The sequence below is a fragment of the Burkholderia sp. AU28863 genome (assembly GCF_002223195.1).
Taxonomy (GTDB): Bacteria; Pseudomonadota; Gammaproteobacteria; order Burkholderiales; family Burkholderiaceae; genus Burkholderia; species Burkholderia sola.
In genome coordinates this window covers 908,508-966,178 of record NZ_NKFE01000003.1, presented here as the reverse complement: position 1 = coordinate 966,178, position 57,671 = coordinate 908,508, and the positions used below count along the sequence as shown (strand labels likewise).

49 protein-coding genes (1 of these 49 only partly in view) are annotated in these 57,671 nt (G+C 69.6%); 15 read left to right on the top strand and 34 right to left on the bottom strand.

Annotation, left to right across the window (positions count from 1 at the left end):
• The 5 genes from iolC to CFB81_RS06850 all read left to right on the top strand — a co-directional run.
• A protein-coding gene (gene iolC / locus CFB81_RS06870; RefSeq protein ID WP_089434906.1) for a 5-dehydro-2-deoxygluconokinase crosses the window boundary here: on the top strand, nt 1-263 show its 3' portion. Its footprint begins 1,693 nt before the window's first position; 263 of the gene's 1,956 nt are visible here — the last part of the coding sequence; its start codon lies off the left edge, out of view; its stop codon occupies nt 261-263.
• 46 nt (nt 264-309) lie between these two features.
• Nucleotides 310-2,193: a 3D-(3,5/4)-trihydroxycyclohexane-1,2-dione acylhydrolase (decyclizing) gene (gene iolD / locus CFB81_RS06865; RefSeq protein ID WP_089434905.1), complete on the top strand. Its 1,884-nt coding sequence runs from the start codon at nt 310-312 to the stop codon at nt 2,191-2,193.
• Between the two features lie 60 nt (nt 2,194-2,253).
• Nucleotides 2,254-3,183, top strand: coding sequence for a myo-inosose-2 dehydratase (gene iolE / locus CFB81_RS06860; protein ID WP_089434904.1), 930 nt, complete (start codon nt 2,254-2,256; stop codon nt 3,181-3,183).
• Between the two features lie 56 nt (nt 3,184-3,239).
• A complete protein-coding gene (iolB, locus tag CFB81_RS06855; RefSeq protein WP_069621307.1) occupies nt 3,240-4,058 on the top strand; it encodes a 5-deoxy-glucuronate isomerase in 819 nt (272 codons plus the stop codon).
• A 114-nt stretch (nt 4,059-4,172) separates the two neighbouring features.
• Complete coding sequence (locus tag CFB81_RS06850) at nt 4,173-4,667, top strand: heme-degrading domain-containing protein (RefSeq protein ID WP_089434903.1); 495 nt, start codon at nt 4,173-4,175, stop codon at nt 4,665-4,667.
• A 47-nt stretch (nt 4,668-4,714) separates the two neighbouring features.
• On the opposite strand, the gene CFB81_RS06845 is transcribed toward CFB81_RS06850, so the two are convergent.
• The 10 genes from CFB81_RS06845 to CFB81_RS06800 form a co-directional block, all read right to left on the bottom strand.
• Nucleotides 4,715-5,461: a glucose 1-dehydrogenase gene (locus CFB81_RS06845; protein ID WP_069621305.1), complete on the bottom strand. Its 747-nt coding sequence runs from the start codon at nt 5,459-5,461 to the stop codon at nt 4,715-4,717.
• Nucleotides 5,462-5,627: 166 nt separating this feature from the next.
• A complete protein-coding gene (locus tag CFB81_RS06840) occupies nt 5,628-6,332 on the bottom strand; it encodes an ABC transporter ATP-binding protein (protein ID WP_089434902.1) in 705 nt (234 codons plus the stop codon).
• Nucleotides 6,329-7,081, bottom strand: coding sequence for an ABC transporter ATP-binding protein (locus CFB81_RS06835; RefSeq protein ID WP_089435342.1), 753 nt, complete (start codon nt 7,079-7,081; stop codon nt 6,329-6,331). Before CFB81_RS06835 ends, CFB81_RS06840 begins: the two co-directional genes overlap by 4 nt.
• On the bottom strand, nt 7,078-8,307 hold the full coding sequence (locus CFB81_RS06830; protein WP_089434901.1) for a branched-chain amino acid ABC transporter permease: 1,230 nt from the start codon (nt 8,305-8,307) through the stop codon (nt 7,078-7,080). The genes CFB81_RS06835 and CFB81_RS06830 overlap by 4 nt, the downstream gene beginning before the upstream one ends.
• Complete coding sequence (locus CFB81_RS06825) at nt 8,300-9,235, bottom strand: branched-chain amino acid ABC transporter permease (RefSeq protein WP_089434900.1); 936 nt, start codon at nt 9,233-9,235, stop codon at nt 8,300-8,302. Before CFB81_RS06825 ends, CFB81_RS06830 begins: the two co-directional genes overlap by 8 nt.
• 9 nt (nt 9,236-9,244) lie before the next feature.
• Nucleotides 9,245-9,682 carry a thioesterase family protein gene (locus CFB81_RS06820; protein WP_069621300.1) on the bottom strand — a complete coding sequence of 146 codons (438 nt, stop codon included), beginning with the start codon at nt 9,680-9,682 and terminating at the stop codon, nt 9,245-9,247.
• 142 nt (nt 9,683-9,824) lie between these two features.
• A complete protein-coding gene (locus CFB81_RS06815) occupies nt 9,825-10,361 on the bottom strand; it encodes an NUDIX domain-containing protein (protein ID WP_089434899.1) in 537 nt (178 codons plus the stop codon).
• A gap of 386 nt (nt 10,362-10,747) precedes the next feature.
• Entirely contained in the window at nt 10,748-14,107 is a 3,360-nt protein-coding gene (locus CFB81_RS06810) for a filamentous hemagglutinin N-terminal domain-containing protein (protein WP_089434898.1), read from the bottom strand.
• A gap of 61 nt (nt 14,108-14,168) precedes the next feature.
• Entirely contained in the window at nt 14,169-15,860 is a 1,692-nt protein-coding gene (locus CFB81_RS06805; RefSeq protein WP_306427151.1) for a ShlB/FhaC/HecB family hemolysin secretion/activation protein, read from the bottom strand.
• A 281-nt stretch (nt 15,861-16,141) separates the two neighbouring features.
• On the bottom strand, nt 16,142-17,416 hold the full coding sequence (locus CFB81_RS06800; RefSeq protein WP_089435340.1) for a YbfB/YjiJ family MFS transporter: 1,275 nt from the start codon (nt 17,414-17,416) through the stop codon (nt 16,142-16,144).
• Between the two features lie 125 nt (nt 17,417-17,541).
• On the opposite strand from CFB81_RS06800, the gene CFB81_RS06795 reads away from it, so the two are divergent.
• A complete protein-coding gene (locus CFB81_RS06795; protein WP_069621297.1) occupies nt 17,542-18,456 on the top strand; it encodes a LysR family transcriptional regulator in 915 nt (304 codons plus the stop codon).
• A 150-nt stretch (nt 18,457-18,606) separates the two neighbouring features.
• Here the strand turns inward: CFB81_RS06795 and alaS are convergent, their stop codons facing one another.
• Entirely contained in the window at nt 18,607-21,231 is a 2,625-nt protein-coding gene (gene alaS, locus CFB81_RS06790) for an alanine--tRNA ligase (protein WP_089434897.1), read from the bottom strand.
• Between the two features lie 253 nt (nt 21,232-21,484).
• Between alaS and CFB81_RS06780 the strand changes: the two genes are divergently transcribed.
• On the top strand, nt 21,485-22,705 hold the full coding sequence (locus tag CFB81_RS06780; protein WP_069621295.1) for a CaiB/BaiF CoA-transferase family protein: 1,221 nt from the start codon (nt 21,485-21,487) through the stop codon (nt 22,703-22,705).
• 41 nt (nt 22,706-22,746) lie between these two features.
• Here the strand turns inward: CFB81_RS06780 and CFB81_RS06775 are convergent, their stop codons facing one another.
• From CFB81_RS06775 to CFB81_RS06760, 4 genes are all read right to left on the bottom strand, one after another.
• Nucleotides 22,747-23,310 carry a hypothetical protein gene (locus CFB81_RS06775; RefSeq protein WP_256975995.1) on the bottom strand — a complete coding sequence of 188 codons (564 nt, stop codon included), beginning with the start codon at nt 23,308-23,310 and terminating at the stop codon, nt 22,747-22,749.
• 14 nt (nt 23,311-23,324) lie between these two features.
• Nucleotides 23,325-23,636: a L,D-transpeptidase gene (locus CFB81_RS06770; RefSeq protein ID WP_256975994.1), complete on the bottom strand. Its 312-nt coding sequence runs from the start codon at nt 23,634-23,636 to the stop codon at nt 23,325-23,327.
• Nucleotides 23,637-23,952: 316 nt separating this feature from the next.
• Complete coding sequence (locus CFB81_RS06765) at nt 23,953-24,507, bottom strand: alpha/beta hydrolase (RefSeq protein WP_089434896.1); 555 nt, start codon at nt 24,505-24,507, stop codon at nt 23,953-23,955.
• Between the two features lie 195 nt (nt 24,508-24,702).
• Entirely contained in the window at nt 24,703-24,912 is a 210-nt protein-coding gene (locus tag CFB81_RS06760; RefSeq protein ID WP_006497729.1) for an ornithine acetyltransferase, read from the bottom strand.
• A gap of 252 nt (nt 24,913-25,164) precedes the next feature.
• Here CFB81_RS06760 and CFB81_RS06755 point away from each other — a divergent pair, with 252 nt between their 5' ends.
• The gene (locus tag CFB81_RS06755; protein ID WP_069621293.1) at nt 25,165-26,874 is read left to right on the top strand and encodes a glutamine--tRNA ligase/YqeY domain fusion protein; all 1,710 of its coding nucleotides are present in this window, start codon (nt 25,165-25,167) and stop codon (nt 26,872-26,874) included.
• Between the two features lie 138 nt (nt 26,875-27,012).
• On the opposite strand, the gene CFB81_RS06750 is transcribed toward CFB81_RS06755, so the two are convergent.
• From CFB81_RS06750 to CFB81_RS06740, 3 genes are all read right to left on the bottom strand, one after another.
• Entirely contained in the window at nt 27,013-27,486 is a 474-nt protein-coding gene (locus CFB81_RS06750; RefSeq protein ID WP_089434895.1) for an NUDIX hydrolase, read from the bottom strand.
• A gap of 8 nt (nt 27,487-27,494) precedes the next feature.
• Nucleotides 27,495-27,881, bottom strand: coding sequence for a hypothetical protein (locus CFB81_RS06745; RefSeq protein ID WP_069621291.1), 387 nt, complete (start codon nt 27,879-27,881; stop codon nt 27,495-27,497).
• 124 nt (nt 27,882-28,005) lie between these two features.
• Nucleotides 28,006-29,355, bottom strand: a complete 1,350-nt coding sequence (locus CFB81_RS06740; protein ID WP_089434894.1) for a cytochrome-c peroxidase — start codon at nt 29,353-29,355, stop codon at nt 28,006-28,008.
• A 223-nt stretch (nt 29,356-29,578) separates the two neighbouring features.
• On the opposite strand from CFB81_RS06740, the gene CFB81_RS06735 reads away from it, so the two are divergent.
• Nucleotides 29,579-31,165: an acid phosphatase gene (locus CFB81_RS06735; RefSeq protein ID WP_089434893.1), complete on the top strand. Its 1,587-nt coding sequence runs from the start codon at nt 29,579-29,581 to the stop codon at nt 31,163-31,165.
• 121 nt (nt 31,166-31,286) lie between these two features.
• Here CFB81_RS06735 and CFB81_RS06730 read toward each other — a convergent pair whose 3' ends face one another.
• The 6 genes from CFB81_RS06730 to CFB81_RS06705 are packed head-to-tail and all read right to left on the bottom strand — an operon-like array spanning nt 31,287 to nt 36,976.
• The gene (locus CFB81_RS06730) at nt 31,287-32,813 is read right to left on the bottom strand and encodes an alginate export family protein (RefSeq protein WP_089434892.1); all 1,527 of its coding nucleotides are present in this window, start codon (nt 32,811-32,813) and stop codon (nt 31,287-31,289) included.
• Complete coding sequence (locus CFB81_RS06725; RefSeq protein ID WP_089434891.1) at nt 32,810-33,508, bottom strand: YoaK family protein; 699 nt, start codon at nt 33,506-33,508, stop codon at nt 32,810-32,812. The genes CFB81_RS06730 and CFB81_RS06725 overlap by 4 nt, the downstream gene beginning before the upstream one ends.
• Entirely contained in the window at nt 33,505-34,419 is a 915-nt protein-coding gene (locus CFB81_RS06720; protein WP_089434890.1) for a glyoxalase, read from the bottom strand. The genes CFB81_RS06725 and CFB81_RS06720 overlap by 4 nt, the downstream gene beginning before the upstream one ends.
• Nucleotides 34,420-34,445: 26 nt before the next feature.
• Complete coding sequence (locus tag CFB81_RS06715; protein WP_089434889.1) at nt 34,446-34,898, bottom strand: DoxX family protein; 453 nt, start codon at nt 34,896-34,898, stop codon at nt 34,446-34,448.
• Nucleotide 34,899: 1 nt separating this feature from the next.
• Entirely contained in the window at nt 34,900-36,789 is a 1,890-nt protein-coding gene (locus tag CFB81_RS06710) for an amidohydrolase (protein ID WP_089434888.1), read from the bottom strand.
• A 19-nt stretch (nt 36,790-36,808) separates the two neighbouring features.
• Nucleotides 36,809-36,976 carry a DUF1427 family protein gene (locus CFB81_RS06705; RefSeq protein WP_069617194.1) on the bottom strand — a complete coding sequence of 56 codons (168 nt, stop codon included), beginning with the start codon at nt 36,974-36,976 and terminating at the stop codon, nt 36,809-36,811.
• Between the two features lie 101 nt (nt 36,977-37,077).
• Between CFB81_RS06705 and CFB81_RS06700 the strand changes: the two genes are divergently transcribed.
• Nucleotides 37,078-38,001 carry a LysR family transcriptional regulator gene (locus tag CFB81_RS06700; RefSeq protein WP_069617193.1) on the top strand — a complete coding sequence of 308 codons (924 nt, stop codon included), beginning with the start codon at nt 37,078-37,080 and terminating at the stop codon, nt 37,999-38,001.
• Between the two features lie 66 nt (nt 38,002-38,067).
• On the opposite strand, the gene CFB81_RS06695 is transcribed toward CFB81_RS06700, so the two are convergent.
• Nucleotides 38,068-38,754 (bottom strand): hydrolase, encoded by a 687-nt coding sequence (locus tag CFB81_RS06695; RefSeq protein ID WP_059837139.1) that lies wholly within the window; start codon nt 38,752-38,754, stop codon nt 38,068-38,070.
• Nucleotides 38,755-39,031: 277 nt separating this feature from the next.
• Here CFB81_RS06695 and CFB81_RS06690 point away from each other — a divergent pair, with 277 nt between their 5' ends.
• The 4 genes from CFB81_RS06690 to CFB81_RS06675 are packed head-to-tail and all read left to right on the top strand — an operon-like array spanning nt 39,032 to nt 42,262.
• Entirely contained in the window at nt 39,032-39,292 is a 261-nt protein-coding gene (locus CFB81_RS06690; RefSeq protein WP_089434887.1) for a XapX domain-containing protein, read from the top strand.
• Between the two features lie 25 nt (nt 39,293-39,317).
• Nucleotides 39,318-40,898, top strand: coding sequence for a sodium:proton antiporter (locus CFB81_RS06685; RefSeq protein ID WP_089434886.1), 1,581 nt, complete (start codon nt 39,318-39,320; stop codon nt 40,896-40,898).
• 49 nt (nt 40,899-40,947) lie between these two features.
• Complete coding sequence (locus tag CFB81_RS06680; RefSeq protein WP_069617191.1) at nt 40,948-41,340, top strand: OsmC family protein; 393 nt, start codon at nt 40,948-40,950, stop codon at nt 41,338-41,340.
• A gap of 37 nt (nt 41,341-41,377) precedes the next feature.
• Entirely contained in the window at nt 41,378-42,262 is an 885-nt protein-coding gene (locus tag CFB81_RS06675; protein WP_089434885.1) for a pirin family protein, read from the top strand.
• Between the two features lie 55 nt (nt 42,263-42,317).
• Here CFB81_RS06675 and CFB81_RS06670 read toward each other — a convergent pair whose 3' ends face one another.
• From CFB81_RS06670 to bcsB, 9 genes are read right to left on the bottom strand one after another with little or no spacing between them, the layout of a single operon-like run.
• Entirely contained in the window at nt 42,318-42,515 is a 198-nt protein-coding gene (locus CFB81_RS06670) for a hypothetical protein (RefSeq protein ID WP_069617189.1), read from the bottom strand.
• Nucleotides 42,497-44,053 (bottom strand): cellulose biosynthesis protein BcsG, encoded by a 1,557-nt coding sequence (gene bcsG / locus CFB81_RS06665; protein ID WP_089434884.1) that lies wholly within the window; start codon nt 44,051-44,053, stop codon nt 42,497-42,499. The genes CFB81_RS06670 and bcsG overlap by 19 nt, the downstream gene beginning before the upstream one ends.
• A gap of 27 nt (nt 44,054-44,080) precedes the next feature.
• The gene (gene bcsA / locus CFB81_RS06660) at nt 44,081-46,618 is read right to left on the bottom strand and encodes a UDP-forming cellulose synthase catalytic subunit (RefSeq protein WP_089435338.1); all 2,538 of its coding nucleotides are present in this window, start codon (nt 46,616-46,618) and stop codon (nt 44,081-44,083) included.
• Complete coding sequence (bcsQ, locus tag CFB81_RS06655; protein ID WP_089434883.1) at nt 46,615-47,394, bottom strand: cellulose biosynthesis protein BcsQ; 780 nt, start codon at nt 47,392-47,394, stop codon at nt 46,615-46,617. Before bcsQ ends, bcsA begins: the two co-directional genes overlap by 4 nt.
• Nucleotides 47,391-47,645: a hypothetical protein gene (locus CFB81_RS06650; RefSeq protein ID WP_069617186.1), complete on the bottom strand. Its 255-nt coding sequence runs from the start codon at nt 47,643-47,645 to the stop codon at nt 47,391-47,393. Before CFB81_RS06650 ends, bcsQ begins: the two co-directional genes overlap by 4 nt.
• On the bottom strand, nt 47,642-49,612 hold the full coding sequence (gene bcsE, locus CFB81_RS06645; protein ID WP_089434882.1) for a cellulose biosynthesis protein BcsE: 1,971 nt from the start codon (nt 49,610-49,612) through the stop codon (nt 47,642-47,644). Before bcsE ends, CFB81_RS06650 begins: the two co-directional genes overlap by 4 nt.
• A gap of 8 nt (nt 49,613-49,620) precedes the next feature.
• Nucleotides 49,621-53,514, bottom strand: a complete 3,894-nt coding sequence (locus CFB81_RS06640) for a cellulose synthase subunit BcsC-related outer membrane protein (protein ID WP_089434881.1) — start codon at nt 53,512-53,514, stop codon at nt 49,621-49,623.
• The gene (gene bcsZ / locus CFB81_RS06635) at nt 53,499-54,728 is read right to left on the bottom strand and encodes a cellulose synthase complex periplasmic endoglucanase BcsZ (RefSeq protein ID WP_089434880.1); all 1,230 of its coding nucleotides are present in this window, start codon (nt 54,726-54,728) and stop codon (nt 53,499-53,501) included. The genes CFB81_RS06640 and bcsZ overlap by 16 nt, the downstream gene beginning before the upstream one ends.
• Nucleotides 54,729-54,731: 3 nt before the next feature.
• Entirely contained in the window at nt 54,732-57,065 is a 2,334-nt protein-coding gene (gene bcsB / locus CFB81_RS06630) for a cellulose biosynthesis cyclic di-GMP-binding regulatory protein BcsB (protein ID WP_089434879.1), read from the bottom strand.
• A gap of 294 nt (nt 57,066-57,359) precedes the next feature.
• Here bcsB and CFB81_RS36470 point away from each other — a divergent pair, with 294 nt between their 5' ends.
• Entirely contained in the window at nt 57,360-57,656 is a 297-nt protein-coding gene (locus CFB81_RS36470; RefSeq protein ID WP_256975993.1) for a hypothetical protein, read from the top strand.
• The last annotated feature ends 15 nt before the right edge of the window (nt 57,657-57,671 follow it).

Here is a 57,671-nt window from a genome sequence, read left to right as displayed (position 1 = left end):
AGCGCGACCCGTACTGCCGCGGCGCGGTGATCCTCGGGTTGAACCAGCCGTTGCAATACCTCGTCGACAGCTTCCGCTCGGCGACCAACCCGATCGTCAAGGGCTTCATGGTCGGGCGCACGCTGTGGGCCGATGCGTCGCTGAACTGGTTCGCGGGCCGGATCGACGACCAGGCGCTGATCGACGAAGTGGCCGGCAACTTCGCCCGACTGGTCGACGCGTGGCTGGGCCGCCGGGCCGCCGCGCGCGCCGCCGCGGCCTGATGCCCGTGTTCGTGACGACCACCCGACTTCTCTCTATCGACCGACGATGACCACCACCGTAAGACTGACCGTCAGCCAGGCGCTCGTGCGCTACCTGGCCGCCCTGCGCGCCGAAGTCGTCCAGCCCGACGGCCGCACCGAGATCCTGCCGTACTGCGGCGGCGTGTTCGCGATCTTCGGCCACGGCAACGTGGCCGGGCTCGGCGAGGCGCTGCACGCGGAGAAGGACCGGCTGCCGACGTTTCGCGCGCACAACGAGCAAGGCATGGCCAACGCGGCCGTCGCGTTCGCGAAAGCCAATTTCCGCCAGCGGATGATGGCCGCGACGTCGAGCATCGGCCCCGGCGCGACCAACATGCTCACTTCCGCCGCGCTCGCGCACGTCGGCCGCCTGCCGCTGCTGCTGCTGCCCGGCGACGTGTTCGTGTCGCGGCTGCCCGACCCGGTGCTGCAGCAGGTCGAGGATTTCGAACAGGGCGACGTCAGCGCGAACGACTGCTTCCGGCCCGTGACGCGCTACTTCGACCGCATCACGTCGCCGGAGCAATTGCTCGTCGCGCTGCCGCGCGCGATCCAGGTGATGACCGATCCCGCGCAGTGCGGGCCCGTGTGCCTCGCGCTGCCGCAGGACGTGCAAACCTTCGCGTACGACTGGCCCGAGGATTTCTTCGCGCCGCCGGTGATCCGGATGCGCCGCTCGCCGGCGGATGCGCTCGAACTCGCCGATGCGCTCGACGTGCTGAAGGCCGCGAAAAAACCGCTGATCGTCGCGGGCGGCGGCGTACTGTACAGCCAGGCGTGGGACGCGCTGCGCACGTTCGCCGACACGCACGGCGTGCCGGTCGCCGAATCGCAGGCCGGCAAGGGCAGCCTCGCGTGGGACCACCCGCTGAACCTCGGCTCGATCGGCGTGACGGGCTCGCCCGCCGCGAACCGCGCGGCCGCGCAGGCCGACGTCGTGTTCGCGGTCGGCACGCGGCTGCAGGATTTCACGACCGGTTCGCACGCGCTCTACGGCGACGCGACGCTGCTGAGCCTGAACGTGCAGCCGTTCGACGCCGGCAAGAAACGCGGCCGGCAACTGGTGGCCGATGCGCGCACGGGCCTCGGCCAGCTGTCGGCCGCGCTGGCCGGCTGGCGCGCCGACCCGGCGTGGACCGCCGCGAACCGCGACCAGGCCGCCGCATGGAATGCGCGCGTGACGGACCTGACCACGCGGATTCCGAAGGACACGCTGCCGTACGACGCGGAAGTGATCGGCGCGGTGCGCGACTCCGCGGCCGACGCGGGGCGCGACAGCGCGCGCGACGATCTCGTCGTCTGCGCGGCCGGCACGCTGCCGGCCGAGTTGCACAAGCTGTGGCGCAGCGGCGTGCCGGGCAACTACCACATGGACTATGCGTATTCGTGCATGGGCTACGAGGTCGCGGGCGGCCTCGGCGCGAAGCTCGCGCGGCCGGAGCGCGAAGTGATCGTGATCGTCGGCGACGGCTCGTACATGATGCTCAACGCCGAGCTCGCGACCTCCGTGATGCTCGGCCGCAAGCTCATCGTCGTGATCCTCGACAACCGCGGCTACGGCTGCATCGAGCGGCTGCAACTCAATTGCGGCGGCGCGAGCTTCAACAACATGCTCGACGACTGCGTGCCCGAAGGCGGCGAACGCTCGACGATCGACTTCGCGATGCATGCGCGCGCGATGGGCGCCGAAGCCGTGCACGTGCGCGACATCGGTGAATTGCGCGACGAAATGAAGCGCGCGCGGGCGGCGACGAAAAGCCAGGTGCTCGTGATCGACACCACGCACCGCCGCACGACCGACGACGGCGGCGCGTGGTGGGAAGTCGCGGTGCCGCAGGTGTCCGAACGCGCCGGCGTCGAAGCGGCGCACCGCGCGTATCTCGATGCGAAGACCCGCCAGCGGCGCTGATCCACCACCCTTTCCATCGGCCGCGCCGAGACAACAACATTCGAACCCAGGAAACACGTCATGAGCTGGAACGTCCGCATCGGTATCAATCCCCTGTCGTGGATGAACGACGACCTGCCGTCGCTCGGCGGCGAGACGCCGCTCGAAACGGCGCTGAAGGAAGGCGCCGAAATCGGCTATGCGGGCTTCGAGCTCGGCAACAAGTTTCCGAAGACGGGCCCCGAACTGAAGGCGAAGCTCGCCGAATTCGGGCTCGTGTGCGTGTCGGGCTGGTATTCGGGCTTCCTCGCGGAAGTCTCGCCGTGCATGACCGATGCCGATGCCGTCGCGGCGGAGATCGAGCGCTGCCGCGCGCACATGACGAAGCTGCAGTACAACGACGTGAAGGTCGTCGTGTACGGCGAATGCGCGGGCACGATCCAGGGCAACATCGACACGCCGGTCGCGAAGCGGCCGCGTTTCGTCGACGACGCAGCGTGGCGACGCTATGCGTCGCGCCTCGACGCGTTCGGCGCGCACTTGCTCGACACGTACGGCATCAAGCTTGCCTACCATCACCACATGGGCGCGTACGTCGAGTCGCCGGACGACGTCGACCGGCTGATGACGCTGACCGATCCCGCGAAGGTGTTCCTGCTGTTCGACACCGGCCACGCGTATTTCGGCGGCGCGGCCGACCCGGTGGCGCTGCTGAAGAAGCACGTGTCGCGCGTCGCGCACGTGCATTGCAAGGACGTGCGGCCGCAGGTCGTGAACAAGGCGCGCAACGACGGCTGGAGCTTCCTGAACGGCGTGATCAACGGCACTTTCACGGTGCCGGGCGACGGCGCGCTCGACTACGACGCGACGCTGCGCACGCTGAAGGACGCCGGCTACGAAGGCTGGCTCGTCGTCGAGGCCGAGCAGGACCCGGCCGTCGCGCCGAGCTATGCGTATGCGAAGAAGGGCTACGAGTCGCTGCGCGCGATCGTCGATCGATTGAGCGCGTGAGTTCGCGCGCCAGCACCCGAGCGTCCGAGCCCTACCCTATTGCGGAGACCCACTTCATGACGATTTCTCCCCTGCTGGTCAAGGCATCCGCCGACCGCGAAATCTGCAACGTCACACCCGAATCGGCCGGCTGGAAACATGTCGGCTTTCGCGCGCTGCGCCTGAAGGCCGGCGACACCGAAACGCTCGACACCGGCACGCGCGAATTGTGCGTGGTCGTGCTGACGGGCACGGTACGCGCGGACGTCGACGGCGAAGCCTACGACGCACTCGGCAAGCGCGACAGCGTATTCGAGGACGTGTCGCCGGACGCGCTGTACGTGCCGGGCGGCAAAACCGTCACGCTGGTCGCGACGCGCGATGCGGAAGTCGCGCTGTGCACCGCGCCGTACGCGAGCGGCGACAAGCGCGTGCAGCGCCTCGACGGCGAGCGGATGCGCCGCTCGGTGCGCGGGCAAGGCACCAACACGCGCTACGTGTGCGACATCCTGATGGGCGACAACGCGGCCGCCGACCGGCTGCTCGTCGTCGAAGTCGTCACGCCGGCCAGCCATTCGAGCAGCTATCCGCCGCACAAGCACGACCGCGACGCGGCGCCCGACGAGACGTCGCTCGAGGAAACCTACTACCACCGGATCGATCCGCCGCAGGGCTTCGCGTTCCAGCGCGTGTACACCGACGACCGCAGCCTCGACGAGGCGTGCGCGGTCGAGAACCACGACGTCGTGATGGTGCCGCGCGGCTATCACCCGGTGGTCGCGCCTCACGGCTACAACCTGTACTACCTGAACGTGATGGCGGGCCCAAGCCGCGCGTGGGCATTCAAGAACGATCCCGCGCACGAGTGGATGCTCGACGCGGCGCCGAAACGCTGAAGCGTTGACGTGCTGAAACGCCGAAGCACTGAACGGAAGACGGGCCCGCGCGCGGCCCGTGACGATGCGACGCCCGGCACGCGCGTACCGCGCCGGCAACGCCACGGAGCCGCCATGGTGACGCCCCTCTTTCGCCTCGAACCCCACGCCTTCGACGACGATGCGTCGAACCCGGCGCTACCGCACTTCAATGCGGCCATCGCACGCCGCATCGGAGAAATCGCGGTCAACCTCGCGTCGCGCCGCGGGCTGCCGATCGCGGTCGCCGTCGTCGGCGGGCAGGCGCCGCTGTTCTACTGCGCGCTTGACGGCAGCGACGCGCACGACAGCGATACGATTCGCCGCCGGCAGAACACGGTGCTGCGTTTCGGCCAGAGTTCGCTCGCGGTCGGCGCGTGCTTTCGACGCGCCGGCTGGTCGCTGCGCACGCACGGCCTGTCGGACGACGACTACGCGCTCGACGGCGGCGGCGTGCCGTTGCGGCTCGACGGCGCCGGCATCGTCGGCGCGATGACGATCGCGGGGCTCGGCTCCGAAGACAATCACGCACTCGTCGTCGAATGCCTGCGGTGGCACGTCGGCGCGAATGCGCTGGCGATGAGCGCGTAGCGGCGCGAACGGCGCACACGCACCGTTCGCGCGTACTGCACGGATGCTCAGCGCAGCCCGCCGCTCGCGACGAGGCGCTCGCCGGTCAGCCAGCGTGCATCGTCCGATGCGAGGAACACGGCGACCGACGCGATGTCGTTCGGCTCGCCGAGCCGCCCGAGCGGCGTCTGGCCGAGCACTTGCGCTTCGAGATCGGAACCGATGATGCCCGCGCTGTGCGTGCCTTCGGTCACGACCATCCCCGGGTTGATCGCGTTCACGCGGATCTTGCGCGGGGCGAGCTCGAGCGCGAGCACGCCGGTGATCGCGTCGACCGCGCCCTTCGTGCCGCTGTACACGGCGCTGGCCGGCGGCGTGATGCTGGTCACGACCGAGCTGATGTTGATGATGCTCGCGCCTTCGCCGAGATGCTTGGCGGCCGCCTGCGTGGTCAGCAGCACGCCGAACACGTTCGTGTCGAACTGCCGACGGTAGTGTTCCTCGGTGATCGCTTCGATCGGCGCGAATTCGTACACGCCGGAGTTGTTGACGAGCACGTCGAGACGGCCGTACGTGTCGATCGCGGTATCGATGATGCGCTGCGCATCGGCGGCCTTCGACACGTCGCCGCCGACGGCGACCGCGCGGCCGCCCGCCTCGGTGATCGCGCTCACGACCGCATCCGCGCCCGCCTTGCTGCTCGCGTAGTTGACGACGACCGCCGCACCTTCGTCGGCCAGTGCCTTCGCGATGCCCGCGCCGATGCCCTTCGATGCGCCCGTGACGACCGCTACCTTGCCTGCCAGCTTGCTCATGATTTCATTCCTCAGTCAGAAGACCTTCGATGGATGGCGCCGGTTGCCGCGACGAGGTTGCCGCGGCAATCGGCCTGACTGGAAATTTACGTTGCGGCGCCGCAGCGATAAAGCGGCTCGACGCGAATTGACTGGCGGAGTTTGCCGAACAATCGACCGGGCGCGGTCAGCCGGCGCTCAGCCACGCGTCGGCAACCGCGCCGTGCAGCCCGTCGAGCCCGCCGTCGTAGACGATCCGTCCGCGACCCATCACCGCGACCCGTCGCGCGAGCCGCGGCGCGAGCTGCAGCCGCTGTTCGATCAGCACGATCGCGACGCCGTCGGCCTGCAGCGCGGCGAGACACACGCCGACCTCGTCGACCGCGAGCGGCGCGAGCCCCTCGGCCGGTTCGTCGACGATCAGCACGCGCGGGCGGCCGGCGAGCGCGCGCACCAGCGCGAGCACCTGCTGCTCGCCGCCCGACAGTCGCCCGGCTTTCACGTCCGCGCGTGCGGCCAGCAGCGGAAAACGGTCGAACAGGCGGTCGAGCGCCGCACGTTCGGCCGCGCCGCTCGCGCCGCGCAAACCGAGCCGCAGGTTGTCGCGCACGGTCAGCAACGGAAACACGTCGCGGCTTTCAGCGACGTAAGCAATACCGCGCCGCGCGATCTCGAACGTGCGCGCCCCCGCGCACTCGGCGCCGGCGATGCGCACCGAGCCGGCCGTGCGCACGAGCCCCATCACGGCCTTCGCGAGCGTCGAGCGCCCGGAGCCGTTGCGGCCGAGCAGCGCGAGCGTCTCGCCCGGCGCGAGCGCGAGATCGACGCCGTCGAGCACGGGCTGCATCCCGTACCACGCGCGCAGCCCGCGAATGTCGAGCACCGCGCTCATGCGGCGCCCTCGCCCAGGTACGCGGCACGCACGCGCGGATCGGCGCGGATCGCGTCGGGCGCGCCGGTCGCGATCACCGTCCCGCGTACGAGCACCGTGATGCGTTCGGCGAAACCGAACACCGCGTCCATGTCGTGCTCGATCATCAGCACCGTTCGGCCCTGCGTCGTCGCGCGGATCAGCGCGATCATCCGCGCGGCCTGCGCGCGGCTCATGCCGGCCGTCGGCTCGTCGAGCAGCAGCGTACGCGCGCCGCTCGCGAGCGCGATTCCCAGATCGAGCGCGCGCTGCTCCGCATAGCTCAATTCGCCGGCCGGCGTGTCGCGCCGTGCGTCGAGGCCGATGTCGTGCAGCACGCGCGCGGCCGCGAGATCGACCGACGCGGATTCGCGCAGCCGGTTCCACCAGCGCCGCCGTTCGGCCGGCGCATGCAGCGCCGCGCAGCGCAGGTTGTCGAATACGCTCAGGCGCGCGAACGCGCTCGTCTGCTGGAAACTGCGGCCGATGCCGAGGCGGCTCGCGACGACCGGCCCGCGCCCGCGCAGCTCGACGCCGTGCAGCATGACGCGCCCGCGCGTCGGCCGCGTCGCGCCGGCAATCACGCCGAACAGCGTCGACTTGCCCGCGCCGTTCGGCCCGATCAGCGCATGGCGCTCGCCGGCCGCGACACTCAGATCGACACCGTCGAGCACGGTCTGCGCGCCGAAGCGCTGCACGATGCCGTGAAGCGCGATCGCGTTGCCGTTCATCGCGCGTCCTCCCGCGTGCCGGCCGCCGCGCCGTGCCCGAGCCGCGCGCGCCAGCCCCACAGCAGCATGCCGATGCCGGCCGCCGAACAGGCGACGGCCCAGCCGGCCGGCGTATCGGCGTCGATGCCCCATGCGCCGAACGCGACGCCCGTGCCGTCGTCCTGCGCGAAGCGCCACGCATAGCCGAGCTCGGCCGCGCAGACGATCGCGACGCCCCAGAACGCGCACGCGCCGACGCCACATACCATGCGCCATCGCTCGACCGCCGGTGCGCCGCGCCGCAGCGCCTGCGCGAGCGCCTGCGCCATGCCCGCGATCCCGCCCGGCGCGGCGACGACGATCGCGACGAACAGCACGCCGAGATACAGCGCCCATGCGCGCGACACGCCCGCGACAACGATGCTCAGCGCGGTCAGCACGGCCGCGCCGGCCGCCGGCCCGAAGAATGCGCCGGTGCCGCCGATCACCGCGGCGATCAGCACGGTCGCCGAGCGCGCCATCGATACGCTGTCGGGCGTCGCGATTTCGACGTCGATCAGCGTCAGCGTGCCGGCGACGCCGGCGAAGAACGATGCGCAGGTGACCATCGCGAGCCGCACGCGGCGCGGATCGGTACCAAGCGCCGCGACGCGCGCCGGGTTGTCGCGCACCGCGTTCGCGAGCCGCGCGAGCGGCGTGCGGGTCAGCACATGCATCGCCCATGCCGACGCGACGCACCACGTGGCGATCAGCGCATACGCGTGCGCCGGCGCGCCGAAATGTGCGTTGCTCCACGGCGCGCCGCTCGCGCGATCGATCGGCACGCCGCCGATCCCGCCGAACCACCCGGGCACGCTCCACGCGGCCGCCGCGACACATTCGCCGAGCCCGAGCGTGATCATCGCGAACGCGGTGCCGGAACGGCGCGTCGCGAGCAGCCCGGCGACGCACCCGAAGCCCGCGCCGGCCATGCCGCCCACGAGCGGCAACAGCGGCAGCGGGCCGCCGATGTGATTGAACCAGTGCGCGGCCGCGAACGCGCCGACGCCCGCGAACGCCGCATGCCCGAACGACAGCAGCCCGGTTGTGCCGAATTGAAGGTTGTACGACAGCGCGAGCACGACGAGCGCGGCCGTCTGTGCGAGATAGCCGAGCACCGCGCCATGCGGCCACAGCCACGCGGGCGACGCGAAGCATGCGGCGAACAGCGCCCAGCGCACGCATCCGGCCAGTGCGCGGCTATGCATCGACACGCTCGCCGAACAATCCGCGCGGCCGCGCGACCAGCACCGCGACGAGCAGCAGGTACGGCACCAGCGGCGCCAGTTGCGCGATCGACACCGCGGCCACGCTGTCGGGCAGCGCGATGCCCGTCCATTGCGCGAGGTCGCGCAGCGACGTGTCGCTCGCGGCCGCGAAGGTCTGCGCGAAGCCGACCGCGAGCGACGCGACGAACGCGCCGCCGAGCGAGCCGAGCCCGCCGATCACGACGACCGCGAACACGATCGACCCGACGGTTTCGGCCAGCGCCGGTTCGATCACCGCGAGCGGCGCACCGATCACGCCGGCCAGCGCCGCGAGCGCGGTGCCCGCGCCGAACAGCGCCGTCATCATGCGCGGCACGTCGTAGCCGAGCGCCTCGACCGCCGCGCGGTGCGTGAGCGCCGCGCGCACGACGAGCCCGATGCGCGATGCACGCAACAGCACGCCGAGCGCGACCAGCATCGTTGCGGACATCGCCATCATGAACAGCCGGTAACGCGGCAACGCGAGACCGAACACGGTCGCGGGCGCGCCGTCGAACAGCGGCGGCACGGGCGCCGGCAGCGGCGCGAGACCCCACACGAGTTTCGCGCCCTCGCCGATCAGATACGCGAGCCCGAAGGTCAGCAGCAGTTCGCTCGTATGGCCGCGCGCCTGCACGCGGCGCAGCAGCGCGCGTTCGCAGCCGGCGCCGAGCAGCCCGACCGCGAGCGGCGCGAGCACGAGCGCGAGGCCGAAGCCCGCATGAGCCGCGATGCTGTAGCCGACGTACGCACCGAGCATGTAGAAACTCGCATGCGCGAAGTTGAGCACGCCCTGCACGCTGAAGATCAACGTGAGGCCGGCCGACAGCATGAACAGCAACAAGCCGTAGCTGAGGCCGTTGAAGGCCTGGAGCGCGAACGCGTGCACCGCGTCGCGTCAGGCGGCGAGCGGTTCGAGCGCGGCGCGCAGCGCGTCGGGCAGCGGCACCGGGCGGCGCGTGCCGCGATCGACGTACACGTGCACGAAATGCCCCTGCGCGGCGGGCGACGCATCGCCTTGCGCGAACAGCCCGACCTCATAGCGCACGCTCGACGTGCCGAGCTTCACGACGCGCAGCCCCGCGTCGACCGATTGCGGGAACACGAGCGGCGCGAAGTAGTTGCACTGCGTCTCGACGACCAGCCCGATCGTCTGCCCGTGCTCGACGTCGAGCACGCCCGCGCGGATCAGGTACGCGTTCACGACGGTGTCGAAGTAGCTGTAGTAGACGACGTTGTTCACGTGCCCGTAGACGTCGTTGTCCATCCAGCGGGTCGTGATCGGCAGGAAGTGGCGATAGGCGTCGCGCGGACGCGGCTGCGGCTTGTCGGACATGGCGATGGCGCTCACTCAGGACGATGGAGGCGAAGGGTACGAAGGAGACGATCGGAACGACGCGATGCGCGGCCGGCAACGCAGCCCCGCGCCGCGATCATGCGCGGCACGGCGGACGATACCCCGCGGGCAGACCGGCCCGTCACTGGCCCGGCCGGTCGACGAATTCGAAATCGAGGCCGCGCGCGCGCATCCAGTCGGCGAGCGCGACGCCCGTGCCGGCGCGCCACGGGCGCAGCAGCGGCGGATCGACGAGCTTGTATTCGAGCAGTTCCGGCGATAACGACACCGTCCCCGACGCCCGCACGTGGTACGCGATGATCAGTTCGTTCTTGCGGATGAATTCATACACGCCGACGAGCGACACCTGCTCGGCCTTCAGCGCGGTTTCCTCGAACACCTCGCGCGCGATGCCGTCCTCGGGCGTTTCGCCGTTTTCGAGGAAGCCGGTGATCAGCGCGAACATCCCGTCGGGCCACGCGGCGTTGCGCGCGAGCAGGATCTTGCCGTCGAGTTCGACGATCGCGGCGACGACGGGCAGCGGGTTGTTCCAGTGCACGTAGCCGCAGGTGTCGTCGGGGCAGGCCCGGCGGATGCGGCCGCCCTCGTGGTCGGGATCGGCACGCTCGGTCAGCGGGCTCGCGCAGCGCGGGCAAAAACGGTAGTCGGCGGTGGTCATCGAATGAACATGGCGGACGCCGGACGGACGCCCGCAGGGCGGCCCGCGCGCCCGCTCGGCGCGGGAAAGGCCTCATTTTAGCGAGTTTGCCGACGACAGGCGTCCCCCACCCACAATGCATGCCGATCCGCGCCGATTGCCCGGTCATGCCCGACAGACCACCAAAAGAAACAGGGGCTTCGCGTAGCCACGCGAAGCCCCTGCGAACGGCACTGTTGCGGCGAAGCCGAGCCGGCGACGGGCAAGCGTGCCGCCATCGCCGGCCGGCCGACCTATCCGGCCCGGATGCCGGACGGGCGCCGGGTCAAGGTCTCGAAGCGCCACGACGTGCCCGGGAAGCAAGCGCCACCGCAATGAACGCCGCCTCCCGGACCGAGACCGTCCGGTTACTCGCGGATGACGCCGAAGTCGAGGCCCGCAAGCGGCACCGCCGCGGCGCTTCCGGTCACGCTGTTGCCACGCATCGAGCCGAAGTTGAGACCGGCCAGCCCGCCGTAGCGCTGCCCGTAGCCGGCCATGTGCGCGATGAGGCTGCTCGAACTCGAATGTTCGATGTCGCCGAAGTTCTCGCCCGCGATGCCGCCCAGCCATGCATTGCGCCCGCCGGACACCGTACCCGACGACGACGACGACGCGATCCCGCCGTCGTTTTCGCCGACGAGACCGCCGACCGAACTGTCATCGCCGCCCTTCGCCGAACCGGAAGCGCTGGACGCGACGATCGATGCGCCCATGAAGTTCAGGCCGACCAGGCCGCCGACGTAGCTATCGGCGCCCGCGACGACGTTGCCGCTCGCGCGGGTGCCCGTCAGCGTGCCCGCGTTCCGGCCGACGGCCCCGCCTGCGATGCTGGTCTCGCCAGCCGATACGTCGCCGGCCGCCGAGGACCCTGCCACGTCGCCGTGGTTCTCGCCCACGACACCGCCCGCGATGCTCGATGCGTCGGCGACGACCGCCCCGTAGGCATCAGATGCGCTCACGCTCTCGGTATTGACACCGACCAGGCCGCCCGCCTTGCTCCGCACACCAACCTTGACCGCCCCATAGGCAGACGACCCGTCGACCGTGCCGTCGTTCCAGCCGACGAGGCCACCGGCCTTCGCGTCGTCGCGCCCTTCCACCTTGCCATGCGCGTCCGATGCAATCACCTGGCCGATGGCGCCGTTGCGGCCGACGAGGCCGCCGAGTTCGCTGTCGTCGCCCGCCGACACGTTGCCGTTCGCCGTGGATGCGTTCACCGTGCCCGCGTTATACCCGACGAGCCCGCCCGCCACCGCGCGGTTGCCGGCCCGGACGTTGCCGTTCGCCGCCGACGCCAGGATCGTCCGCCGGTTGACGCCGGCAAGCGCGCCGACGATGGCCGACTTGCCGGCCACGACGTCGCCGCCGGCCGTCGACGACGCGATCTCGCCGAGGTTTTCCCCGACCAGGCCGCCTGCCTTGGCGTTGTCGCCCACGGTCACGCTGCCCGTCGCGCCGGACGCTTCGATCGACGCACTGTTGCGGCCGACGAGGCCGCCCGCCGTCGCGTAACGACCGCCGCGCACGCTCGCGGACGACGAGGACGCCCGGATGCTGCCGCCTTCGTTGGAGCCGACGAGGCCGCCAACGAGGCCGCCGACATACAGTCCGTTGGCGTTGCCGTCGGCCGTCGCGGTCGAGCTGACACTGCCCGCGGCCGTCGCGGCCGTGATGACGCCGCGGTTGACACCGACCAGACCGCCGGTCCCGCCGACCGACTGGCTGCTGACCTGTACGTCGGCATGGCTGTTGCTGATGGTCGCCTGACCGCGATCCGGCCAGATGACGGTGATGTTCTCGCCGGCCAGGCCGCCGACCGCCAACGCGTCCTTGCCGCCTTCGACACGACCCGAAACGGATGCGCGATCGATCCGGCCGCTCAGGTTGCTGCCGACCAGACCACCGACAATCGCCCGGCCGTCGCCGCGCACCATGACGTCCCTCGCCTTCACGTTCGTGATGTCGCCCGTGTTGTAGCCGGCCAATGCGCCGACGCTGACGGGGCTGCCGTAGGCCTGACCCGACGTTCGCGCCGTGATTTTCTCCAGCGTGAGGTTGGCGATGCGGCCGGCGTTGGACGCAAACAGCCCGACGACCGCTACGCCGGGATTCACGACCGACAGGTTGCCGATGGTATTGCCGAGGCCGTCGAACACGCCGCCGAATGCGCTGTTGCCGCCGAGGCTGCGGAACTGCGCGCCGTTGCCGTTGATCGCATTGCCCAGTACGTAACGGCCGTTCAGGTTGCCGTCGACGCTACGCAGCCCCGCGAGATCGTGAATCACGCGATATGCTTCGCCGTTTGCCGAGAACGATGCGTGGCCCCCCGACAGCGTGACCACCGCATCGTCGTTTGTCAGCGTATGCCCGCTGCCCGAATTCAGCTCGAGGTGCGCGTTTTCACCCGTCAGCGTCAACTTGTTGCCGATACGGATGCGCTTCGCCGCATTCACGGCCACGCCGGCGTTCGCACCACTCGCCGTCACCGACTGCTTCAGGTCGACGTCGCCCTTTTGCGACGTCAGCGTCAGCGCGTTGTCGCTCGTCCAGGTCACGGCGTCGCCCACCGTCAGATCGCCCGACGTATTGGTCAACGCGACGTTCGTCGTGTCGAGGTTGCGCGACAGCGTCTGTCCGTCGACCGCGCTGCCCCCGGAACCGACGCCCGCGTTGGCCGCCTCGATCGCCCACCGGCCCGCGCGGCCCGATGCCGCGCGCGTATCCACCTGCGTGTCGCGCGCCACCGTCACCCGCTCGCCGCGCGTCGTCACCGTGCCGCCTGCCGTCGATGCGTCCTGCGCACTCGCGTCCAGCTTCCCGCCGACATGAACCTGGCCGCCATCCAGCGTGATCTTCCCGTCGCGGCTGCTCAGGCCCCTCGCCTCGATCGTGCCGCTGTTCTTCACCACCGAGCCCAGCAGATCGCCCGCCGCGCGCGCCGTCATCAGCACTTCACCGCCGTCCGCCTTCAGCAGCCCGCCGTTGTGCGCCTGCGCGTCCACCGCGCCGCCTTCCACCTGCAGGCTCAGCAGCCCCTGGCCGTCGAAGTTCACGTTGAACGCATTGCCCGCGCCCAGCGCCACGCGGCCCATCCGCGCGCGGATCACGCCCGTGTTCGACACCTGCGCGCCCAGCAGCGCCACGCTGCCTTCGTCCGCTGCCGTGATCGTCCCTGCGTTCTCCACCGACTGCCCCGATGCGCCCGCGAACCGATAGCGACCCGCGAGGAAATCCGCGTCCGACAGGTTCTGCGTCGACGCGACCAGCCCGCCCACGTTCACCTGTGCCCCCGCGCCGAACATCACGCCGTTCGGGTTCACCAGGAACACGCGGCCGTTCGCGTCGAGCTGGCCATGAATCTGGCTGCCGTTTTCGCCGATCACGCGGTTCAGCGCGATCGACCGATTCGTCGGCTGGTGGAACGACACGCGTTCGCCGCCGCCCACGCTGAAGTCCTGCCAGTTCGTGATCAGCTTGTCCGTGTGCTGGTTGATCGACATCGTCTTGCCATCCGTCGACGTCGAGACGTCCGCCTGCCCCGACGCGATCACGCCGCCCGTCGGCAGTGCAAACGCACTCGACGCGGCCAGCCCGAGCAACGATACCCCGGCTGCGGCGAGCAGGCGCGCGCCTCCGCTCGATTTACTGCGTCGGCGCGCGGTTTCCCCGACCGGGCACCAACTCCGTTGCACTTCGTTCCATACGAGTGAATAGGCCTTATTCATTCGGTATCCTCTTCATTTGGTTTTTGAATGCCCGCACGAGACGGGCGACGATCACGCTCGCTCAGAAATACTGAGCGGCCTGAACCCATACGCTCGGCGCGCGGTTCGGCGAGTCGCCCCCCCTGCCGAGCGGCAATGCGGCAGTCAACGACACCTGTCGGGTCGAGCCGTACCAGCTCGCGCCGAAGCCCACCGACTGCATGTGCTGCGTATTCCGTTCGCGCGTCCACGGATGCCGGTTGAGCTGGACGGCGCCCGCGTCGACGAACGTGCTGACCTGCCATCCGGGCGCGGCGAGATAACGCAGTTCCGCGCTTGCCTGCCAGCCCTGATCGCCGCTGCCTTCACCGAGCGCATATGCGCGCACGCCGTACGGGCCACCCAGGCTGAATTTCTCCGACGAATCGAGATTGCGCGACGCAAGCTGGGCGCCCACCTGCGCGTACACCTGGAACCGGCTGCCCACGGCCTGAACGCGCTGCAGGTTCAGGTTCAGCTTCGTGAAGCTGCCGATCGCATGCGTCAGCTCGTTCGCTCCCAGCGCATCGGTACTGCGCAAGCGCCCGACGCCGAACATCAGCGAGAAGCCGTTCCGGCCGCCGCCCAGCCAGCCGTCCTGGCTGTTCCCGCTGAGCCCGAACGTCCACAGGCCGACATTCTTGTCGTTGTGCAACGAAAAGACGCCGTATTTGTCATGCAGGTTCTTGTTCTCGTACTGAATCTGGGCCGTAAGGCCCGCGTGGCGCGTGCGCACGATCGGCTGCGCGACGTACACGGTCTGCACGCTCGCACGCCCGCTCGCGTCGAGATCGGAAAAGCCGCCTGCGAGCCGGTAGCGCAGCGACGAATACCCCACCCCGACCCGCGTCGATGCCGGTCCGACCGGTACCTGATAGGCTGCGCGGTAATAGCGTTGCCGTTCATGGGTGACGAGGCCGCGCAGGCTCAGGCGATCGCCGAGCCGCAGCGGCGCATTGACATCGACGCTGCCGCCGACGCGGTAACGCCCCGTCGACGTGTCGCCGAAGTTGTCGAATTCGAGCGCCCCGGAAACGGGCGACACTCGCCGGGCCTCGACGACGAGATCGGTGGTGCCGGGCGCGTCGCCGGGACGCAACGTGCCGCGCGCGCCGACGCCGGCCAGATCGTCGAGCAGCAGCAGGCTGCGCTCGAGACCGGGGCCATGAACGACATCGCCCGCACGCAGTGCCGCGAGCGGCTGGCGCACCACGGCGTCGAATACGCGGGAATGGTTCTGGATCTCGATGCGGCCGTAGCGCCCTTCGGCGATTTCGATGCGCACGACGCCGTCGTCGATCTCCTGCTTCGGCAGATAGGCCCGTGCGAGCACGTAACCGCGTGCGCGATAGAAGGCGGAGATCCGCTCGGTCGCACGCTGAAGATCGGCGAAGCTCAACGCATCGCCGGCCAGATCGGAGACGAGCGCCTCCAGCATCGCGCTGTCGAATACCGTATTGCCGCCGATCTCGAAGCCGCGCACAAAAACACGCGCCCCGGTTTCAGCAGGCGTCTGCGCGCCGCTGCCCGACGGCGCGATCTCGAGGTCGGGCGCGGCTTCCGGCGGCAGGTCCGGCCGGGACGTTTCGATGTCGCGCATCGCAGCGCCAGCGTTCGGCACCTGCGCATACGCGTGCCCGAAGAGAATCGCGGCGCCCGTTCCCCACAGCAGCGACAGGCACATCGCGCGGCCGACGCCCACGGCCGCCCGCCGCATGCCGCGGGCTTCGATCACCGTGGCACACTCGCCGGCAGCGCAAGGACCTGCCACCCGGAAACGGCCGATGTCGTCACGACAACGGACGACGATTCTGATTGGTTCTACCCACACCCACATGCGTCACGGCACCCCGAGTCGAACTGCCGGATACGCTCCGACAATCAAATAATCCGGGGCATCCTACAGATCGTCAGTCCGTATGTATGTAGAGCAGGTACGAAATTCGCGCAGTATTTTTCGTTCAAATAGAGTCGCGTATCAACCGGCGCGGACATAAATATCGCAATCCTATTTATTTATCCCGTTCGATGCCGGCGTGCGACGGAGATCGCCGCAAAGCCCGCCGCCCCGGCCAGCAGCACCGCGGCCGCGAGCCAGAGTACCGGCGTGAACGACGCGTACCGCGCGACCAGCGGCGCCGCGACGAGCGGGCCGAGAATCTGCCCGACCCCGTACGACGCGGTCGCATAGCCCATCAGCCCGGCCGCGCGTTCGCCTTGCAACCGCCGCGCCTCGCGCATCGCGAACAGCGTGATCGCGGTAAACGGCAGGCCGAGGAGCGCGCTGCCGATCGAAAAGCCGGCCGCGTTCGGCCACACGATGCCCGCCGCGATGCCGAGCGCCTGCGTCGCGCAGCCGGCCGCCAGCAGCAGCCGGTTGTCCCAGTGCCCGGGCAGCCGCGCGGCGGTGATCGCGCCGACGATCAGCGCCGCGCCGAACATCGGCCAGAACAGGTCGGGCCACGGCGAACCGGCCGGCAGCGCGGCCCGTGCGATCACCGGCAGGAACGTCGCGGTGATGATGTAGCCGAAGCCCGGTGCGCCGTACAGCGCGACGAGCCACGCGGCGTCCGCGCGGTGGCCTCGCGTGCCGACCCGTGCTGCCGGGGTGGCCAAGCCGCCAGCCGCCGTATGCGGCACGGCGGCCGGCGGCATTGCCTGCGCGCGCGGGGCCGGGATCGAGGCCTGCGCCGCACCGAACGTGCGCCAGATCGCGAGCGACAGCACGGCCGACAACGCCGCGAAGCACAGCCAGCCTACCGCCGCACGCTGGCCGGCCAGCGCACTGCCGATCAGCCCGGTCGCCACGATGCCGACGCCCGGCCCCGCGTAGATCACCCCGCTCCATTCGGGCGCATGCAGCTCGGCCAGCCGCCGCAGCCCCCATTGCGACATGAACACGAACGTCCATGCGCTGACGACGCCCGCGACGAAACGCACGACGAGCCACACCGACAGCCAGTGACCGACGCCCATCGCGGCGGTCAGCAGCACGGTCGCCGCGAGCCCGAAGCGCACGATCCGCGCCGGTGCGACGCGCAGCGCCGCGCAACTGACCGCGCCGACGAAGTACCCCGCATAGTTCGCCGACGCGAGCCAGCTGCCGGCTTTCAGGCCGATCGAGCCGTCCGCGAGCATCAGCGGCAGCAGCGGCGTGAACGCGAAACGACCGACGCCGAGCACGACGGCCAGGCCCACCATGCAGGCGAGCGCGGCCGCGCGGGCACGGCGGTCGGTCTGGTCGGACGAAAGGACGCGGGCGGCTGCGGTCAGGGCATCGAAGCGGGACATGGCGGCAAAGGCCGGCGCTTCGCGCACGCCGGCCGGATCGGAAATCGGAATGGGTTGATCCTAGCTTGACCAACCGTTCTCTAAAAATGAATAATTGAGAATCAACCCATCCCTCGGAGAGAATCATGGATCTGGCGGCGCTGGCGATCTTCCGGGCGGTCGTGCGCGAGAACGGCGTGACGCGCGCGGCGGCCAAGCTCAATCGCGTGCAGTCGAACGTCACGACGCGCATCAAGCAGCTGGAGGAAGAACTCGGCGCGGCGCTGTTCGTGCGCGACGGCCGCCGGCTCGTGCTGACGCCGGCCGGGCATACGCTACTGCCGTATGCGGAGCGCCTGCTCGCGCTCGCCGACGAGGCGCGCGACGCGATGCGCGAGGACACGCCGCGCGGCCGGCTGCGGCTCGGCACGATGGAAAGCACGGCCGCGAGCCGACTGCCGGCCCTCCTCGCGCGCTACCACCATGCATGGCCTGACGTGTCGCTCGAACTGCTGACGGGCACGACGGGCTGCCTGATCGACCGCGTGCGCGACTTCGAGATCGACGCCGCGTTGTTCGCGCGCCCGCCCGAGCCGGACGCGCTGCCCGACACGTTCGAGACGGTGCCGATCTTCCGCGAGGATCTCGTGCTGCTCACGCCGCGCGGCCATCCGCCGGTGCACACGCCGCGCGACGTGATCCTGCCGACGCTGATCGCGTTCGAGCGCGGCTGCGCGTATCGCAAGTACGTCGAGCAGTGGTACGCCGCGCACGGTGTCAAGCCGGCGCGCGTGCTCGAACTCGGCTCGTATCACGCGATCGTCGCGTGCGTCGCGGCCGGCGCGGGCATCGCGGTCGCGCCGCGCTCGGTGCTCGATCTGCAGCCCGAGACCGGCAACATCGCCGCGCACACGATTCCCGAACTCGCAGGCATCGACACGCTGCTCGGGTGGCGGCGCGGTTATGCGTCGGCGGCGCTCGCCGCCCTCCGCGATGCGCTCACCGAAGCCACGCGGCAGCCTGGCGACGCGGCGAAGCCGGCCGCGACCGTGCCGGCCTGACCCGGGTTCGCGCGCCGCCGTGGCGATCGACGCGCATGATCTGCACAGCCTGCACAAACAAAACGACCCGGCCGGCGCCTGCCGATCGGGTCGTTTTTCGATTCACTCGATGCCGTCAATGCGACGGCATCGCGTCGGTCGTGCAACGGATCAGAGCCGTTCTTCGACCCAGCCCTTCACGCCGGCCAGCGCGCCCGGCAGGTTTGCCGGCTCGGTGCCCCCCGCCTGCGCCATGTCCGGACGGCCGCCGCCCTTGCCGCCGACCTGCTGCGCGACGAAGTTCACGAGCTCGCCGGCCTTGACCTTCTTGCTCGCGTCCGGCGTGACGCCCGCGATCAGGCTGACCTTGCCGCCTTCGACGGCCGCCAGCACGATCGCCGCGCTCTTCAGCTTGTCCTTCAGCTTGTCGACCGTTTCGCGCAGCGTCTTCGCGTCCGCGCCGTCGAGCGTCGCGGCCAGCACGTACACGCCGCCGATTTCGACGGCCTGCTGCGCGAGCTCGTCGCCCTGGCTCGACGCGAGCTTCGACTTCAGCGCGCCCAGCTCCTTCTCGAGCGACTTCACCTGCTCCTGCACCTGCACGATCCGTTGCGTGAGTTCCGACGGCTGCGCCTTCAGCGCGGCCGCGGCTTCGTTCACGCGTGCGTCGAGCTCCTGCACGTAGCGCACCGCGTTGTCGCCGGTGATCGCCTCGACGCGGCGGATGCCGGCCGCGACGCCGCCTTCGACGACGATCTTGAACAGGCCGATGTCGCCGGTGCGGTGCACGTGCGTGCCACCGCAGAGTTCGCGCGAGAAACCGAGGTCGAGCACGCGCACTTCGTCGCCGTACTTCTCGCCGAACAGCGCCATCGCGCCGCCCTTCACCGCTTCGTCGTACGGCATCACGCGCACGATGCCCGGCGCGTTCGCGAGGATTTCGTCGTTGACGATCTGCTCGACGCGACGGATTTCTTCGTCGGTCATCGGTGCGTTGTGCGCGAAGTCGAAGCGGGTTTTCTCCGCGTCGACGAGCGAACCCTTCTGCTGCACGTGCGCGCCGAGCACTTCGCGCAGCGCCTTGTGCATCAAGTGGGTAGCCGAGTGGTTGCGCTGCGTGCGCGCGCGGCGATGCGCGTCGATCTCCGCGCGCAGCACGTCGCCGACCTTAAGCAGGCCCTGCTCGAGCGTGCCGTGATGGCCGATCACGTCGGCCTGCACCTTCAGCGTGTCGGCCACCGTGAAGCGCGTCGCGGCGTTCGCGAGCACGCCCTGGTCGCCGACCTGGCCGCCCGATTCCGCATAGAACGGCGTATGGTCGAGCACGACGACCGCATCCTGGCCGGCCTTCACTTCGTTGACGGCCGAACCGTCGACGTACAGCGCGACGACCTTCGCGTCGTCGAACGCGATTTCCTCGTAACCGTGGAACGTGGTCTTCGCGCCCGAGTATTCGAGGCCCTGCGTGGCCTTGAACTTGCCGGCCGCGCGCGCCTGCTCGCGCTGGCGCGCCATCGCGTCGTCGAATGCCGGCTCATCGACCGTCATCCCGCGCTCGCGGCACACGTCGGCGGTCAGGTCCAGCGGGAAGCCGTACGTATCGTGCAGCTTGAATGCGAGCTCGCCGTCGAGCACCTTGCCGCCCTTCGCCTCCACGTCGGCCAGCGCGGCTTCGAGGATCGACATCCCGTGCTCGATCGTCTCGAAGAAGCGCTCTTCTTCCTGGCGCAGCACGTCGGTCACGCGCTGTTCGGCTTCCTTCAGCTCCGGATAGGCGGTGCCCATCTCGGCGACGAGGTCGGCCACCAGCTTGTGGAAGAACGCGCCCTTGCGGCCCAGCTTGTAGCCGTGGCGGATCGCGCGGCGCACGATCCGGCGCAGCACGTAGCCGCGACCTTCGTTGCCGGGGATCACGCCGTCGACGATCAGGAACGAGCACGCGCGGATGTGATCGGCGATCACCTTCAGCGAGTTGTTCGTGAGGTCGCTGATCTCGGTCACGCGCGCGGCGGCCTTGATCAGGTTCTGGAACAGGTCGATCTCGTAGTTGCTGTGCACGTGCTGCAGCACCGCGGCGAGACGCTCGAGGCCCATGCCGGTGTCGACCGACTGCTTCGGCAGGCGCGTCATGTTGCCCTGCGCATCGCGGTTGAACTGCATGAACACGAGGTTCCAGATCTCGATGTAGCGGTCGCCGTCTTCTTCGGGCGATCCCGGCGGGCCGCCCCACACGTCCGGGCCGTGGTCGTAGAAGATTTCGGTACACGGGCCGCACGGGCCGGTGTCGCCCATCGTCCAGAAGTTGTCCGACGCGTAGCGCGCGCCCTTGTTGTCGCCGATCCGGATGATCCGCTCGGTCGGCACGCCGACTTCCTTCGCCCAGATGTCGTACGCCTCGTCGTCTTCCTGGTAGACGGTCACCCACAGCTTGTCCTTCGGCAGCTGGTAGACCGTGGTCAGCAGCTCCCACGCGAACTTGATCGCGTCGTGCTTGAAGTAGTCGCCGAACGAGAAGTTGCCGAGCATCTCGAAGAACGTGTGGTGGCGCGCCGTGTAGCCGACGTTCTCGAGGTCGTTGTGCTTGCCGCCCGCGCGCACGCTGCGCTGCGCCGTCGTGGCGCGCGAGTACGGGCGCGGGTCCGTGCCAAGGAAGACGTCCTTGAACTGGACCATGCCCGAGTTCGTGAACATCAGCGTGGGGTCGTTACCGGGCACGAGGCTCGACGAGCGGACGATCGTGTGGCCCTTCGATTCGAAGAATTTGAGGAATTTCTCGCGGATTTCGGCAGCTTTCATGGCGTGCGGGGACAGTCTGGCAAAGACGGCTTCAAACGCCGGCGCCCTTGGGCGGCGCGCGGCGGCATGGATTCGGAAACGATCGATTATACGGGATCGGGGCCGGCTTCCGGGCAAAGCGCCGGCAAAGCGGCTCGGCCATCCGGACGGCCCGGCTGGGCCACCCGGATGGCCAATTCGCCTTAAGATGCTCGGCATGCCAATCGGCCTTGCCCGGCACGGCAGGCCCGCCATGAAAGGAGACGATTCGACGATGGGTGCCCTGAGCCATATCCGCGTGCTGGACCTCACCCGCGTGCTCGCGGGCCCGTGGTGCGCGCAGACCCTTGCCGATTTCGGCGCGGACGTGATCAAGGTCGAGCGCCCGGGCGCCGGCGACGACACGCGCCACTGGGGGCCGCCGTACCTGAAGGACGCGGACGGCGCGGATACCGCCGAGGCCGCGTACTACCTCGCGGCGAACCGCAACAAGCGCTCGGTGACGGTCGACATCGCCACGCCCGAGGGCCAGCAGATCGTGCGCGAGCTTGCTGCGCAGAGCGACGTCGTGCTCGAGAACTACAAGGTCGGGCAATTGAAGAAGTACGGGCTCGATTACGACTCGCTGCGCGCAGTGAAGCCCGATCTCGTCTACTGCTCCGTCACCGGCTTCGGCCAGACCGGCCCGTACGCGCACCGCGCGGGCTACGACTTCATCGTGCAGGGGATCGGCGGCTTCATGAGCATCACCGGCGAACGCGACGGCGAGCCGGGCGGCGGCCCGCAGAAGGCCGGCGTGGCGATCGCCGATCTCGCGACCGGCCTCTATTCGACGATCGCCGTGCTCGCCGCGCTCGCGCACCGCGACCGTACGGGCGAAGGCCAGTACATCGACATGGCGCTGCTCGACGTGCAGGTCGCGCTGCTCGCGAACATGAACACCAACTTCCTTGCGAGCGGCAAGCCGCCGGTGCGCTGGGGCAACGCGCATCCGAACATCGTGCCGTACCAGACGTTCCAGACGCGCGACGGCTGGATCATCGTCGCGGTCGGCAACGACGGGCAGTTCCGCAAGTTCGTCGAGGCGGGCGGCCGGCCCGGGCTGGCCGACGACGAGCGCTTCGCGACGAACCCGTCGCGCGTGCGTCACCGCGACACGCTGGTGCCGATCCTCGCGGAGATGGTGAAAGCGCGCGACAAGGCCGACTGGATCGGCGCGCTCGAAGCGGCCGGCGTGCCGTGCGGGCCGATCAACGATCTCGACGAGGTGTTCGACAACGAGCAGGTTATCGCGCGCGGGATGCAGGTCTCGCTGCCGCATCCGTGCGGCGCGGACGTGAAGCTCGTGCGCAACCCGATCCGGATGAGCGCGACGCCGCCGGACGCGCGCACGGCCCCGCCGCTGCTCGGCGCGCAGACGGAAGACGTGCTGCGCGACATGCTCGGCTACGACGATGTGCGGATCGCCGCGTTGAAGGCGAAGCAGGCGATCTGAGCGGCGCGGCGGCGGGCCGGAACGGGGGGCACCCCGGCCGGTCAGCGCCGGGCCAGCGTATCGCAGCCGCCGGCCAGCGCCGCAAGCGCTGCGGGCAATGGCGAACGCACGACGGCTGCGTAACCGCCGTGCCCGGCGGACAGACTGTCGACGGTAACGGCGACCGCGTCCGAATCCGCCGCGGCCAGGAAGACGAGCGACGGCGGCGGCTCGGACGCGATGCGATCACGGATGTCCAGCCGCCCGATCTGCCGTGGAAATTCGCGCGCAAGGTCGGCCAGATCGACCTGTCGTTGCGCGACGATCGTCGAAAGGGGCCCAAGATGCGCGGCCAGATCCGCCGACGCCATGCATTGCCGGGGGGCACGGCCGTCTGCATAAGTCACCTGCACGGCGAACCGCGCCGCGGGCTGTGAGCGCTGCGCGGTCAACGTCAGCGCGGCGGTCGTATAGGTCAGCGACATCACCTCGTCGGGCAGCACGCCGAACAGCTCAGTGCCGGGATCGATCCGTATGCGGCTGTCGGTCCAGTCGGCGACGCTGCGCCAGCAGAAACCGGCGAGCAGACCGACCAGCATCGCCAGACACGGGATCGCGAATCGCATTGCCGATGCGCTCTTCACGATACCTGCACCACGGTTCCCATCGGAGCCCACTCGTACAGTCGTTTCGCATCGGCCTCGGCCAGGCGTACGCAGCCGTGCGATCCGAACCAGTCGCTGACGGTATTGCGCGCCATTCTCACCAGCGACAGCGGCATCGGCCCGTGGTACTGGTGAAGCGCTTTGCCGTCTCCCGTGAAGAACATCGCGTAATTCATTTGCACGTTATAGGCACGACTGCGATAGGTCGAGTATTTCCGCATGATGCGGAAGGCACCCCGATCGGTCGGATGCTCACTGTCTCCCGTCACACAGTCGAAGCGGAACACCCTCGCTGCCCCCCTCAAACGCCTCCACGCTCTGACTCGAGAGATCGACGACGATTCGTTTCGCCGCCGACGATTTTTTTCCGCCGGTCTGCTGATTCCGCCTTGCGCCGCTCGACATGCCCGCTCCTTCCGATCGAATCGAATAGACCGTCACGTTACCGGCCCGGCCGATCACAAAGTCATGGGGTTCGTCACACGATGCGCGTCGCGCCCAAACCAATCACGGGCAGCAAGGCTCACAGCGCGCCGCGACGCATCGCATGAGATTCGCGCTTTGTTAAAAAAGGTGTCCGATTCGGTGAACCACGACCGGCAGTCAGTCCGTGGTCCCCATCGCATCGAGCCAGCCACGCGCTTGCGGCCAGTCGCCGAGCCCGCTGTCCGCGTTGATGTGGCCGCGCGGGCCGAGGTCATGAAACGTGCTGCTCCACGCGTTCGCGCAGCCGCGTGCGAAGGCGAGCGAACCGTACGGATCGTCGCTGCTCGCGACCACGCAGGTCGGAAACGGCAGCCGTTCGCGTGGGACCGGGCCGAAGCCGTGCGCGTCGGCCGGAAACGCCGGCCCGGCCGGATCGGGCAATGCGACGAGCAGCGCCCCGCGCACTTTCGCGAGCGCGGCCGGCCGCGCGTAGCGGGTCGCCCACCATGCGGTGGTCAGCGTACCGAGGCTGTGGCCGGCGATCAGCACGGGCCCACGCGCGGCTTCGACCGCCCGGTCGAGCGCGCGACACCAGCCGTTGCGGAACGCGTGGTGCCAGTCCGGCATCGCGATCCGCACGAAACGCGCATCGGCGCGCTCCCAGCGGCTCTGCCAGTGAAGCGGGCCCGAATTGGCGTAGCCCGGCAAGACGAAAACGACAGGGTCGGTCATGGAAGGGTTCGTCGACAAATGGAATCGTGTTGTAGCGTCGACGCAGTGTCGCACACCCGCCTCTCCCTGATGGTGCCTGTCAAAATCCGGGGGATGTGCGTGACCTTCGAGCGGGTGGTGACGCACTCAGCCAGGCGTCACGACCCGGGGCCGGCGGTCGGGTGCGCCCGCGGCGCGGGCGACCGCCGGCGTGAATCAGCGTACGCCGGCGCCGACCAGGCCGCCTGCCGCCGCGCCGGCCACCGTGCCGACCGGGCCGCCCGTGATCAGGTAGCCGAGCGCACCGCCCGCGGCCGCGCCGATACCGGCGTTACGCTGCGTATGCGTCATCGCGCATGCGCCGAGTTGCGACAGGGCCGCGACGATCACCGCGGTACGAACGAGAAAAGTGGTCTTCTTCATCATGATTGTTGGCTTCCTCCCGCCCCGCAAAATCGCGAACGGCGGCATTGAATCGGTGAAGCCATCATAGGAAAAGCCGAACGACGCCCGCAATCCGATTTACGTCGTGTTACAGCCGACACACACTCGATATATTGCGATACGCATGCCAGTGGACGGCGCCCGACCCGCAGGCCGCGCGGGACGGACCCCGGTCAGGTAGAATTACAGGATTAAACCGGCGCGACGCGCCGACACAACCCTGACGCCAACCGCATGAGCACCGAACGCAACGACGCCCCCGCGGCTTCCAATTTCATCCGCAACATCATCGACGACGACAACCGCACCGGCAAATGGGGCGGCCGCGTCGAGACGCGCTTCCCGCCCGAGCCGAACGGCTATCTGCACATCGGCCACGCGAAGAGCATCTGCCTAAATTTCAGCATCGCGCGCGACTACGGCGGCGTGTGCCACCTGCGCTTCGACGACACGAACCCGGAAAAGGAAAGCGTCGAATACGTCGACTCGATCGTCGACGCGGTGCGCTGGCTCGGTTTCGACTGGCGCAAGGACGCGGTCGATCATCAGTATTTCGCGAGCGACTACTACGACAAGCTGTACGAATTCGCCGAGCTGCTGATCCAGCGCGGCAAGGCATACGTCGACAGCCAGAGCGCCGACGAAATGCGCGCGAACCGCGGCTCGCTGACCGAAGGCGGCAAGCCGTCGCCGTTCCGCGACCGCACGCCCGAGGAAAACCTCGACCTGTTCCGCCGCATGAAGGCCGGCGAGTTCAAGGAAGGCGAGCACGTGCTGCGCGCGAAGATCGACATGGCGTCGCCGAACATGAACATGCGCGACCCGGTGATCTACCGGATCCGCTATGCGCACCACTACCGCACCGGCGACGCCTGGTGCGTGTATCCGATGTACGACTACACGCACTGCATCTCGGATGCGCTCGAAGGCATCACGCACTCGCTGTGCACGCTCGAGTTCGAGGATCACCGCCCGCTGTACGACTGGGTGCTGAACGAACTCGCGGAAGCCGGCGTGTTCACGCGCCCGCTGCCGCAACAGATCGAATTCTCGCGGCTGAACCTCACGTACGCGATCACCAGCAAGCGCAAGCTGCTGCAGCTCGTCACCGAAGGCCACGTCGACGGCTGGGACGACCCGCGGATGCCGACGATCGTCGGCGTGCGCCGCCGCGGCTTCACGCCGGAGAGCATCCACCTGTTCTGCGAGCGGATCGGCGTGACGAAGATCGATTCGTGGATCGACATGAGCATCTTCGAAGGCGCGCTGCGCGACGACCTCGACGACAAGGCCGCGCGTACGGTCGCGGTGCTCGATCCGCTGAAGCTCGTGATCGACAACTATCCGGAAGACCTCGAGGAAGCGTGCACGGCGCCCGTGCATCCGCACCATCCGGACCGCGGCGTGCGCACGTTCCCGATCTCGCGCGAACTGTGGATCGAGCGCGAGGATTTCGTCGAGAATCCGCCGAAAGGCTATTTCCGGCTGTTCCCGGGCAACAAGGTGCGCCTGCGCTACGGCTACGTGATCGAGTGCACGGGCTTCGACAAGGACGCCGACGGCAACGTGACGGCCGTGCACTGCAACTACTTCCCGGACAGCAAGTCGGGCACCGAAGGCGCGAACACGTACAAGGTGAAGGGCAACATCCACTGGGTCAGCGCGAAGCACGCGCAGCCGGCCGAAGTGCGGATCTACGATCGCCTGTTCAAGGAGCCGCACCCGGACGCGGGCGGCGCGAACTTCCTCGAGGCGCTGAACCCCGATTCGAAGAAGATCGTGCAGGCGTACGTCGAGCCGGGCAACGGCGACGTCGCGCCGGAAACGCGCCTGCAGTTCGAGCGCCACGGCTACTTCGTTGCAGACCGTGTCGATTCGAAGCCGGGCAAGCCGGTGTTCAACCGGATCGTCGGGCTGCGCGACAGCTGGGGCAAGCCTGCCTGACGGCCGGCTCCGCGCGGCGGCGGGCGGCTTCGCAAGCCGCCCCCGCTGCCTGCCCATGAAAAAACCGGCTCCAGGGCCGGTTTTTTCATGGGCAGGCGCCGAAGGACGGCAGGCGGCAATGGAAGCCGCGGCGTGCGTTCACGCGCCCGACAGCCGCCGATGCAGTTCCACCAGCGACAGCTTCGTGCGAAACAGCCGCGCGAGACTGCGGCTCGCATAGGTGTCGACGTCGCCCGGCGCGGCCCAGCGGTACGCGTCCATCTCGGGAATCATCGAGCCGTCGCGACGGCTCGGGAACAGCGACGTACACGTGCACCGTGCGGGATCGATCTCGCCTTCGGCCACCTGCACCGCGAACAGGTGCAGGTCCTTGTCGTGCCGGTACGCGAAGCGGCCGAGATCGAGCAAGCGGGCCGGCGCGAACTCGATGCCGGTTTCCTCGAGCAGTTCGCGCAGCGCGGCGTCGGCCGGCGTCTCGCCCGGCTCGCCCTGCCCCTTCGGGATGTCCCAGTGCGTGGTGTCCGTCGCGTGCGCGAGGAACACGCGGCCACCCGCATCGAGGATCACGACGCCGCACGACACCGTGCGCGGCGCGCCGCCCCGCTTCGTCACGTGCGTGCTCAGCGCTTCTGCAACTGCCACTTGCCCGCGGCCGTCTTGCAGTAGACGGGCTTGAGCGTCATCGTCTGGCCCTTCGCGGTGATTTCGGTCGCGATTTCGCGGCAGGTCTTGCCGTCCGTCTCGGTCGTGCTCGGCGTGAGCTTCGCGTCGATCTGCGTGCCGCGGCCGCTGCTCTGCCATGTCGTGGTTTCGCCGTCCTTGCCTTCGTCGCGCGCCTGCACGACCGCCTTGGACAGCGACGCGCGATCGGTCTTGCTGAAATAGCTGATCGGCGTGTCGTTCAGGAAGTTCAGGTTGTTCTGTGCATGGGCGGGCAGCATCGCGGCTGCGCACGCGGCGCCGGCCAGCACGCGCGTGACGACGGAAAGGGATGCACGCATCGACATGTTTTTCTCCTTGGATGTTCGATCGAACGGCGTGGCGCATGCCGGCGAACCGGGGGCCGGCCCTCCGGCACGCGCCACGCCCGTCAGCGAGCGAGCATAGCATGCGTGCTGCGGTGAATGCCTTCTAGTGCCCGGCCGGCGCGGCCGTTTGCTGATATCCGTCAGTCAGCGTGCCGAGGAACGCGATCACGTCCTTGATCTCGGCCGCGTTCAGCGCCGGCGGGTCGCCGCGCTTGCGGTCGAACGGCGGCTCGCGGTTGATGTTGGGCCAGTAGCGCTTCGGCAAATCGTCGTAGATCTGCACCTTGCCGTGCACGACCGGGTAGAACTTCTCCGGATGGATGTCGCGTTCGACGTAGAAGCGCATCACGTCCTCGAGCGAGTGATAGACGCCGTTGTGGAAGAACGTCTTGCGCAGCGCGACGTTGCGCAGCGACGGCGTGCGGAACAGCCCGCAGAATTCGTCGCGCCCCTTCAGGTCGGTGCGTTCGGGGCCGCATGCGCCGAGATCGAAGAAGCGCGGGTCGCGATTGACCGGCAGCGCGCGGTTGCGCGGCACCGCGATCGCGATCAGCCCGAAATCGCTGAACTGCGGCGGGCCGCCTTCGAGCGTGCGCTGGCTGACGTGACAGCTCGCGCAGTTGCCCTTCTTCTCGTCGTTGAACAGTTGCAGCCCGTGCAGTTCCGCGGGCGTGAGCTGCGCGTGGCCGGCCAGATACGCGTCGTATTTGCTCGTGTACGGATCGAACAGCGCCGGCTGCTGCTGGAATGCGTCCAGCGCGCGCAGCACCGCACCGAACGTCGCCTGGTCGTCGCCGAGCACCGTGTCGCCGAACGCCTTGCGGAATGCATCGGCATACGGCGCGGCGCGAACCGCCTTCGCGACCCGTGCGGGCGAACTGCTCATCTCGAACGGCGACGTGAGCGGAATGCGCGCCTGCGCATCGCGCGTATCGACGCGACCGTCCCAGGTCAGCCCGCCGGTCGGACCCGCGTCGATGCTTTCATCCCCTTCGTCGGGCGAATCGTGGAAGTGCTCGCTGAACGGCGGGATGCCGCGCAGGTATTTCAGCGACGGCACCGCGCGAAAGCCGGTACGGTGCATGTCGTCGCCGCCCAGCTGCACCGACAGCGCGTTCGGCGGCCCGAACGCATGGTCGGCGCTATGGCACGACGCGCAAGCGAGCTTGCCGGACCCGGACAGCGACGGATCGAAGAACAACTGCTTGCCGAGCGCCGTCATCTGCTTCACGCCCTCGAACACCTGCGCGCGCGTCTGCGGCTGGCCGGCCGGCGCGACCGCCGGGGTGGCCGGCGCGGCCTGGGCCGCCGGTACGACGGATGCGGCCGACGCAGTCGTGCCGGGCCGCGCATCGCAACCGGCGAGCGCCGCGAGCGCGCCGACCACCGCGAGCGTCGCCGTGGCAGGGATCAGCGATCGCGCGAACGCGATGGATTTCAGCAGGGTGTGCATCGTCGTTGTTCTGGTAGCGGTGGGCAATCGGCCGGAGCTTATGTCAGTTCCGTGACCGTTCAATGACGTTCGACCGACAGTCAATTGAAAGCGCCCCTACACCCGGCTGTCAAATCGGTTCCAGATAATGCGCGCAGCCGGGCGGTACCGCGAGGTTCGTGCGCCGGCCCTCCCGCCACCCGGTTCCCACACGCGACCAACGACGAATGAGAGAGAACATCGCATGAAGAAGCACGCCTGGATTCGCTGCACGCCGATCGCCGTCGCGGCCGCGCTCAGCCTGACCGCCTGCGGCGGCGACGACGTCACGCAGCAGGGCCTGTCGGCCGTCAAGAACGTCGTCGTGATCTACGCGGAAAACCGCAGCTTCGACAACCTGTACGGCAACTTCCCGGGCGCGAACGGTCTGCAGAACGCGACGGCCGCGAACTCGGTGCAGAAGGACCGCGACGGCTCGACGATGGCGACGCTGCCGAAGATCTGGGGCGGCCTGACCGCGACCGGCATCACGCCGGCGGTGACCGAGGCGATGACGGCGAACCTGCCGAACGCGCCGTTCGCGATCGACGATCCGAAAGGCTTCAACCAGTCGATGAGCATCGCGACGCGCGACATCGTGCACCGCTTCTACCAGGACCAGATGCAGATCAACGGCGGCAAGAACGACATGTACGCCGCATGGACCGATGCCGGCGGCCTGACGATGGGTCACTACACGGCCGATCCGTCGAAGCTGCCGCTGTGGAAGATCGCGCAGCAGTACGTGCTCGCAGACAACTTCTTCATGGGTGCGTTCGGCGGCTCGTTCCTGAACCACCAGTACCTGATCTGCGCGTGCGCACCGTACTACCCGAACGCCGACAAGAGCCCGGCGGCCGGCAAGATCACCGTGCTCAATGCCGACGGCAAGTCGCTGAAGGTCGCGACGAACTCGCCGGCTTCCGCGCTGAGTGGCCCGCCGAAGTTCGTCAACGACGGCGCGCTGACGCCCGACTTCTACGGCATCAACACGATGCAGCCGGCGTATCAGCCGAGCGGCAACAAGGCGGCCGCGGGCGGCGACCCGCTGCTCGCCGACCCGGCCAATCCGTCGACGATGCCGCCGCAGACGGCGACCAACATCGGCGACCTGATGACCAACGCGGGCGTATCGTGGGCGTGGTATTCCGGCGCGTGGGGCCAGGCGCTGCAGGCGAGCCAGAACGGCACGTCGAACGTGATCTACGGCGCCGACCTGTCGACGCCGAACTTCCAGCCGCACCACCAGCCGTTCAACTACTTCGCGAACCAGGCGCCGGGCACCGCGAGCCGTGCGCAGCATCTGCTCGACGGCGGCGCGAACGGCGCCGAGTTCATCAAGGCGATCGATGCGGGCGCGCTGCCGCAGGTGACGTTCTACAAGCCGCAAGGCAACCTGAACGAGCACCCGGGCTACACGGACGTCACGTCCGGCGACCAGCACATCGCCGACGTGATCGCGCACCTGCAGGCCAGCCCGCAGTGGAAGAACATGGTCGTGGTCGTCACGTACGACGAAAACGGCGGCTTCTGGGATCATGCGACGCCGCCGAATGCCGATCGCTGGGGCCCGGGCACCCGCATTCCGGCGCTGATCGTGTCGCCGTATGCGAAGAAGGGCTTCGTCGACCACACGCAGTACGACACGGGCTCGATCCTGCGCTTCATCACGCGCCGCTTCTCGCTGCCGCGCCTCGCGGGCCTGCAGCAGCGCGACGACGCGCTGAAGGCGAACGGCGCGCAGCCGATGGGCGACCTGACGAACGCGCTCGCGCTGTCGCCGAACCTGTAACGGCATCGCCGTCACCGCGAACGCGGCCGGCCATGCTGCCGGCCCGGACGAACGAAGGACAGCCCCGCAGTTCACGGGGCTGTCCTTTTTCAAGCCGCGTGCGGGTTGCCGCGCGCCGCCGTCACCAGCCGTACTTCAGCTCGACGCCGACGTAATCCGCGTTGTGCCCGCCCGCCTGCCGGATCGCGTCGCCGACCTGGAAATGCACGGCCTCCACCGCGCCGATCAGGTTCGCGGCGATCGTCCAGTCCGCGCGCAACTGCACGTACATGCCCGTCCACAGGCCGCCCTTGCCGGTGGTGCCCGGCACCGGGATGTTCGGCTGCTGATAGACGGCGTCGCCGGTCGTCTCGCGCCACTGGAAGCCCAGCGCACCGAGCAACGACAGGTTCGCCGCCGGTTTCAGCGTCACGGACGGCTTCACGTGAATCAGGTTCGCGTAACTCGTATAGCCGGCCAGCGTGAAGTAATAGCCGTTCGGAAACAGCGGATTGAAGGTGCCGATGCGGCCGTCGTGCGGATGCCGGTCGCCCGATGCCGCGTCCACCTGCAGCGCGATGCGCGGCGACCACGGCGCGTCGAGCCTGTAGCCGGCGATCGAACCGACGGCCCACGCGCCGATCGTGGCGTTGCCGACCGTGCCGGTCTGCAGCATCGTCTCGAGATCCCAGTCGAAGCGCCCGTGCGTGCCCGTGTAGCGGACGTCCCATACGTCGCGATGCTCGGGGCCGCTCGCATCGAGGAAACGCGCGCCGCGGCGGTTGTAGCGCGACCAGTAGCCGGACAGGTCGCCCGGCCCGACCGACTGCCGCTCGAAACGCACGCCGCTGAACGTGAGATCGCGATTCGACACGTCGTCGAAATCGGATGCGTTGCGGTTCTGCACCGGCTGCGTCGCATAGCCGATGAAGCGCCACTTGCCGTATTCGTAATCGGCCCACACCGCATCGAACGCGAGCCGCACGTTCGGGCCGTCGCGCGCGGCGATGAAGCGCTGCAAGTCGAACGCCATCTCCTGCCGGCCGACGCGGAACTTGACCGTGCCGCCGCCAAGCGCGCCCGTGTAGGTCGCGAATGCCTGTTCGAGATCGAGCGGGTTTTTATCGACCGGCGACACCGTGTTCTTGCCAAACGCGCGTGCGTCCTGCAATTGCGTGAAGAACTGCCAGTGCGGGCCGAGATGCGCATCGGCATGCACTTCGACGCGCTGGATCACGTACGTATCCGATTGCGCGGAGCCGATGCCGAACAGCGGTGCGTCGTTGGTTTCGAGCCGCTCGCGCAGGTTCACGCCGAGCGACAGATAGGACGACGGATCGTTGCCGAGCGGGATGGTTTTCAGCCCGTCGAGCGGCGCGCGCGGCACGCAGGGATTCGCAAGCACCGACCAGTCTTCCTGCCAGCGGTTGAACAGAACGGTCGGGCGTTTGGCGGTGCACGTCGATGCGGTGGCCGCCGCGGACGTCGAGGCCGGCGACGAGGCCGATGACGCAGTCGATGCCGGCGCCGGTTCTTGCGTCGACGTCGACGCAACCGCCGTTTCCGCGAACGCCGCGTCGGCGCCCGCGCACAGCAGCCCCGCGACGATCGACACGTGCGCGGCCCACTCGAAGCGGCGGCCGTGGCGTCGCCCGCGTCGCTCGCTCATGCACGCTCCTGCGTGGGCGTACCGGCTGATTGCGCCGCGCACAGCGCAAGCGTCGCGAGCGCGCCGACGGGCACCAGCAGCGCCAGGAATCCGACGTAGCGGAACCCGATCGCACCGCCCGCCGCGCCGAGCGCGAACGCGACGATCGCCGGCAGCATCTTCGCGAAACGTGCGCGTGCGGTGGCGCGCACGCTGTCCGCCGTGCCGGGGGACAGCATGTCGACGGCGTCCAGGATCGCCTGCGTGACGTTGCCGGTCATCACCGTGTTCGGCACGCCGCCCGCGCGCGCGATCACGCGCGGATGCGCATTCTGCACGCCCATCGCGAACGTGCCGACGATGCCGGCCACGAGCGCCGCCACGCTGTCGGGCTGCGTGACGGGCGTCGCCCACACGCCGGCCGCGCAGAAGCCGAGCAGCAGCACGGCCTGCACCGTATGCAGCACGCGCGTGCCCTGCCACGCCGGCCGCGCGGCCATCGACCGCGCGATCAGGCTGCTCGCGATCACGCCGCACACGAACGCCGGAAACACGCTGAGCTTCAGCACGACACCCTGGCCGAAGCCCGCGAGGCCGGCGCCGATCAGCACGAAGTTGCCGGTCACGTGCGCGGTGAAGAGCCCGAACAGCGCGACGAAGCTCAGCGTGTCGACGAAGCCGGCCACCGCGGCGAGAATCGTGTCCTCGTGCTTCATCGCGCCGCGCTCGCGTGGATCTCGGCGACGTAGCCGCCGGGGAACTGCACGAGCGCCGCGTCGCGGCCGTCCGACTTGAACGGCGGCACGAGCACGGTTACGCCCGCGGCTTCGGCCTGCTTCAGCGTCGCGGCGAGATCGGGCACGTCGTAGCCGGTCATCTCGCGGCCGAACGGGTAAGGCAGATGGCCGTCGGTCACCAGCACGGTCATCTTGCCGAAGCCCGATTCGATCCGAATGCGGCGGTACGTATCGTCCGGCCGGCCGATCTCGATGCCCGGCGCCTTCAGGGTGTCGGACACCACCTTGCCTTTCGAGAACTTGACGAAGTCGTGCACGAACTTGCGGACGCTTTGCGGCGACACGTAGACGCGATTCTCGGGGATGGTCTGCAGCGCGTCGTAATTCGGCGCCTGCGTGTGCCAGTACAGCTGCATGTTCACGCCGCCCGCCCATGTGACGATCGCGTCGCGGCCGATCGGATCGGGAAACGTGTCGACGATCACGTCGGCACCGTGCTCGCGCGCGGACTTCACGGCGACGTCCATGTCGGTCACGAGATAGCCGGTACGCTCCGCGCAGAACGGATACGGGATCGGCGTCTTGAAACCGAATACCGAGATCGTGCCGACCGGTGTCAGCACGAGTTGCGACATCGTCTGGCTCGGCGTCGGCGTGACCTGGAACACGCCCTGCTTCGACTTCTTGCCGCCGAACGTCGCGACGAAGCTGTCGGTGAAGCGGTCGAAGTCTTCGGGTGCGACGCACACGTGGGTCGTGTCGTACTGCGGGCCGACCGCCACCGTCGGCACGACCGCGGGCGGCGCCGGCGGTTTCGCGAACGTCACGGGCGCGACGGCGAGGCCGCCCGCGAGCATCGCGGCGAGCAGCACGGAACGAACGGATTTCATCACAGGGTTTCCTGGTTGTTGCATCGTCATCGAATGGAGCGGCCATCATCGGCCGGTTGCCGCGCATCGTCGAGCACGGTCGCGAGCACGAGTGCCGCGATCAGCCCGAGATGCTCGAAAAAGCTGTTGAGCGCCATGAACCGTTCGGCGCCGGAACGGTTCCAGAAATCGTTCGCCACGAACATCGCGACGAGCGTCAGCATACCGAGACTGCCGGCGCCCAGCCAGGTGAAACGGCGAAACACCACGCACAGCGAGCCGGCGATCTCGACCGCGATCGCGAGCGCCGCCCACAGCGCGGCCGGCTGCAGGCCGAAATGCGCCTGCTCCGCGACCGCGCCGTGGAAGTCCAGCGCCTTCGCGACGCCGCCGAGCAGATAGGCGGACACCAGCGCGACGCGCGCGAGCGGCAGGACCCACGGCTGCGCGAACAGCACGCGGAGCCACGAGGGGGTGCGGTAGACGGGGCGCGTCGTCATGTCAGATCGCCCAGCAAGAGCACCCGAACGCGCCCCAGAAGCCCTTCGCATCCGACGTCGGCAACGTGCTTGCCCATGCGCTCGCGTGCGCATGCTGGTGAAGGTTGCATTCATTCGCGCAGCCGCACATCGCGGCGGCCGCCGCGCGTTGCAGCGGCGCGCCGTTGCGCTGCGTCGCGCCCCAGCCGCCATAGCCGCCGAACTCGCGCACCGGCGACCAGTCGGGCATCGCCGGCGGAATCGGCGCGTCGTGCGACGCGAACGGCCCCGCGCCCCACACGATCTTCCCGTCGACCACCGTCAGCAACGCGGTCGTGGCGGCGATGTCGTCCTCCGCGCATGCGAAGAAATCGCGATCCGGGACCACCAGGTCGGCAAGCTGCCCCACCGCGATGCGCCCCTTCTTGCCCTCCTCGTTCGAGAACCACGTCACGTACTCGGTCCACATCCGCAGCGCGGTTTCGCGATCGAGCAGGTTGCGCTGCGGATACATGCGCATGCCGCCGACCGTCTTGCCCGTCACGAGCCATGCGAGCGACACCCACGGGTTGTACGATGCGACGCGCGTCGCGTCGGTGCCGGCCGACACCTTCAGCCCCTTGGCAAGCATCTTCGCGACCGGCGGCGTCGCCTCCGCGGCTTGCGCGCCGTAGCGCTCGACGAAGTATTCGCCCTGGTACGCCATCCGGTGCTGCACCGCGATGCCGCCGCCGAGCGCGGCGATCCGGTCCATCGATTTCTCGGTGATCGTTTCCGCGTGATCGAAGAACCAGTTCAGCCCTTCGAGCGGGATGTCTTCGTTGACCTTCTCGAATACGTCGAGCGCGCGGCTGATCGTTTCGTCGTAGGTCGCGTGCATGCGCCACGGCCAGCGGTTTTCCGCGAGCACGCGCACGACGCCTTCGAGATCGTCCTCCATCTGCGCGGGCAGGTCCGGCCGCGCGACGCGGAAATCCTCGAAGTCGGCCGCGGAAAACGCCAGCATCTCGCCGGCGCCGTTATTGCGGAAGTAGTCAGTGCCGTCGTGGTACTTGACGCTCTTCGTCCAGTTCACGAAGTCTTCCTTTTCCGCGTTCGGCTTCTGCGTGAACAGGTTGTACGCGATCCGGATCGTCATCTCGCCCGCGTCGTGCAGCTTGCGGATCACTTCGTAATCGTCGGGATAATTCTGCGAACCGCCGCCCGCATCGATCACGCCCGTCACGCCCAGCCGGTTCAGCTCGCGCATGAAATGGCGCGTCGAGTTGTACTGATACTCGAACGGCAGCTTCGGCCCCTTCGCGAGCGTCGCGTAGAGGATTGTCGCGTTCGGGTTCGCGAGCAGCAGGCCGGTCGGGTTGCCCGCCGCATCGCGCAGGATCGTCCCGCCCGGCGGCTCCGGCGTGTCCTTCGTGTAGCCGACCACCCGCAGCGCCGCCGCGTTCAGCAACGCGCGATCGTACAGATGCAGGATGAACACGGGCGTGTCCGGCGCGACCGCATTGAGTTCGTCGATCGTCGGCAGCCGCTTCTCCACGAACTGGTGTTCGGTGAAGCCGCCGACCACGCGCACCCACTGCGGCGCGGGCGTGATCGCGACCTGCTGCTTGAGCATCTCCATCGCGAGCGCGAGCGACGGCACGCCGTCCCAGCGCAGTTCCATGTTGTAGTTCAGGCCGCCGCGAATCACGTGGCAATGGTTGTCGATCAGGCCCGGCAGCACGCCGCGGCCGCCGAGATCGACCACCTTCGTCGCGCGGCCCGCGAGCGGCATGACGTCCGCGTCGCTGCCGACGGCGACGAAGCGGCCGTCCTTGATCGCGACGGCGGCCGCGATCGGGTTCGCACGATCGAGCGTCGTGATGCGCCCGCTGTGCAGGATCAGATCGGGTTGAGTATCGGTTGCGCTCATTGACATCTCCTCGATGCGTTCAGAAGCCGAGCCAGTGACGAACCGGCGCGATGGCCTGCACGCCGACCAGCATGCCGGCGAGGCCCACCAGCGCGATCAGCGGCGGCGCAGGCGAACGCACCTTGATCACGCTGTACACGACGCCGATCAGCACGCCGGCGCCCAATGAAATTAGATAAGATTCCATAACGATTTTCCTCCCGGCGGGATTAGAATGATCCGCATCGCATCGGCCGCATGCCGCGCCGCCCTCGCATCCGTTTCGCTTCCCTGCCATCCGCTCCGACCATGCAACACCTTCCTGATCTCGAAGCCTGGGCCATCTTCGCGCGCGTCGCGGAGACGGGTTCGTTCGCGAAAGCCGCCGAGCAGCTCGGCGTCTCGCAACCCACCGTGTCGAAAGCGATCGCGCGCCTCGAAAAACGCCTCGGCGCGATGCTGCTGTACCGCACGTCGCGCAAGCTGTCGCTCACGCCGACCGGCGAACTGCTGCGCGACCGCGCGATCCGCCTGCTCGCCGATGCGGAACTGATCGAAAGCGAAGCCACCGCGCAAGCGCTCGAACCGCACGGCCTCGTGCGCGTGAACGCGCCGATGTCGTTCGGGCTGCACCATCTGTCGCCGGTGTTGCCCACGTTTCTCGAGCGCTATCCGCGCGTCGACATCGATCTCGTGCTCACCGATCACATCGTCGACATCGTATCGGGCGGCTTCGACGTCGCGATCCGCATCGCCGAGCTGAGCGATTCGACGCTGCGCTCGCGTCGCCTCTGCGCGGTGCGCCGGCCGCTCGTCGCGGCGCCCGCGTATCTCGACCGGCGCGGCCGCCCCACGCATCCGCGCGACATCGAACAGCACGTGTGCCTCACGTATACGAACCTGCCGACGCCCGAGCACTGGCGCTTCCGCCATTCGGCATCCGGCGAGGATGTCGGCGTGAACGTGCACGGCCGCATTCGCACGAACAATGCGGACGTGATCCTCCCCGCCCTCGTCGGCGGTCACGGCCTCGCGCTGCAGCCCGAGTTCCTGGTGTGGGACGAACTGCAGCGCGGCGCGCTCGAGGAAGTGATGAGCGACTGGAAGATCGCCGACATCAACGTGAACCTCGTCACGCCGCCCGGCATGCTGCGCGCCGCGCGCGTGACGGTGCTGCTCGATTTCCTCGCCGAACATTTCTCGCGCGCGCCGTGGGCGCTGCCCGCCGCCTGACCGCGCGACGGCCGACGGCACGCGATCGCCGCGGCAACCGTCGCGGCGATCGCGGCCGGCAGCGCGTTACTTCGCGGGCACGGCCGGAATCGACTCGTGCGGCGTCGCGGTACGCTGCGGCGCCTTGTGGACCATCGTGTACGCGTAATCGACGCCCATCCCGTACGCGCCCGAATGCTCCTTCGCGATCGCCATCACCGCGTCGTACGAATCGCGGCGCGCCCAGTCGCGCTGCCATTCGAGCAGCACCTGCTGCCACGTGACCGGCACCACGCCGGCCTGCACCATGCGCTGCATCGCGAAGTCGTGCGCAGCCTGCGTCGTGCCGCCCGATGCATCGGCGACCATGTAGATCTCGTAGTCGCCTTCGAGCATCGCGCACAGCGCGAACGTCGTGTTGCAGACTTCGGTCCACAGGCCCGACACCACCACCTTCTTGCGGCCGTTCGCGGCAAGCGCGTCGCGCACCTTCTGGTCGTCCCACGAGTTCATCGACGTGCGTTCGAGCGTCTTCTGGTTCGGGAACACGTCGAGCAGCTCGGGATAGGTGTGGCCCGAGAAGCTGTCGCTTTCGACCGTCGTGATCGTGGTCGGGATGTTAAAGACCTTCGCGGCCTTCGCGAGCCCGACGACGTTGTTCTTCAGCGTCTGCCGATCGATCGACTGCACGCCGAACGCCATTTGCGGCTGCTGGTCGATGAAGATCAGCTGGCTGTTCTGCGGCGTCAGTACTTCAAGTTTCGGGTTGCTCATGGCGGATGGGTCCTGTGAACGGAAAATAGGCGGCTGCCTCGACCGTGAAAGCGGGAGGCGCCCGGAATGCGTCGGCGCCGGATCGTCATCATCCGGGCTGAAACATTTAAGCCGCAAACGCGCGGCGCGAACACCCAAGGAATGGAATCGATCCGATTCCCGAATGGACGTCCGTTCGGGACTGCCCGCCCTTTTTTTCTTCACGTAAACCCGATACGCTTTCAGGACTTTGACGGTGCCGTTCCGGTGCCGCTCGGCCATCACGAGGCGCACCACCATGAAACCGTATGTCCTGTCGCTGCTCGCCGGCACCCTCGCCGGCGTCATCTACGGCGCGATCGGCGTGAACTCGCCCGCGCCGCCGGTCATCGCGCTCGTCGGCCTGCTCGGCATGCTGGCGGGCGAACAGATCCTGCCCGTCGCGCGGCGCATGCTGTCCGGCCATCGGCTGAACACCGCATGGCGCGATGCGAAGTGCAGCCAGCACATGTTCGGCGCGTTGCCGGGCGGCGCCGCGAACGACCGCAAGCCTTCTTGATCCACTCCATCGCCGCCCGCCGCGCATGACCAACGTCGAGCTGTTCCATTACCTGTTGCTGTTGATCTGCGGCGCGGGCGCGCTCACCTGGCTCGCCGAGCGAATCTCGATTCCGCCGGCCGTCGTGCTGCTGCTCGGCGGCTGCGTGGTCGCCGTCGCCGGCAAGCGCGTGCCCGACATGGACCCGGCACTGTTGCTCGCGGCCGTGCTGCCTCCGCTCCTGATGTCGAGCGGGTTCTACACCGCGTGGAAGGAATTCCGGCAGGAGCTCGCATCGATCGCGTCGCTCGCGCTCGGGGCCGTGGCGTTCACGACCGTCGCGGTCGCGCTCGCGGTGCATGCGGCGAATCCCGCGCTGCCGTGGGCCGCATGCTTCACGCTCGGTGCGATCGTGTCGCCGCCCGACGCGGTCGCCGCGAAGGCGATCCTCCAGCGCCACCCGCTGCCCGCGCGGCTCGTCGCGGTGCTGGAAGGCGAAAGCCTCGTCAACGATGCGTCGGGCCTGCTGCTGTACCAGATGGCCGTGTCGGCCGCGTTCGCCGTATCGATCACGGCGGCGAGCGCGACCGGCCTGTTCTTCTCGCTCACGCTGATCGGCATCGCGGTCGGCCTCGCATGCGGCCATGCGATGTGCTGGGTACTGCAACGCCTGCGCGAGCCGATGCTCGGCATCGTCGTGACGTTCGCGATGGCATGGGGCAGCTACGGGATCGCGGAAGCCGTGCACGGCTCCGGCGTGCTGTCGGTCGTCACCTGCGGCCTCGTGCTCGGCGTGCGCCAGCATCGCGTGTTCGGCGCCGACATGCGGATCAAGGCGAAGGCGACGTGGGAAGCGATCGTGTTCGTGCTCGACGCGCTCGTGTTCATCCTGATCGGCCTCGCGCTGCACGCGATCCTCGCGGGCGTGAACCACGAAGGCGCGGTGCTGACGGCCGGCCTGCGGGTCGCGCTGCCGGCGACGGCCGCCGCGATCGGCGCGCGCATCGTGTGGGTGTTCGTCGCGATGTGGCTGCCGGGCCGCCTGCGTGCACGGCGCGCGGGCCACGCGGCGTGGTCGTGGCGCGAAGCCGTCGTGCTCGGCTGGTCGGGCATGCGCGGCGTCGTGAGCCTCGCGGCCGCGATCGCGCTGCCGGCCAACTTTCCGGGCCGCGACCTGATCCTGTTCAGCACGTTCCTGCTGATCATCGCGACGCTCGTCGTGCAGGGCGGCACGCTCGCGCCGCTGATCCGTGCACTGAAACTGCGTCCGGCCGCGCGCCGCACGATGTCCGAACACGCGGTGCGCGCGCACACGTTCGGCGCGGCGCTTGCCGAGCTCGACGCGCGCGAGCAGCGCGGCGCCGGCCTCGAACGCGCATCGCTCGACCGGCTGCTGACCGAATACCGCAGCCGCGTCGCGTTCAACGAACGCGCGCACCGCGACGGTGCGGAGCCCGCGGACGTGCGCGCGCGGATGCTGCGCGTGGAGCTCGAGCTGGTCGGCGTGTCGCGCGACGCGCTGCTCGGCCTGCATCGCGAGGGCCGGGTCGACGACGCGGTGCTGCACCGCATAGAATCCGAACTGGATTTCGAGGAGCTGCGGCTGCAGCGCCTGCTCGAACCTTGACGTCCGGCCTGCCCGGCAGGCCCGTCCCCTTTCCCCACCTGGAATTTCAATGAGCGAACTCACCGTCGAAGCGAGCATCGGCCCGGTCGATTACCTCGTCCACTTCACCGACGGCGTCCACCAGTGGCGCGCCGACGAACCCGCGTCGCTCGGCGGCGGCGATACGGCGCCGACGCCCGTCGCGCTGCTGCTGTCGAGTCTCGGCGCGTGTACCGCGATCACGCTGAAGATGTATGCGCAACGCAAAGGCTGGCCACTCGACGAAGTGCACGTGAAGCTCGCGCACGAATCGGGCAGCGCGGGGAGCACGATCGTGCGCCGCATCACGCTCGACGGCGACCTGACCGGCGAGCAGCGCGAACGCCTGCTGCAGATCGCGAACGCGTGCCCGGTGCACAAGATCCTCACGCATCCGATCGCGATCGACACGGCGATCGCCTGAGCGCCTTCCGTCACCGCCCCGCCACGAGATTCCCGCCATGTCCGCTTCGATCAAGACCCTGCTCACGCCGCGCGAAAGCGATATCGGCAACCTCGTCGTGCGCCGCGTGCTGCCCGCACGCGCCGCGCGCCTCGTCGGCCCGTTCATTTTCTTCGACGAGATGGGCCCGGCCGTGTTGCCGGCCGGCCGCGGCATCGACGTGCTGCCGCATCCGCACATCGGGCTCGCGACCGTCACCTACCTGTTCGACGGCTCGCTGATGCATCACGACAGCCTCGGCTTCCGGCAGAAGATCGTGCCGGGCGACGTGAACTGGATGACGGCCGGCCGCGGCATCGTGCATTCGGAGCGCTCGCCCGACGAGGATCGACCGCGCGAGCAGCCCGTGCACGGCATCCAGACCTGGGTCGCGCTGCCGGTCGAGCATGAAGACACCGCGCCCGCGTTCGTTCACCATGCGGCCGACACGCTGCCGTCGTTCACGCGCGACGGCGTGACGGTGCGCGTGATCGCGGGCACCGCGTTCGGGCGCGCGTCGCCGGTCGCCGTGTTCTCGCCGACGCTCTATGCGTATGCGGCATTCGCGCCGGGCGGGCAGCTCGCGCTCGATGCGGAGCACGACGAACGCGGCGTGTATCTCGTCGACGGCGACCTGAGCATCGACGGCACGCCGCTCGCCCCGGCGACGATGGCCATGCTCGAACCGGGCGCCACCGTCGCGCTGGCGAGTACGAACGGCGCACGCGTGATGCTGCTCGGCGGCGCGCACCTGCCGGGCGAGCGTTTCATCGAATGGAATTTCGTGTCGAGCGAGCGCGCGAAGATCGATGCGGCGCGCGCCGCGTGGGCCGATCAGACGTTCGGCAAGGTGCCGGGCGAAGAAGACGAATGGACCCGCCAGCCGGAACGCAAGACGCAATAGGCGGGTTCGCCCGACGAAGCCACGACGGCCGGCGATCATGCCGGCCGTCGTACGTTTACCGCTTCAATCCCATCAGCTTCGCGAGCGTCGGCCAGCGATCGAGCGACGCGTCGAACGCGCGGCGCGCCTGCTCGTCGACATAGCGCTCGGGATCGAGCGCGGGCAGATGCCGCGCGAGGCCGATCACGTCGTTCGGTTGCGACAGGCGATCGTCGTCGCCTTCGCCGGAAATCGTTACTGTTCGTCGATCCATACGCCGTCCGGAGTTTTCACCGCGTAACCCGCGGCGGTCTGCATCGTCACCGTGCCCTCGTTCTCGCCGATCATCCGCGTGCGCGGCAAATCGGTCGCGTATTGCGCGAGCGTCGCGCCCGGCTTGAACGGACTGTTCGACACGAGATTCGACAGCAACTGCGCGAGCGCGAGGAAGCTGGTCGGCTGCTCGATCACGGTCGTCGCGCCGTGGTTGCCGGCGAAGCCGACGAGCCGCACGCCGACCGGCCCGTGCACGATGCGCGGCGTCGGAATTTCGCGCAGCCCCGCGACCTGGTTCTTGTCGCCGCGCAACGCGGCGCCGTGCTCGGGCACGAACACGATCACCGCGCGGCGGCCCGATTGCGCGATCAGGTCGGCGAGACGGTCGAAGTCGGTCATCAGCTTCGTCGCGCGCTGCGGATACGAGTCGATGCTCGTCAGCGCGCTGCCGACGACGCGGTTGCCGTCGTGCAGGCTGATCGTGTTGTAGTACAGCGCGACGGGCCCCGGCACCGCCGCACGCTGCGCGTACCAGTTCGCGAGCGTCGAGTAGTCGTCCTTGATCGCCGAGCCGTCGAACGCATGCATCGCGACCGGCGCGGCCGCGTTCGAGATCATCGGCGCATCGGCCACGCCGATGTTGTCGTGGATCACCTGCAGGAAGTTGTCGAAATGGCCGTCGTGGTTCAGCAGCGACTGCACCGTGTAGCCGGCACCCGCCAGTTGCGAGAACAGATGGCACTGCTGCGGCGCGCTCTTGTACAGGTCCGCATGCGCTTCCTGCCCGCAGCTCGCGCGCAGCACGCGGATCGCCGCCGGGCCGCTGTAGCTCGCGGCCGTGCTGAAGTTCGTGAACAGGTAGTCGAAGTGGCTCAGCATCGGATGGTTGCGCACCTTCGCCGCATCGAGGTCGTCCCACGACAGCGAGCAGATGTGCAGCACGATCACGTCGAACTGCGCTGCCGGATCGCTGCCGAGATGGCCGAACGCGACCTGCCGCTGCGACTCCTGCGCACGGAACGTCGCGAGCGCCGCGTTGTGGTCCTCGGGCTGATCGACGCGCGTGGCGCCCGCCGCGTTCGCCTGCGGCTGCGCCGGTGCGGCGACGCGCGCCATCAGGCCGCTGCCGGCCTGCCACAGCGGCATCACGACCAGCACGGCGACCACGAACGTCGCGACGCGCAGCCAGCGATTGACGATGAAATAGACGATCAGCACGCCGACGATCGTCAGCGCCAGCACGGGCGGCAACAGGCGCGGCAGCAGCTCCATCCAGTAGTCGAGGCGGAACGTGCTGACTTCGCGCGCGGCCTCCGCGAGACGGGTGAGCGGCGGCGCATGCAGTTCGCGCGCGAGCAGCGGCACCGCGATCGCGATCGCCACGACCTGCCGGACGATGCGCCACGCGCGCGACCGGATCGGCGCGCTCGCCACGAGCGCCACCGCGAACGCGAGGTTCGCGAGCCAGAACGGCTGCAGGCGCCCGGTCGCGAACAGCGCGAACTTCAGGATGAAATACAGATTCCAGAACGTCATCTAACCCACTCCATGATGCGCGCCGCGTCAGTCGCGCGCGCGATCGAGTTTCGGCGCAAGCATGGCCTGCACGCCGCGCGCCGCACCCTTCCACATTCGTACATAGCCGTCCAGCCCGATCCGCAGCACTTCCTTGAGCCCGCCGAGCGGCGTGTCGGGCCGGGCGCTTTCGTGCCAGTCGAGCCACGCATCCGCGCGGCCGAACGTGCATTGCACGAGCTGGCGTTCCTGCTCGAGCGTCAGTTCCTCGAAGCTCACGCCGACATGGGTCGGCGTCGCACGGGTCACGCGCACCGGGAACGGAAACGCGCGGTCGCCGCGCGTCACGCACACCGTCAACGTGTCGCCGACGGCGAGCGGCAGCCCCGGCACAGCTTCGAGCCCGAGGCCGCCGGTCGAATAGTCGCTCGTGAAGCACGCGGCGGTCGAGCCGTCGGCGAGCAGCAGCATCGCCGGCACGCGCATCGCGATCCGGTGCGTGACGCGCACCTGCTTGGTCTCGCGCGCGACGGCCAGCGCCGCACCGAGCATCGCGAGGTTGTAGACGGTCCAGCCGAGCGTGATCAGGATCGTCGACGCCTCGTCGCCCTGGTCGGCCACGAGCCGCCACAGGCCGGCGACGATCGCGAGCACGTTCAGCGCGAACAGCACGAGATACGGCTTCGACGTCGACCAGTCGACATAGCCTTCGTCGATCTTGCCGCCCTTGTCGGTCACGTTGAACTTGCCGTGCTTCGGGCTGAAGAACGCGACCGTGGTCGGCAACGCGATGTACCACGCGAGCACCGATTCGTAGACCTCGGCCCAGAACGAATGACGGTAGCGTCCCTGCATCCGCGAGTTCGCGACGTTCGCGAGCACGAGGTACGGGATCACGTAGCTCGCGAGCGCGAACGACGACGCGTTGATGAAGTACAGGTGGAAGAACAGATACGCGAGCGGGATCGTCAGGAACACCAGCCGCGGAATCCCGTAGAAGAAATGCAGCATCGCGTTGCCGTAGCAGATCCGCTGGATGAACCCGAGCCCGCGCCCGAGGAACGGGTTGTCGATGCGGAAGATCTGCGCCATCCCGCGCGCCCAGCGCGTGCGCTGCTTCACGTGGCCGGCGAGGCTTTCGGTCGCGAGGCCGGCCGCCTGCACGGTCGGCAGGTACGCCGACGTATAGCCGCGCCGATGCAGCTTGAGCGCCGTGTGCGCGTCCTCGGTCACCGTCTCGACCGCGACGCCGCCGACCTCCTCCAGCGCGCTGCGCTTGAGCACCGCGCACGATCCGCAGAAGAACGTCGCGTTCCACAGGTCGTTGCCCGACTGCACGAGGCCGTAGAACAGGTTGCCCTCGTTCGGGACCTCGCGGAACGTGCCGAGATTGCGCTCGAACGGATCGGGCGAGAAGAAATGGTGCGGCGTCTGCACGAGCGCGCATTTCGGGTCGCGCAGGAACACGCCCATCGTCGTCTGCAGGAACGAGCGCGTCGGCACGTGATCGCAGTCGAAGATCGCGATGTAGTCGCCGTGCGTCTTCGGCAGCGCGCGGTTGATGTTGCCGGCCTTCGCGTGAAGGTTGTCGTCGCGCGTCAGGTAGTCGATGCCGGCCTCGGCCGCGAAGGCCGCGAACTCGGGGCGCCGGCCGTCGTCGAGCAGGTACACGCGCAGCTTCGCGCTCGGCCAGTCGATGCTCTGCGCGGCGAACACGGTCGGCTTCACGACCGACAGCGGCTCGTTGTAGGTCGGGATATAGACGTCGACGGTCGGCCAGGTGTCCGGATCGTCGGGCAGCGGCACGATCGGCCGGTCGAGCGGCCACGCGGTCTGCACGAAGCCGAGCAGCAGGATCATCCACGTGTAGGCTTCGGCGCCGTACAGCAGGTAGCCGGCGACGGCTTCGACCGGGCTGCGGAAGTCGAGCGTCTGGGTCGTGCGCCACCACACGTAGCGCAGCGTGGCCAGCAGCGCGAGCGACGCGAGCGCGAGGGTCGGCAGATGGCCCGGCAGGCGGCGCAGCGCGAGCGCGAGCACCGCGACGATCGCGAAGAACGCGAACTGCGCGCCGGGCATCAGCGGCGACATTCCGGCCGCGGCCCACAGCACCGCGCCGGCGACGAGCAGCAGCGGCGCGAGCCAGCGACGCCGGCCGACGCCGTTCGCGCGCGCATCGAGCCAGCCGCCCCAGCGCGCCCACGGCAGACGCTCGAGCATCGCGTTGACGCGCCGGCCGACCGCACGCGCGGCCACGTAGACAGGCACGACGAACGTGTCGAACCACGCGAGCGGATCGCGCGCGGGCCGGCCGCCGGCCGCACGCGGCGCGCGCACGATCGCGCGCCACAGCCATTCGCGCACGCTGAGCGGCTGCAGCACGCCCCAGTCGTGCGCGAGCCGCAGGAACGCGACGCGCACCCAGCGGCGCACATGATCGGGCCGGCCGGGCGGCGGCGCGTGGAAGAACAGCCGCACGAACCAGTCCACCCGCGTGCGTTGCGCCGGCAGCCCGATGCCGCGCGCGCACCAGTCTGCCGCGCGCCGGCCGAACGCGCGCAGTCGCGACGCGAGCGCGGCCTTCATCGCGCGGCTCCCGCGCGGCCGGCGACGGCCGCCGCCAGCCACGTGTCGACCCAGTTCGCGACGCCGTTCAGGTCGTGCGACGCCTGCGAATACGGCGCATCGTCGAAGATCCAGCTGCCGCGCGCGAGCGCTTCGGGCATCGCCGCGTCGACGTGGATGCGCTGATCGAGCATCGACGCCGGCCCCGCGACCGCGCGCAGCATCGCCAGCGCGTCGCGCTGCATGTCGCGCGCCGGGTTCAGCCGGTTCACGACGATCCGCAGTTCGCCGCGGCCGGCCCGCAGCGCGCCGAGCCGCGCGGCCGTCGTCGCGCAGGCGACCGGCTCCGGCGGCACGACGACGAGTGTCAGGTCCGCGCGGCGAATCGCCTGCTCGGCCTGCGGCGACGGATAGCGCGCTGTGTCGACCAGCACGACGCCGTCGGCCGGCAGCGCGATCTCGTCGAGCGCGCGCGACAGCCAGGCCGGATCGGCGACGAGCCGCGCATCGCACGCGGCGGCGCCGGCCGCATCGACCTGCCCGTACGGCACGAACAGCACGCCGTCGGCGTTGCGCCACGTATGCGCGTGCCACGGTTCGGCGCCGCCCAGCAGGCTGTGCGCGAGACCGTGTTCGGCCACCGTATCGAGGCCGAGCGTCGCGCCCATCAGGTTCTGTGCATCGAATTCGACGGCAACGACCGGCCGGCCGCGGCGCGCGAGCAGCACCGCGAGCGCGGCGGCCAGCGTCGTGCGGCCCGCGCCGCCTGCCGTCGACGTGAGGGCGATCGTCTTCATCGTGCCGCCTTGCTGTCGCGGTTATCGCGGTTATCGCGGTTATCGCGCTTGTCGCCTTCTTCGCCGCCGGCACCCGGCAACAGGCGGCCACGCAGCGCGACCGGCACGAGTTCGCACGGCACCGCGTCACGCCGGTCGATGCCGCGCGGCGCGTGGAAGCCGCGGCCGATACCGAGGTGCTGCGCGACGATCCACACCGGCACCGCAATCACGATACCGACGATGAAGCCGATGACGAGTTCGCCGATCATGCGTTCTCCTGCTTGCGCAGCGGCATCGCGCTGCGGACGGCGCCGCGCGCACGCGCGGCGGGAATGACGGGCTCCGGTGCAGACGCGTCGACGGCATCGGCGGCGGCGGAATCGGACGCCCGCGGTGTGCCGATCGCGTCGAGCGTGACGACGGTATCGATCGCCTCGATCGCATCGCTCACCTCGCTCGCGTCGGGCAGCGCCGCGCCGGCGTCGACTTCGACGTGCGCGGGCGCGGGCGCGGCGTGCGCCGGCTGCGTCGCCGCGAACAGGTCGCTGTAGTCGGCGATCGGCGCGCGCCGGTTCTCGGCCTTCAGCGCATCGAGTTCGGTGTCGATGCTGCCCTGGCCGAGGCATACGACGCGATCGGACAGCGTATCGACCGGCACGTCGAAGATCCGCGCGAGCGCATCGTCGGCGTCGACCGGCTCGCACGCGAACAGGAACACGAACAGGTGCCCCGCATCGGCCGTCACGACGTCGCCCGCGCGGCGCGGCCGGCAGTGCCGCAGCGCGTCGACGTGCGACACGCCCGGCAACAGCGTGAGCTTCGCGAGCGTGTGCGGCAGCGCAAGCACCGCGCCGCGGTCGAGCACCGCGCGAATCCGCAGGCAGAACGCACCGACCGGCAGATAGCCGAGCACCGAATCGCCGAGCGCGGCCGCGAGCGCCGCACGATAGTCGGCCGCGACGGGCCGCGCGTAGAGCTGGCCGTGCAACGCGTGCACGGCCGCCTGCATCCGCGAGACGGGCAGGTCGCGCGCGACGACCCGGTTCGCGCCGACGCTCAGCACGAGCACCTCGAACTGCTGGCGCAGCACCTCGCCACGCTCGACGACCGCGATCTTCAGCGCGCCGCCGCACTGCCGGCGCAGTGCGTGCACGTCCGCGCACAGCGCTTCGAGCTGCGCGTGCGAGCGGAACACGAGCACCGCGGTCGCGGCCTGCGCGGTCGCGCACGCGGCGACGACGGCCGCGTTGTCGTCGACGATCTCCCAGCCGTCCGGCACGCGGCTCACGCCGTCGAGCACCGCGCGGCTGACCACCACGCGATCCTCGTCGCTCGCCAGCTTCATCCGGCGGGCCGGTTCGATCGCGCCGCCATCGACGCTCGCCGACAGCCGGCCGCCCGGCGCAAAGCGCAGCGGCCGCACCTCGCCGGCCGCGAGCGTGTCGCCCGCGCGCCAGAAATCGACCACCCACAGCAGCTCGCCGTGGGTGCGCTGCAACTGCGCGACGCCCGAGCAGATCCCGTGGAAGCCGCTGCGCGGCGTACGATCCGCGTCGCGCACGAGCGGCGCATCGTCGGTGCGCGCGTCGTCGCCCGCCCGGGTCGCTTCGGGGTCGAGCAGCAGCACGAGCGCGATCCGGCGCGTGCGGCACCAGTCGGCCAGCGCGTGCGCTTCATCCGCGAGCGCGACCGGATCGTCCCAGCTGAACCAACGCTGCGCACCTTCGACGAAATACAGCGAACGGGCATGCAGCCCGTAGCGCTTCATCGCGCGCAACCCGCCGGTCAGCCGCGCGAACGGGCCCGGCGCCGCGCCGCGCGGCGCAGCGGCGGTCACGCCGGCGTCGGCCGGCTCGGCCGCCGGCGGCATCGCCAGCACGTTCAGGTTGCGCGGCCAGCCGGCCGGTTGCGCGCCGCCCGCGAAGCCGAGCGATTCCATGTGCGCGGCGACGCGCACCGGATCGCGCGCGAGCACGATCGTGACGTCGCGCGTGCGCGCCTGGCGCGCGCTTTCCCACACGAGCGCGTCGCATCCCGGCGTGCCGCCGGCCGCGTAGATCGCGTAAAGACCGCCGGCCTCCAGTTGCGTCCACGTATCGGGCAGGCCATCGATCGCGAGCCGGCTCAATGCGCCGGCGCGGCCGCGCGCCGATCCCGCGCGCAGCAGCGCGCGCAGGTGGTCGACCAGGCCGGTGGCGCCGGGCGCGTGGCGGGTGGCATCGAATTCCGTATTCACGCGTTCCCCTAGTAATCCGAATAAAGCCGCACGGGCGTCGGCGTCACGAGCCAGTTGCGCGGCGCGCGCGCATCGAACGCATAGCGCAGGTACACGAGCGCCGAGCTCGGCGCATAGTCGTGCGACCGGTCGATATGCAACTGCGCGCCGACGCTCAGGTGCGGGTTCACGCGATACTCGACGATGCCGTTCACGCCGTACGAGAACGACACGCCGCGCGTCGAACTGCCCGCGTACACGAACCCGGCCGCGACCTGCGCGGCGCGCTGGCCGGTGAGCGTCGGGTAATACAGCGAATCCTTCTCGTAGCTGTTCGAGATCCCGCCGGTGACGGTCAGGTCCCACGACAGCGCATCGTGCCGCCCCGCCCATTCGATCGGCACGCCGAGCGACAGATAGCGCTGCGGGCTGTAGTAACCGCCCTGCCCGTACGTGTAGTAGCGCAGGTTCTGCGCGTAGTGCCACGCATTGCCGACGAGCCCGGTGCTGACCTTCATCATCGCGCGCTCGTACACGGGCACCGTAAAACCGGTGCGTAGCGTGACTTCCGCATTGCGCTCGACGTTGCGGCCGGACAGCACGCCCGCGCCGAGTTCCGCGAACAGGTTCGTGCGGCCGACGTCGACCGACGCGCGCAGGTTCACGCCGTCGCGGCGCACGCCGCCCCACACCGCGCCGGTCCACGGGTCGCGCATCCCCGCGTACGACAGCACGCTGCTCGTTTCGGGCCGCCGCGACGCATTCACCGAGAAACTCGCGGGGCCCGCGTCGAAGCGGTAGCGCACGCCGCCGACGAGGTAATGCACGGGGAAGCCGAGCGGCGACGTGCCGAGATCGAAGCGCCACGCATCGGACAGGTAACCGGCGCCGAGCGCGACGCCCGTGGTCGACTGGTGCAGCGAGCCCGGCGGATTCGCGAGCAGCGCGGCGGCCGGCGGATTCGGCTGCGCCCTGAACGCCGCGTACGTGCCGAACGTCTTCAGCGAATACGCGTTCAGGTCGCTGGTATCGAGCGTGCCCGGATCGAGGTGTACGGTGTCGATCTGCGCGAACACGTGCCCGTCGTAGCGGACCGGCATCTGCATATAGATCGGCACCTGCTGTGCGCGATACGACGAGATGCCTTCGTCGCCCGACTTGTACGCGGGTATCCAGCCGGTCTCGATCTCGGGATTGCGCCGCTGCGCGAGCTCCGCGAACGCGGCCTGCGCGGGCGTGAGCCCGTCGCGACCGGGGCTCACGCCCGTCGCGCGTTCCTGCGACTGCGACAGCCGGTACAGCGACGCCGCGTCGTCATAGCGGCCCTGCGCCTCGGCCACGCGCCCGGCCGCGACCGTCACGTCGGCGCGCGCCGGATACGCGGCCTGCAGCCGGTCCGTCACCTGCGCGGCTTCGTCCGGGCGGCGCAGCGCGTTCAGGCGGCGCACGGCCGACAGTTGCGTGTCGACGTCGTCGTCCGGCGTGCGCGCCAGCACGGCCTGCACGCGCTCGCGTGCGGCGGCACGGTTGCCGCTGTCCTCGTCGATCCGGGCAAGCGCGAGCTGCGTATCGGCATCGTCCGGCGTACGCGCGACGACCGGCGCGAGCGCGTCGCGCGCCGCGTCGTAATGCCCCTGCGCGCGTTCGAGATCGGCGAGTTCGAGCGCATAACGCTTGTCCGCGCGGCCGGCCGGGCTCGCGCGATCGAGCAGCGTGCGCGCCCGTGCATAGTCCTGTCGTGCGATCGCGTCGTCGGTCTGCCGCAGCACGAGCCGCAGCGACTGGTCCTCCAGTCGCGCCGTCTGCGCGGGCGTCAGCGACGGATCGCGGCGCAGCGTGTCGAGCCACGCGGCGAGCGCCTCGTCGCGCCCCGCGCTGCCGAGCAGGTCGCCGTAGCGCAACCGCACGTCCGCGTCGGCTTCGCGCGGATGCGCGGCGATCCAGTCGCGCAGCGGCGCGAGGCCGCGCTCGGGGTCGCCCGCGTCGATCCACTGCGCGCCGATCGCCGCGAGCATGTCGGGATCGTCCGGCGCGCTCGCCTGCGCGTGCGCGAGCGTGGCCGCGAAGGCCGCGCGGTCCCCGCGTGCATGCGCGCCGCGCGCGTCGGCCAGCGCGCGTTCGGCATCGAGCTTGCGCGCGAGCGCCCGCATCCCGTCCGACCGGTGCGCGTCGTCGACCGGCGCCAGCGCGGCCTGCGCGCCCGCGACGTCGTCGATCGAGTTGCGATACAGCGCGCTCGCGTAGCGCATCTCGGGCGTGTCGCTCCGCGCGAGCCCGTCGTCCATCACCGTGCGGCCGAGCTGCGGCAGCCCCATGTCGCGATAGAGACGCGCGAGCGCGAAGCGCGTCCATGGCGCGTCGGGCGCCGCGCGCACGGCCGCCTCGTAGCGCTGCGCGGCCGGGCCGCGCGCGCCCTTGTCGGCCAGCGCCCGCGCTTCGTTCGCGAGCACGTCGCCGCGCAGGCCGTCGAGCGTGCGGCGGTCGTCGGCGCCCGTCACGCGCCCTTGCAGCGCGTCGAGCAGCGGGCCGATCCGGTCCGCGCGGCCGGTGTTTTCATACAGCGTGGCCGTGTCGCGCACGGCCGACAGGCTCGGCGAACGCGCGGCCAGCAAGCCGCGCAGCAACGGCTCGGCCCGCGCCCAGTCGCGCTGCGCGAGCAGCGCATCGGCGAGCTGCAGCTTCGCGTCGGGGTTGTCCGGCTGCATCGCGAGCGCCGCACGCGCGGCGCGCTCGGCATCCTGCGCGCGCCCGGCGCTGGCCGCTTCGCGGCCCTGGGCGAGCAGCCCCCAGAACTGCGCGGTACGCGCGAGGCCTTGCCATTTGCCGCGCTGGTCGGTCGCACGCGTCGCGGCCCGCGCGAACAGCGCGCGCGCTTCGTCGTGCCGCCCTTCGCGCAGACGCAGCAGGCCGAGGCCGCCCAGCGCATCGGCGTCGTCCGAGCGCGCCCGCGCGGCACGCGCGAGCAGCGGATCGGCGGCGGCCAGGTCGCCGCGCGCGAGCGCCTGCAACCCGCGCTGCTGCGCGATGTAGTCGGGATCGCGTTCGAGCCGGCGCTGCGCGTCGCGCTGCCGGTCGAGGCCGGCAGCGCGATCGCGGAATTCGGTATCTTCCGGCGCGAGCGCGAGGTACGCGTGCAGCGCATCGAGATACGCGGGGTCGCTGCCGGCCGACTGCAGCACGCGCCGCCACAGCGCCATCGCTTCCGTATGGTCCGCGTCGGCGCGCTTCGCGAGCGACGACGCGATCCGGTTCGCTTCCGCGCGCGTGTCGTCGCGCTGATTCAACAGCCGCGCGAGCGCGACCGACGCGCTCGTGTCCCGCGGATCGGCGGCGACCGCGCGGCGCAGCGCGGCGATCGCCGGCTCGCGCCCGCCCGGCGCATTCGACACGATCTGGTAATACTCGGCGCCCAGCGCGCCCGACGGCGCGCCGTTCGGAAACAGCGCGACGATCCGCCGGGCCGCCTCGTCGGCGCGGCCGCTGCGCGCGAGCAGCCGGATCTGCGCCATCTCGCCGCGCCCGCTCGTCGCGACGCGGTATTCGTCGGCCACCCGCCGCGTGGCAGGCGCATTCGGCGACTGCGCCTGCAGCCGCGCCAGCGACGCCTGCGCGCCTTTCGCATCGCCGAGCCGCAGCAGCACGCGCACCTGTTCGGCCAGCAGGTCGGGATCGCCCGGCGCGATCAGCAGACCCTTGCGCAACGCATCGCTTGCGAGGTCGTCGCGATGCTTGATGCCCCACATCCGCGCGGTGTCGAGCTCGCGCCGCGCATCGGCGGCAGCCGAGGTCGCCGGTGTCGCGGGGTTCGCGGGGGGCGCGATCGCCGTGCCCGTGGCAGCGCCCGGCGCCGCCGCGCATACCGACGACGCGAGCCACGCGAATCCCGCGACGTGCGGCGCGGCGCGCTTCAGCGGGCGGCGCACGAACGGCCTCCCCAGCGGGTGTCGAGCGTGCCGTCCGCCCCGAACCGGTAGCGGCCGTCCCGCCAGCCGAGGCCGAACAGCGTCAGCACGCTCGTGTAATAGCCGGGCGCCGACTGGCGCGCGAGCGTATCGACGCGAGCCGCCTGTGCATCCGCGAGCGCGTGCTGGCCGCGCGCGTCGAGGAACGGCACGGCGGCCGCGGAGAAGCCGCCGTTGCCGTCGTTGGGCCCCGCGACGCCCGTCGTCGTATCGACCTTCTCGGGCGGCGCGCCATGCGCGGCGATATGGTCGGCGAACGGCGCGAAGCGCGCGAGCAGCGGCGCGGCGAGCGGATCGGCGCGGTCGAGCGTGCCGGCCCACAGGTACACGCGGATCGCGTTGTACGCGCTCTCCGCGTGCGTGTCCGGATCGGGCCCGAAGCCCTTGCCCGCGCGATACAGCGCCCAGTCGGGCGAGAAGCCCTTCGGCGCGGTGTCGAGCAGCACGCGAGCGGTGCTGGATGCCAGCGCGGCCCAGCGCCGGTCGTCGGGCAGCCGCGCGCCGAGCGCGCGAATCACCTGCGGCGGCGAATAGCTCGGATTCACGCGCCATTGGCCGTTCGCGAGCTTGAAGCCGGTCGGCCCCGGCAGCAGCGTGAGACCGAGGCCCGGCACGGTCGCCGTCTCGTCGTCGAGCACGCGCTTCGCGAGCAGCGCGCCGCGCGCCGTATAGCTGCGCTCGTGCCACAGCCGCCCGGCCTCGACGAGCACATACGCGATCCACAGGTCGGCGTCCGACGCCGCGTTCGCGTCGAGCACGCGCCATGCGCCGTCGGGCGCGCGGCCCCACAGCCACGCCGGCAGGTGCGCGCTCAGGTCGCCCTGCGCGAGGTTGTTCTCGGTCCATGCGAGGATCGTGTCGAACATGCGCCGGTCGTTCGCGACCAGCGCGAAGAAAAGTCCATACGCCTGCCCCTCCGATACCGTGCGCGAATCGGCCGAGCCGACGTCGATCACGCGGCCGTCGGCCGAGATGAAATCGCGCTTGAACGCGTCCCAGCGCGGCCACGCCGCGCCGCATCCCGCGCCCGCCGCATCGGCCGCACCGGCCGCCGCGGCGTGCGCGCGCGTGGTCATGCCGACCGCCGCGCACGTCATCGCAACCGCCAGCGCGAGCGTCGCGCCGACACGCCGCGCCGGCTGCGTTGCCCGTCGCTTCGTCATTGCCCGCGCCATCCGTTACATCCCCCGTCGACGCGCGGCGATTCGCTGCAGCACGCTGAACACGCCGAGCGCGAGCAGCAGCCCCGCGACGACGCCGACCGCGCCGAGCACGACCGGATGCCGCGCCGCCTCGGTCCACACGCGCGCATACCACGGCACGAAGCCGACCACGTAAGGCTCGCCGACCCGCAGGCTGTCGACCTGCCCCGGCCGTACCAGCGCGAGGTCGCCCTGCAGTTGCGACACGAGCCCGGCGTTCTCGAACACGTCGAGCAGATCGCCGAGGCGCGGCTGGCCGGTCGCCGTCAGCGCGACGACGCTGCGGCCGCGGCTGCCCGGCAGCTCGAAACCGGCGAGCGCCGCGAGCGGGCCCGCCTGTTCGATGTGCGCGCCGCCGTCGGCGACGCCCACGCCGTTGCGCCAGCGCTCCTTCACCGTGAACGCGACGCGCGTCGCGCCCGCGCCGCCGGCCCCGCCCTGCTCGCCGATCGCGAGCGGCAGCGCCGTGCGCCACTGCGCGAGCAGCGGCGATGCGGGCGAGCCGTCGATCACGAGCAGGTCCTTGTGCCCCGACAGCGCGGCGACGTCGCCGGGCCGCGCGACCTGCACGCGCAGCGCCGGGAAGCCGGTCCATTCGCCCATGTGGCCGAGCATCGTCAGATAGGCCTCGAGTTCCTGCGGCGACGGCCGGTCGGGCAGTACGACGGCCGTCTGCGACAGGTCGGCGAAGCGCGTGAACGGGAAGCCGCTGTTCGCGAAAAACGCGAGATTCGGCAATTGCGCGTAATGGACGAAGTGCGAGAAGTCGATCGTCGAATCGGGATCGATCGCCGCGCGCTGCGGCTCGGTGGCCGTGCTCGAACACAGGCCCGTCTTCTGCGAATCGAGCGTGAAGCGGAACTGCAGCTGGTTGCCGCTGCCGACGCGGAACGCGGGAATGTCGACGTCGCTCGTCACACGCCCTTCCGGCACCGACAGCAGCGGCAGCTGCATGCGGCCGTGCGCGTCCTCCGCCTGGGCCGGCCCGAGCCGGTACGACTTCACGAGCTGGTCGTTGATCTCGACCGCGAGCGTCGAATTGTCCTGCACGGTCGGCGCCGTGTAGCGGTAGCGCAGCGTGATCGGCACGCCCGCGCCGTTCCACGAATGCAGATCGGCCGGCACGCGCAGGTTCAGCCGGATCGCGTCGGGCGTCGTGCCGCGCACTTCCAACTGGCGCGGGTCGTTCACGAGTTCGCGGAACGCGATCGGCCGGTTCACCGGCAGCCAGCGCGGCGCGTCGTACGGCTTGCGCGGCGCGCCGAGATCGACGTGCGCAACCGTCGCCGCCGGCCCCGACAGCGCCGCGCGGCCGAGCACGAGCGTCGCGACCGCGTCGTCGACCTCGGCCGCCGTACGGCCCGTGACGACCAGCAGCTTGCGGCCCGGCGCGGCCGGGTTGTCGGCGACCGCGAGCAGCGGGCCGTTCACGGGCGGCAGCGCGAGACCGGCCGGCAGCGTCGCGGCCGTGCCGACCACGACGGCCTGGTCGTCGGCCGGCAGCGTGGTCGCTACCGGGAAGCGCGCATGCCGATAGTCGGCCAGCGCGCCGAACCACGACGCGAGCACGCCCGCGCTGCGCAGCGTCGCCGAATCGGGCGCGGCAGGCAGCACGAACGGCAACCGCACGCGGCCATTGTCGCGGCGGTCGAAGAACGGCGCGGGCAACAGCGCGAGATCGTTCGGCAGGCGCACCGGCGATTCGTCGAGGATCAGCTCGCTCGTCGGGCTCACGTCGGCCCACAGCGCCGAGTTCGTCGGATCCTCGCAATGGTCGAGCGTGTAATGCGCGATCAGGCGCAGGCCGATCTGGTTGAAATCGGAAAAGTAACGCGGATCGATCGGGATTTCTTGCGTGACCGTACGGCCCGCGCGCGCGGCGTCGAACGGGACGGTCGCGACCACCTCGCCGTTCACCGACACCTTCAGGTGCGACAGCGGAAAGATCAGCGACGGCGAATACGCGTAGGTCAGGCGCAAGCGCGCGCCCGTGATCACGCGGTCGAGCCGCACGCCGGCGTTGATCGTGCGGGCGTCGTCGGCGCCGCGCAGACGCAGCGGATCGAACGCCCCGAGTGATGCGAACGGCACATGAACGGTCGTCGCCGGCAGGCCGGCGGCCGGCGCGCTGGCCGCCGGCGCTGCCGCGGGCACCGCGGCCGACGCCGCATCGGGCGCCGCCGCGTGAGCGGCCCCGGCCGTCGAGGCGGCGGCCGGCACGGCCGGCATCGGTGCGGCCGACAGCGCGGCCGTATGGAAAGCGCCGGTCATCGCGGCCGTCAGGACGAACAGCGACACGGCGGGCTTCATGCGCGGCCTCGCGTCGTCACGATCGTCCGGTGATCCTGCGCGTCGCAACCGGCGCGCGCAAAGCAGCTATGCCCGTGAGTGCACATCCCCTCTGCTTCCCCTCATATCTGGCTTGATTGCATTTATCGGTACGACGCGGCGGATGCTTGAATAACCGGTTCGTCGCGCTGAGGGACGCCTGGCATCGGCGCCCATCATTCGTCACACTATCTCAAAAATAGAACAAAACTTACCGTGATTCGCGACTGAGAAGCGAAAAAATCTCAATTCGGTCGGAAATGCTGCGCAGGAAGAGTGAATGGCAAGAATTGCGCCGTTGCCAGCCGGACGGCTGGAACGGCATACCGCCGGCGCGATACGGCTGGCCGGGCATCGGCCACGTTCCGTTGCGGACCGGCCGGAATGCGCTGCCGCAAGCGGCGCGTATGCTACCGCAAGTACGCGCCGCGCGACGTACTTTCTTCATGGAAAACCGACCTGGATCAAATCGTCGACTCCGCCACCCCGTCCGCCGATACGCTGCTGCGCAGCAGCGCGGCTCAGGCCGAAATCGCGAAACTCGGCCTCGACCTCGGCAGGGTGATGGCCTAGCAGGTGCCGCAGCTC

Coding starts and splice junctions, on each gene's coding strand:
- iolD (WP_089434905.1), top strand. CDS start 310: ATGACCACCACCGTAAGACTGACCGTCAGCCAGGCGCTCGTGCGCTAC.
- iolE (WP_089434904.1), top strand. CDS start 2,254: ATGAGCTGGAACGTCCGCATCGGTATCAATCCCCTGTCGTGGATGAAC.
- iolB (WP_069621307.1), top strand. CDS start 3,240: ATGACGATTTCTCCCCTGCTGGTCAAGGCATCCGCCGACCGCGAAATC.
- CFB81_RS06850 (WP_089434903.1), top strand. CDS start 4,173: ATGGTGACGCCCCTCTTTCGCCTCGAACCCCACGCCTTCGACGACGAT.
- CFB81_RS06845 (WP_069621305.1), bottom strand. CDS start 5,461: ATGAGCAAGCTGGCAGGCAAGGTAGCGGTCGTCACGGGCGCATCGAAG.
- CFB81_RS06840 (WP_089434902.1), bottom strand. CDS start 6,332: ATGAGCGCGGTGCTCGACATTCGCGGGCTGCGCGCGTGGTACGGGATG.
- CFB81_RS06835 (WP_089435342.1), bottom strand. CDS start 7,081: ATGAACGGCAACGCGATCGCGCTTCACGGCATCGTGCAGCGCTTCGGC.
- CFB81_RS06830 (WP_089434901.1), bottom strand. CDS start 8,307: ATGCATAGCCGCGCACTGGCCGGATGCGTGCGCTGGGCGCTGTTCGCC.
- CFB81_RS06820 (WP_069621300.1), bottom strand. CDS start 9,682: ATGTCCGACAAGCCGCAGCCGCGTCCGCGCGACGCCTATCGCCACTTC.
- CFB81_RS06815 (WP_089434899.1), bottom strand. CDS start 10,361: ATGACCACCGCCGACTACCGTTTTTGCCCGCGCTGCGCGAGCCCGCTG.
- CFB81_RS06810 (WP_089434898.1), bottom strand. CDS start 14,107: ATGAATAAGGCCTATTCACTCGTATGGAACGAAGTGCAACGGAGTTGG.
- CFB81_RS06800 (WP_089435340.1), bottom strand. CDS start 17,416: ATGTCCCGCTTCGATGCCCTGACCGCAGCCGCCCGCGTCCTTTCGTCC.
- CFB81_RS06795 (WP_069621297.1), top strand. CDS start 17,542: ATGGATCTGGCGGCGCTGGCGATCTTCCGGGCGGTCGTGCGCGAGAAC.
- alaS (WP_089434897.1), bottom strand. CDS start 21,231: ATGAAAGCTGCCGAAATCCGCGAGAAATTCCTCAAATTCTTCGAATCG.
- CFB81_RS06780 (WP_069621295.1), top strand. CDS start 21,485: ATGGGTGCCCTGAGCCATATCCGCGTGCTGGACCTCACCCGCGTGCTC.
- CFB81_RS06775 (WP_256975995.1), bottom strand. CDS start 23,310: ATGCGATTCGCGATCCCGTGTCTGGCGATGCTGGTCGGTCTGCTCGCC.
- CFB81_RS06765 (WP_089434896.1), bottom strand. CDS start 24,507: ATGACCGACCCTGTCGTTTTCGTCTTGCCGGGCTACGCCAATTCGGGC.
- CFB81_RS06760 (WP_006497729.1), bottom strand. CDS start 24,912: ATGATGAAGAAGACCACTTTTCTCGTTCGTACCGCGGTGATCGTCGCG.
- CFB81_RS06755 (WP_069621293.1), top strand. CDS start 25,165: ATGAGCACCGAACGCAACGACGCCCCCGCGGCTTCCAATTTCATCCGC.
- CFB81_RS06745 (WP_069621291.1), bottom strand. CDS start 27,881: ATGTCGATGCGTGCATCCCTTTCCGTCGTCACGCGCGTGCTGGCCGGC.
- CFB81_RS06740 (WP_089434894.1), bottom strand. CDS start 29,355: ATGCACACCCTGCTGAAATCCATCGCGTTCGCGCGATCGCTGATCCCT.
- CFB81_RS06735 (WP_089434893.1), top strand. CDS start 29,579: ATGAAGAAGCACGCCTGGATTCGCTGCACGCCGATCGCCGTCGCGGCC.
- CFB81_RS06730 (WP_089434892.1), bottom strand. CDS start 32,813: ATGAGCGAGCGACGCGGGCGACGCCACGGCCGCCGCTTCGAGTGGGCC.
- CFB81_RS06725 (WP_089434891.1), bottom strand. CDS start 33,508: ATGAAGCACGAGGACACGATTCTCGCCGCGGTGGCCGGCTTCGTCGAC.
- CFB81_RS06720 (WP_089434890.1), bottom strand. CDS start 34,419: ATGAAATCCGTTCGTTCCGTGCTGCTCGCCGCGATGCTCGCGGGCGGC.
- CFB81_RS06715 (WP_089434889.1), bottom strand. CDS start 34,898: ATGACGACGCGCCCCGTCTACCGCACCCCCTCGTGGCTCCGCGTGCTG.
- CFB81_RS06710 (WP_089434888.1), bottom strand. CDS start 36,789: ATGAGCGCAACCGATACTCAACCCGATCTGATCCTGCACAGCGGGCGC.
- CFB81_RS06705 (WP_069617194.1), bottom strand. CDS start 36,976: ATGGAATCTTATCTAATTTCATTGGGCGCCGGCGTGCTGATCGGCGTC.
- CFB81_RS06700 (WP_069617193.1), top strand. CDS start 37,078: ATGCAACACCTTCCTGATCTCGAAGCCTGGGCCATCTTCGCGCGCGTC.
- CFB81_RS06695 (WP_059837139.1), bottom strand. CDS start 38,754: ATGAGCAACCCGAAACTTGAAGTACTGACGCCGCAGAACAGCCAGCTG.
- CFB81_RS06690 (WP_089434887.1), top strand. CDS start 39,032: ATGAAACCGTATGTCCTGTCGCTGCTCGCCGGCACCCTCGCCGGCGTC.
- CFB81_RS06685 (WP_089434886.1), top strand. CDS start 39,318: ATGACCAACGTCGAGCTGTTCCATTACCTGTTGCTGTTGATCTGCGGC.
- CFB81_RS06680 (WP_069617191.1), top strand. CDS start 40,948: ATGAGCGAACTCACCGTCGAAGCGAGCATCGGCCCGGTCGATTACCTC.
- CFB81_RS06675 (WP_089434885.1), top strand. CDS start 41,378: ATGTCCGCTTCGATCAAGACCCTGCTCACGCCGCGCGAAAGCGATATC.
- CFB81_RS06670 (WP_069617189.1), bottom strand. CDS start 42,515: ATGGATCGACGAACAGTAACGATTTCCGGCGAAGGCGACGACGATCGC.
- bcsG (WP_089434884.1), bottom strand. CDS start 44,053: ATGACGTTCTGGAATCTGTATTTCATCCTGAAGTTCGCGCTGTTCGCG.
- bcsA (WP_089435338.1), bottom strand. CDS start 46,618: ATGAAGGCCGCGCTCGCGTCGCGACTGCGCGCGTTCGGCCGGCGCGCG.
- bcsQ (WP_089434883.1), bottom strand. CDS start 47,394: ATGAAGACGATCGCCCTCACGTCGACGGCAGGCGGCGCGGGCCGCACG.
- CFB81_RS06650 (WP_069617186.1), bottom strand. CDS start 47,645: ATGATCGGCGAACTCGTCATCGGCTTCATCGTCGGTATCGTGATTGCG.
- bcsZ (WP_089434880.1), bottom strand. CDS start 54,728: ATGGCGCGGGCAATGACGAAGCGACGGGCAACGCAGCCGGCGCGGCGT.
- bcsB (WP_089434879.1), bottom strand. CDS start 57,065: ATGAAGCCCGCCGTGTCGCTGTTCGTCCTGACGGCCGCGATGACCGGC.